Annotated in this window: 35 protein-coding genes and 8 pseudogenes (1 of these 43 running past the window's edge); 22 read left to right on the top strand and 21 right to left on the bottom strand. The window is 68.2% G+C overall.

The window, feature by feature from the left end:
• Positions 1-561: 561 nt before the first annotated feature.
• Positions 562-1,296 carry a transposase gene (locus JK363_RS16860; protein WP_201875739.1) on the bottom strand — a complete coding sequence of 245 codons (735 nt, stop codon included), beginning with the start codon at positions 1,294-1,296 and terminating at the stop codon, positions 562-564.
• A gap of 192 nt (positions 1,297-1,488) precedes the next feature.
• Positions 1,489-1,617, bottom strand: coding sequence for a hypothetical protein (locus JK363_RS43815; protein WP_268981050.1), 129 nt, complete (start codon positions 1,615-1,617; stop codon positions 1,489-1,491).
• Between the two features lie 5 nt (positions 1,618-1,622).
• On the opposite strand from JK363_RS43815, the gene JK363_RS16865 reads away from it, so the two are divergent.
• From JK363_RS16865 to JK363_RS16875, 3 genes and pseudogenes are all read left to right on the top strand, one after another.
• Complete coding sequence (locus tag JK363_RS16865; protein WP_201875740.1) at positions 1,623-2,207, top strand: DinB family protein; 585 nt, start codon at positions 1,623-1,625, stop codon at positions 2,205-2,207.
• Between the two features lie 45 nt (positions 2,208-2,252).
• Positions 2,253-3,069: pseudogene (locus JK363_RS16870) on the top strand (IS5 family transposase).
• Between the two features lie 57 nt (positions 3,070-3,126).
• Positions 3,127-3,744: an SUKH-4 family immunity protein gene (locus JK363_RS16875; RefSeq protein ID WP_201875741.1), complete on the top strand. Its 618-nt coding sequence runs from the start codon at positions 3,127-3,129 to the stop codon at positions 3,742-3,744.
• Positions 3,745-3,812: 68 nt separating this feature from the next.
• Here the strand turns inward: JK363_RS16875 and JK363_RS16880 are convergent.
• Positions 3,813-4,159 (bottom strand): annotated as a pseudogene (locus tag JK363_RS16880) (transposase); the annotation flags it as partial.
• Between the two features lie 30 nt (positions 4,160-4,189).
• On the opposite strand from JK363_RS16880, the gene JK363_RS16885 reads away from it, so the two are divergent.
• The 8 genes and pseudogenes from JK363_RS16885 to JK363_RS16920 all read left to right on the top strand — a co-directional run bounded on the left by JK363_RS16885 (position 4,190) and on the right by JK363_RS16920 (position 14,819).
• Positions 4,190-5,641, top strand: coding sequence for a membrane-associated oxidoreductase (locus JK363_RS16885; RefSeq protein WP_201875742.1), 1,452 nt, complete (start codon positions 4,190-4,192; stop codon positions 5,639-5,641).
• 305 nt (positions 5,642-5,946) lie between these two features.
• Positions 5,947-6,053: pseudogene (locus JK363_RS16890) on the top strand (2-phosphosulfolactate phosphatase); the annotation flags it as partial.
• Positions 6,054-6,493: 440 nt separating this feature from the next.
• Positions 6,494-6,970, top strand: coding sequence for a DNA-binding protein (locus JK363_RS16895; protein ID WP_201875743.1), 477 nt, complete (start codon positions 6,494-6,496; stop codon positions 6,968-6,970).
• Between the two features lie 1,869 nt (positions 6,971-8,839).
• Positions 8,840-9,034, top strand: a complete 195-nt coding sequence (locus tag JK363_RS44200) for a sigma factor-like helix-turn-helix DNA-binding protein (protein ID WP_201875744.1) — start codon at positions 8,840-8,842, stop codon at positions 9,032-9,034.
• An 841-nt stretch (positions 9,035-9,875) separates the two neighbouring features.
• The gene (locus JK363_RS44670; protein ID WP_201875745.1) at positions 9,876-10,214 is read left to right on the top strand and encodes a peptidoglycan-binding domain-containing protein; all 339 of its coding nucleotides are present in this window, start codon (positions 9,876-9,878) and stop codon (positions 10,212-10,214) included.
• 639 nt (positions 10,215-10,853) lie between these two features.
• Positions 10,854-11,009, top strand: a complete 156-nt coding sequence (locus tag JK363_RS16910; protein WP_201875746.1) for a hypothetical protein — start codon at positions 10,854-10,856, stop codon at positions 11,007-11,009.
• A gap of 98 nt (positions 11,010-11,107) precedes the next feature.
• On the top strand, positions 11,108-14,116 hold the full coding sequence (locus JK363_RS16915; RefSeq protein WP_201876026.1) for a helix-turn-helix transcriptional regulator: 3,009 nt from the start codon (positions 11,108-11,110) through the stop codon (positions 14,114-14,116).
• 253 nt (positions 14,117-14,369) lie between these two features.
• Entirely contained in the window at positions 14,370-14,819 is a 450-nt protein-coding gene (locus JK363_RS16920) for a hypothetical protein (protein WP_201875747.1), read from the top strand.
• Here the strand turns inward: JK363_RS16920 and JK363_RS16925 are convergent.
• The gene (locus JK363_RS16925) at positions 14,816-14,995 is read right to left on the bottom strand and encodes a hypothetical protein (protein WP_201875748.1); all 180 of its coding nucleotides are present in this window, start codon (positions 14,993-14,995) and stop codon (positions 14,816-14,818) included. The two genes, JK363_RS16920 and JK363_RS16925, sit on opposite strands and share 4 nt — an antisense overlap.
• Positions 14,996-15,649: 654 nt before the next feature.
• Between JK363_RS16925 and JK363_RS16930 the strand changes: the two genes are divergently transcribed.
• Together JK363_RS16930 and JK363_RS16935 are read left to right on the top strand one after the other, a co-directional pair.
• Positions 15,650-16,606 (top strand): helix-turn-helix transcriptional regulator, encoded by a 957-nt coding sequence (locus JK363_RS16930; protein WP_201875749.1) that lies wholly within the window; start codon positions 15,650-15,652, stop codon positions 16,604-16,606.
• Positions 16,607-17,183: 577 nt separating this feature from the next.
• Positions 17,184-18,899: a CocE/NonD family hydrolase gene (locus JK363_RS16935; protein ID WP_201875750.1), complete on the top strand. Its 1,716-nt coding sequence runs from the start codon at positions 17,184-17,186 to the stop codon at positions 18,897-18,899.
• Between the two features lie 88 nt (positions 18,900-18,987).
• On the opposite strand, the gene JK363_RS16940 is transcribed toward JK363_RS16935, so the two are convergent.
• Together JK363_RS16940 and JK363_RS16945 are read right to left on the bottom strand one after the other, a co-directional pair.
• Positions 18,988-20,475, bottom strand: coding sequence for a carboxylesterase/lipase family protein (locus JK363_RS16940; RefSeq protein ID WP_201875751.1), 1,488 nt, complete (start codon positions 20,473-20,475; stop codon positions 18,988-18,990).
• A 71-nt stretch (positions 20,476-20,546) separates the two neighbouring features.
• Complete coding sequence (locus tag JK363_RS16945) at positions 20,547-23,657, bottom strand: non-ribosomal peptide synthetase (protein ID WP_307821746.1); 3,111 nt, start codon at positions 23,655-23,657, stop codon at positions 20,547-20,549.
• 305 nt (positions 23,658-23,962) lie between these two features.
• Between JK363_RS16945 and JK363_RS16950 the strand changes: the two genes are divergently transcribed.
• A complete protein-coding gene (locus JK363_RS16950) occupies positions 23,963-24,601 on the top strand; it encodes a TetR/AcrR family transcriptional regulator (protein WP_201876027.1) in 639 nt (212 codons plus the stop codon).
• Between the two features lie 215 nt (positions 24,602-24,816).
• Here the strand turns inward: JK363_RS16950 and mtnC are convergent, their stop codons facing one another.
• The 5 genes and pseudogenes from mtnC to JK363_RS16975 form a co-directional block, all read right to left on the bottom strand.
• Positions 24,817-25,536, bottom strand: a complete 720-nt coding sequence (gene mtnC / locus JK363_RS16955) for an acireductone synthase (RefSeq protein ID WP_307821747.1) — start codon at positions 25,534-25,536, stop codon at positions 24,817-24,819.
• Positions 25,533-26,111: a 1,2-dihydroxy-3-keto-5-methylthiopentene dioxygenase gene (locus tag JK363_RS16960; protein WP_201875754.1), complete on the bottom strand. Its 579-nt coding sequence runs from the start codon at positions 26,109-26,111 to the stop codon at positions 25,533-25,535. The genes mtnC and JK363_RS16960 overlap by 4 nt, the downstream gene beginning before the upstream one ends.
• Positions 26,112-26,115: 4 nt before the next feature.
• Positions 26,116-26,790 carry a methylthioribulose 1-phosphate dehydratase gene (gene mtnB / locus JK363_RS16965; RefSeq protein ID WP_201875755.1) on the bottom strand — a complete coding sequence of 225 codons (675 nt, stop codon included), beginning with the start codon at positions 26,788-26,790 and terminating at the stop codon, positions 26,116-26,118.
• Positions 26,787-28,352, bottom strand: coding sequence for an S-methyl-5-thioribose-1-phosphate isomerase (gene mtnA / locus JK363_RS44205; protein WP_201875756.1), 1,566 nt, complete (start codon positions 28,350-28,352; stop codon positions 26,787-26,789). The genes mtnB and mtnA overlap by 4 nt, the downstream gene beginning before the upstream one ends.
• 204 nt (positions 28,353-28,556) lie before the next feature.
• Positions 28,557-28,667 (bottom strand): annotated as a pseudogene (locus JK363_RS16975) (transposase); the annotation flags it as partial.
• A 142-nt stretch (positions 28,668-28,809) separates the two neighbouring features.
• On the opposite strand from JK363_RS16975, the gene JK363_RS16980 reads away from it, so the two are divergent.
• Positions 28,810-29,256 (top strand): hypothetical protein, encoded by a 447-nt coding sequence (locus JK363_RS16980; protein ID WP_201875757.1) that lies wholly within the window; start codon positions 28,810-28,812, stop codon positions 29,254-29,256.
• 586 nt (positions 29,257-29,842) lie between these two features.
• Here the strand turns inward: JK363_RS16980 and JK363_RS16985 are convergent.
• Positions 29,843-30,535, bottom strand: a complete 693-nt coding sequence (locus JK363_RS16985) for a haloacid dehalogenase type II (RefSeq protein ID WP_201875758.1) — start codon at positions 30,533-30,535, stop codon at positions 29,843-29,845.
• A gap of 134 nt (positions 30,536-30,669) precedes the next feature.
• On the opposite strand from JK363_RS16985, the gene JK363_RS16990 reads away from it, so the two are divergent.
• A complete protein-coding gene (locus tag JK363_RS16990; RefSeq protein WP_307821775.1) occupies positions 30,670-31,221 on the top strand; it encodes a CGNR zinc finger domain-containing protein in 552 nt (183 codons plus the stop codon).
• Between the two features lie 147 nt (positions 31,222-31,368).
• Here JK363_RS16990 and JK363_RS17000 read toward each other — a convergent pair.
• Positions 31,369-31,476: pseudogene (locus JK363_RS17000) on the bottom strand (IS5/IS1182 family transposase); the annotation flags it as partial.
• Between the two features lie 90 nt (positions 31,477-31,566).
• Complete coding sequence (locus JK363_RS42465; protein ID WP_236075865.1) at positions 31,567-31,809, bottom strand: hypothetical protein; 243 nt, start codon at positions 31,807-31,809, stop codon at positions 31,567-31,569.
• A gap of 255 nt (positions 31,810-32,064) precedes the next feature.
• Between JK363_RS42465 and JK363_RS17010 the strand changes: the two genes are divergently transcribed.
• The gene (locus tag JK363_RS17010) at positions 32,065-32,298 is read left to right on the top strand and encodes a hypothetical protein (protein ID WP_201875759.1); all 234 of its coding nucleotides are present in this window, start codon (positions 32,065-32,067) and stop codon (positions 32,296-32,298) included.
• Between the two features lie 30 nt (positions 32,299-32,328).
• Here JK363_RS17010 and JK363_RS43820 read toward each other — a convergent pair whose 3' ends face one another.
• From JK363_RS43820 to JK363_RS43825, 3 genes and pseudogenes are all read right to left on the bottom strand, one after another.
• Complete coding sequence (locus JK363_RS43820; protein WP_268981051.1) at positions 32,329-32,463, bottom strand: hypothetical protein; 135 nt, start codon at positions 32,461-32,463, stop codon at positions 32,329-32,331.
• A 193-nt stretch (positions 32,464-32,656) separates the two neighbouring features.
• A pseudogene (locus tag JK363_RS17015) lies at positions 32,657-32,999 on the bottom strand (transposase); the annotation flags it as partial.
• An 18-nt stretch (positions 33,000-33,017) separates the two neighbouring features.
• Positions 33,018-33,152, bottom strand: a complete 135-nt coding sequence (locus tag JK363_RS43825; RefSeq protein ID WP_268981059.1) for a hypothetical protein — start codon at positions 33,150-33,152, stop codon at positions 33,018-33,020.
• A 620-nt stretch (positions 33,153-33,772) separates the two neighbouring features.
• On the opposite strand from JK363_RS43825, the gene JK363_RS17020 reads away from it, so the two are divergent.
• Positions 33,773-43,168 (top strand): Tc toxin subunit A-related protein, encoded by a 9,396-nt coding sequence (locus JK363_RS17020; RefSeq protein WP_201875760.1) that lies wholly within the window; start codon positions 33,773-33,775, stop codon positions 43,166-43,168.
• A gap of 47 nt (positions 43,169-43,215) precedes the next feature.
• On the opposite strand, the gene JK363_RS17025 is transcribed toward JK363_RS17020, so the two are convergent.
• Entirely contained in the window at positions 43,216-44,145 is a 930-nt protein-coding gene (locus JK363_RS17025) for a LysR family transcriptional regulator (RefSeq protein ID WP_201875761.1), read from the bottom strand.
• Between the two features lie 114 nt (positions 44,146-44,259).
• On the opposite strand from JK363_RS17025, the gene JK363_RS17030 reads away from it, so the two are divergent.
• Positions 44,260-44,787 carry a DapH/DapD/GlmU-related protein gene (locus JK363_RS17030; RefSeq protein ID WP_201875762.1) on the top strand — a complete coding sequence of 176 codons (528 nt, stop codon included), beginning with the start codon at positions 44,260-44,262 and terminating at the stop codon, positions 44,785-44,787.
• A gap of 52 nt (positions 44,788-44,839) precedes the next feature.
• Positions 44,840-45,629, top strand: a pseudogene (locus tag JK363_RS17035) (IS5 family transposase).
• Between the two features lie 10 nt (positions 45,630-45,639).
• On the opposite strand, the gene JK363_RS17040 reads toward JK363_RS17035, so the two are convergent.
• Positions 45,640-53,811: a SpvB/TcaC N-terminal domain-containing protein gene (locus tag JK363_RS17040; protein ID WP_201875763.1), complete on the bottom strand. Its 8,172-nt coding sequence runs from the start codon at positions 53,809-53,811 to the stop codon at positions 45,640-45,642.
• 410 nt (positions 53,812-54,221) lie between these two features.
• On the opposite strand from JK363_RS17040, the gene JK363_RS17045 reads away from it, so the two are divergent.
• Entirely contained in the window at positions 54,222-55,250 is a 1,029-nt protein-coding gene (locus JK363_RS17045) for a glycoside hydrolase family 5 protein (RefSeq protein WP_201875764.1), read from the top strand.
• Positions 55,251-55,332: 82 nt separating this feature from the next.
• Here the strand turns inward: JK363_RS17045 and JK363_RS17050 are convergent.
• A pseudogene (locus JK363_RS17050) lies at positions 55,333-55,995 on the bottom strand (transposase); the annotation flags it as partial.
• A gap of 177 nt (positions 55,996-56,172) precedes the next feature.
• Positions 56,173-56,382, bottom strand: coding sequence for a hypothetical protein (locus JK363_RS17055; protein WP_201875766.1), 210 nt, complete (start codon positions 56,380-56,382; stop codon positions 56,173-56,175).
• A 402-nt stretch (positions 56,383-56,784) separates the two neighbouring features.
• Here JK363_RS17055 and JK363_RS17060 point away from each other — a divergent pair, with 402 nt between their 5' ends.
• Positions 56,785-57,671, top strand: the 5' portion of a protein-coding gene (locus tag JK363_RS17060; RefSeq protein ID WP_201875767.1) for a helix-turn-helix domain-containing protein. It continues 106 nt past the right edge of the window; the window shows 887 of its 993 coding nt (coding positions 1-887); the start codon lies at positions 56,785-56,787; its stop codon lies off the right edge, out of view.

Below are 57,671 nucleotides of genomic sequence, written 5' to 3' on the forward strand. Positions count from 1 at the left end.
GCGCGATGCGGGGTTCCCCGACGCCTGAGGTCTGCCTCGGAGTTGACCGTGTCTACGCCTCGATCCACTGAGGTAGTTCGAGAGTGATCTTCTGATCGCTTTCTGCGTTCGCTTGGGGGTGGATGGGTGTGGGTAGGCGATATCTGCTGGTCTGCCCAGCTTTTCCACGGGTTCGGTTCCGGTTTGGCCCTGGTGGGCGGGTGGTCAGGGGCTGTTCGTGTCAGCCGGGTGGGCCGTGGACGGTGTCGAAGAGGCGTGTCCAGGTGTGCTGCCAGGGCCAGTTGTGGGGCAGGTGCAGGGTGATGCGTCGTGCGGGCGATGCGTGCTGGGACCTGGATCAGGTGGGTCCGGAGGGTGGCAGTGGTGGCCTTGGCGTGGAACGCGGAGGCCTGGGAACCAGCGGCCCTCAGCAGGTGGTAGGTCATCGCCCACAGGGTGAGCCAGGCCGCGTTGGCGTGGAAGTGTCCGGAGGGCAGATGGGCCAGTGCCCCGGCCTTGCTGTCCGCGATGACCTGCTCGACCACGGTGGCGGCCTGGCCAGGTTGCGGACCCGGCGCACGATCAGCCGGGCGGTGACCCGATCTGCTTTCCTCCGGCTGGCGAACGCGGTGTATTCGATATCTCGGCGACCTCCGTGTCGAAGATGAGTTCACCGGTGTCGGGGTCGGGGACCGCGGTCGCGTAACTGATCTGCAGCCAGGCGTCGTGGGGGATGTTGAGGACGGCCCGCTTGATGGAGGGGTTCATCCCGGTGGTGACCGAGAAGTGGGCGCCGGCCCGGCGGCAAGCGGCGATGACCCCGGCGTTGTAGAACTGCGAGTCGGCCCGCAGGATGCGGGTCCCGGTGCAGTTGGCCTCTCGGGCGGTGGCCAGGGCCTCGCTCACGAACTTCGGGGCGCCCCGGGAGGCTGCCGCCTTGCCGCGTCGCAGCCTCGCTCCCGCGATCACCGGCCTTGACTGGGGGGTGCAGACCGTGGCGAGGAGCGGGTGCAGGGTGCGCACGCCCTTGAACCGGCCGTACTCGCCGCCCTGTTTCGCCCGGTCATAGACCCGCTTGTGAGTGGAGTCGACGTCGACGAACGCCACCTCACCCGCGCCGGGCAGCAACGGGGTGTGCGTGGCCAGTTCCGCGAGGAACCTGCGGTGTACTGCGTCGAGTTGAAGAGCATGTTCGTGAGTGAAGGCACGCAAGAAGGTGCCCAGCGTGGACGGGGCGCGAATACCGCCGAACACCGCCGGCATCGCCCCGTGGCGCAACATCGCCAGGTCGTCGATGCTGTCCGCGCCCGAAGCCATGCCCGCAACGATGCGGTGACCTTGGCGTCCGCCGCCGCACCCGCCCCGTTCTTCGCCCCGGTCAGTTTCACCTTCTGCGTCACCAGCGGAGACCGCCGCCGGCGTATGGGGAACTTGCATCTCGGAAGTGCCTTGCAGATTGTGCGTGTTGGAAGCCTCAAGAAATCGGTGGATCAAGGCTAAGAGGTTGGCTCACGTGGCAAGTTTCGCGAGCTTCTTGTAGCAGGTCAGGGCGGCGGCCATGGCCAGGCCTCGGCTCTGCCAGTCGATGCGGACCACGTACGGGATCTTGAGACCACGAGCAGCCCATGGCAGGCTCATGCCGCATGATCGATGAATTCGCGAAAGACAACCTGCACGGGAGACTGCGGCGGGACCGCAAGGCGCTGCTCTGGAAACTCGACGGCTTGTCCGAATACGACGCCCGCCGACCTTTGACAGCGACCGGGACCAACCTCCTCGGCCTGGTCAAACACGTGGCCACCGTCGAGGCCAGGTATTTCGGCGAGGTCTTCGACCGCCCTTCCCCGGAACCGCTGCCCCGGTGGCAGGACTCCAACGGCAGCGACCTGTGGGCGACCGAGGACGAGACCCGCGATCAGATCATCGGGTTCTACCGGCGCACGTGGGAACACTCGGACGCGACGATCAACGAGCTTCTCCTCGACGCCCCCGGCCACGTGCCGTGGTGGCCGGAGCCTTATGCCGACACGAACCTGTTCGCCATCATGGTCCATGTCCTCGGCGAGTCCATCCGGCATGCCGGGCACGCCGATATCCTGCGCGAGGGCCTCGACGGCCGGACCGGGCTGCGCGCCGAACACGAGAAGCAGATCGACGAGGAAGCCCGTGCAGCCTACTGCGCGAAGATCGAGCAGGCTGCCAGGTCGGCCGCACCAATCAAGGCTTAAAGGTTGTCTCACGTGACTTGATGTTCGTGCGGCATGATGCCGGTCGTGGGTGCTGATCTATCGAAGCGTCTGGTTCCTGATGAACTCTGGGAGCTGGCCGCCCCGTTGCTGCCGTCGTTCGCTGCTCGTCCGCAAGGTGGTGGGACCGCTCCGTGCGACGAGCGGGGCGTGTTCACGGCAGTGGTGTACGCGCTGACCAGCGACTGTGCCTGACGGCATCTGCCGCCGACGTTCGGCACGTCGCCCGCCACCGCGCATCGCCGCTTCACGGTATGGACCGAGGCCGGCCTGTGGCGTCGGCAGCACCGGGCGGTGCTGGACGAACTCGGGGCCCGGGGCGAGGTGGACTGGACCTCGGCGATCGTCGACGCGGCCTCCGTTCGCGCCAAAAGGGGGGATCGCTGACCGGGCCGAACCCGGTCAGCGCGGCAAGAAGGGCAGCAAGCTGCACGTGCTGTCCGATGCCCAGGGCATCCCGCTCGCCGTCGCCGTGTCCGGCGCGAACATGCACGACAGCCTCGCCCTCAAGCCGTTCATCCGCGGCATACCCGCCGTCCGGTCCCGCCGGGGACCACGGCGGCGCCGACCCGTCAAACTCCGCGCGGACAAGGCGAACTTCTCCGCCGAACACCTGGCCTGGCTGCGCGAGCGCGGGCTCGTCGCGCGCATCGCGCGGCCCGGCATCGAGTCCGGCGAACGCCTCGGTCGGCACCGCTGGAAGATCGAACGGTCGATCGCCTGGCTCTTCGGCTACCGCCGCCTCACCGTCCGATACGAACGAAAGGGCTCGCACTTCCTCGCCTTCCTCGGCCTGGCCGCCGCCCTGACCTGCTACAAGAAGCTCGCGAAACTTGCCACGTGAGACACCCTCTAAGAGTCTTACGGCGCCCGTGCCGCCGTCGAGTTCGGAGTTCCGGCAGTGCTTTTGGACGTCACCCGCAGCGAACTCGCCGACATCTTCGGCGAGGACCGGCTCGCGACCCTGCCCGCCACCGCCTTCCCGCCCTCCACCGCGGACACCGAGGGCGCCCGCCTCCTGCAGACCGTCGGCGTCCCCACCGGGACGCTCCTGCTGCGTCAGCCCGACGAGGACGACGGCCTGCTGCCTCTCGTCCAGGACGTCGTCTACATCGAGGACTTCGAGGACGCCGCGGAGGACGCGGGCGAATGGCCCGTCATCGGCTGGCTGCTCAACGCCCACCTCGCCCTCGACCCCGGTTCCGGCAAGGTGCACGCCTTCGACGCCGACGAGGAGACCGTGCAGGAACTCCACGCGGACGTCTCCTCCCTCGTCCAGGTCACCCTCCAGTTCCAGCGCCTGCTCGAGGAGTTCACCTTCAGCGGCGACGACGGCGACGAGGAAGCCGACTTCGAGCGCCTGGAGCGCGAGGTCGAGCGTATCCATCAGGAGACGAGCAGCATCGACCCGCTCCCCTTCCAGGACGACGAGACCGTCTGGTCGGTGGTCGGCGAGGAGATCGCCGCGGGCCAGCGCTTCAAGGGCATCAGCCCGGGAGCCCGCTCGCTCTACGGGTGATCGCCGGCCGATGTCGGCCACGAACCGCGCGGTCTGCTCGGTGCGCATGCCGCCTTCCTCCGGACCGGACCGTTCCCGTCGGCGATCAGATGGATCTTCGATCCCAACGTGCCCGCGGTCGGTCGGATTCGGTCCAACGGCCCCCTTTTTTTGTGGCCCGGAGGCTGACAGAGTCGATCGCGCACCGCGACCAGTCCAGGTCGCCGCACACCCCGAGCTCGTCGAGGACGACACGGTGGAGTCGGCCCCATACGCGAGCCCGGCTCCGCCGGGCGAAGCGTCGGTAGACCGTCTGCCAGCACAGCCCGAACGCCGGTAGGAGCTGCCGCCAGGTGCAGCCCGAGGTGGCCACGAAGATGATCGCGGCCAGGGCCTCGCGATCATCGGCCCTACGCCGACCGCCACCTTGCGGACGCTTCGTACCTCAATGGATAGGGTCCTGCGGATGGACATCACCGACCTGACGCCTCTGGAACGTCGCATCTGGCAGGCGTTCCCGCGTGGTCTAGCGATCGACGTTCGCCGAGACGGGCGTGAGGACCCCGCGACTATTCAGGACGCGGAACGGACTGTGCGGGCTGAGGTCATCCGGACCCTCATCCTCGGTGGTTCATCCGCTTCCGGCGAGGCGCCCGCTCTACGCGTCGCCGGGGCGGCGATCACCGGCGTCCTCGACCTCCAGCATGCAGAGATACGCCATCCGATCCGTTTGACCTCTTGCCACTTCCAGCACAGCTTGGAGCTCGACGGGACGCAGACCCGCCAGCTCGACTTCAGCGGGTCCCACCTTCCCGCTCTGGCGGCCACATCCCTTCGTGTCGACGGCGCACTCCGGCTCACAAACTGCCGGATAGCAGGAAGCGTCCGGCTGAGCAACGCCGAGATCTCCGGCGGGGTCTTCCTGGACGGCGCACATCTCGGGTCTGGTGACGGATGGGCGCTCCAACTCGATCATGCCTCTGTGGGCGCTGATGTATGGGCGCCCGGCCTCGTGGCGCAGGGTGGGATCCGCCTCGGTACGGCGCATGTCGAAGGGGCTGTCGATCTGGAAGATGGTCAGGTCAAAAACGCGAATGGTGATGCCCTCGATGCCGCGCGGCTCACCGTCGGGACCGTCCTCAACGCTGGTGGCCTCACGGCTGAGGGCCGGGTCAGGCTTACCGGCGCCAAGGTCGCAGGGTGGATCTCCTTCATCGAAGCGAGGCTCAGCAACCCGGGCGGCGTCGCACTGGGCATCAGCAGCTGCGAAGCCACACAGCTGACGCTGCGGGATGCTCGACCAGTCTCCGGCGACGTAAAAATGCACTACGCCAGCTTCAAGGTCATCGAGGCGGAGCCACAGGTCTGGCCGACCAAGGTACGCCTGGAGGGACTGACGTACGAGACGCTTACTCCGCGTCTTCCCTCCATAGACCGACTCGCATTGCTGCAACGCGATTCAGACGGTTTCGTCCCTCACAGCTACGAGCAGCTCGCGGCCTCCTACCGTCGCGTCGGTGATGACGCTGACGCCCGCACAGTCCTCCTCGCCAAGCAGCGTCGACGCCGCGCCACTCTGCCCTGGTACGCCAGGCTATGGGGCTATCTCCAGGATGCGACCGTGGGCTACGGCTTCCGCCCCACGCGTGCCGGCGGCTGGCTCCTGGCCCTGCTCCTTCTGGGCTCAGTCGCGTTTGGAATGCACCATCCACCCCCAGTCGAGCACGGCAAAGGCCCAGGGTTCAATGCGCCCATCTACACCCTGGACCTGCTGCTGCCGATCGTTGATTTCGGTCAGCAGAGTGCCTTCGCGCCCGCTGGCCTTTACCAGTGGTTGTCCTACCTACTGATAGCCGTCGGCTGGGTTCTCGCGACGACCGTCGCCGCCGGGATCACACGCACCCTCAGCCGCCAATAGCGGCCGCTTGCGTTCATGCCCTCTATCAGGAGGTACCCGGGGCCTGGCCTGGTGGCTGGCCGGTGAAGACCGGCATGCCAGCGATGTGAACGAGCCGGCCGCGCCGGTAACGGCCTCGGTCGCGAACATCCTTCTTGTGTCCGCAGAGGCCGTGTGCGGGTGACCTCGTGTGGCGATTGAGCAGGCGTGTCACTGCGGATCACTTTCGCGACACAGGCAGCCGGAGGTGTTGCATTCCGAGACCCTCGAGTGACGCGTATCGCTCTCCGGGTGCTTCGGGTCGGGCATGCACGATCATGATCGGTATGGACGCTCGTTTCCTTGGCATCGCTGAGCTGGTCGAAGCCCGTCCGTGGCGGTCGTGGTCGACGTCATGCGTGCTTTCACCGTGGCTGCCTGGGCCTTTGCCCAGTACGAGCCGATTATTGAGCCGGTGCAGGCACGGTTCCAGCGGTAAACTGACGCCCTATGCCGGGAACACGCCCATCCGCCCCGACGTCCTCTCTGCCGCCGGCGACCGCGCCTCACAGCGGGGCCTGGTTCCCGCATGGCTTCCAGCTTGATCCGCACTCCCACGCCGAGGGCCAGCTGGTGTACGCGGCCGCCGGGGCCCTGGCCACCACCGCCCTGCGGCTGGCTGGCTAAACAGCCGCCGCGCTCACGACCACGGCGCCCTCCCCACTGGGGACGGCACCACAGGTCACGTTCTGACCTTCAATCAAACTGATGTTCCATCACTCCGCCAACCGCGGGGCGCTGCTGGCTAATCCACCTCAACCGCCTCGAGCTAGCAAACACTATGTTCACAATGATTTGTTGACAACAAGTGGTGTGCTTGCGCATCCTGGGTGCATGACATCAACGCCCGATCAGCCCGCCGACCCCTTCACGCCCACGCATCCGGACCAGGCGCGGGCGCACCGGGTATACGCGTCCCTGCTCCGCATCTCCGAGCGACACGCGGCCACCGACGAGCAACGCCGACGGCAGGTTCACCCCTCTGCAATCGGGCCGCACGAAGCCATCAGGCTCGTATCGTTCCTGCTCAGCGGAGCCGCACAGCTCGATGACGGCGAGCCAGAGGTGGACCACACCGATATCACCGCTGCCTTGAGCCTCGTGCCGCTGGCTCGCGGTGAGATGGACGAATTGGAAGCCGGACTTCTCCAGATGGCACGGGGCCGCGGCATGACCTGGCCCGAGATCGCCTTCAGTCTCGGGCTCGGCACTCCTCAAGCCGCCAGACAGCGCTATGAACGACTGGTCGCCCGTACCGCCACCGACGCAGAGCAAGGCCCGGAGCAGAACACGGCCGCGTCGCCTCGATGAACGAGCCGAGAGTGAGCGCGTTGTCCGATCGGGCCCTGGTGGACCAGATCATCTGACACATCGAGCGAACCATGCCCGCTCAATTGAGACGGGGACCAGATCGCTGGAGACGGGACATCAGGCGAGGCATCGAACGGGCTGACCGCACGCTGTCCCGTCTCAACAGAGTTTGACCAGACGCACCGAAGTACGATCGCGGCGCGGCGCGCTGAGTTGGCCTCCCCACCTCGCGCGGCGGCCGCCGCCTCCAGCCGGGGCCAGCCGTCGACCTCCACCGCCCGCCGCTCCCCCGGCTGCCACCCGCAGGCCGACGCCGCGTCGAGCAAGGCCCGGACGGCGCCCGGTTCGTGCAGGTGCAGGGAGCCACCCCTGACGTACCCCGCATCCCCGGAGCCCATGGGGAGCCCGCCCCGGGACATACCGGCCCGGGCCCTCGGCGAAGACGACGCGCAGCGGCGGCCGCCGGTGCCGGCTGGCCGGCTGCGGGTACAGCGTGAGGGTCTCGCGGCAGTCCGCGGACGGGCCGCTGTCCAGCACACGGTGGCTGTGGCGGACGTGGGACGAGCCGCCCACCAGAAGAACTGGCGGAACTCCAGCTCGCCACCACGGCCTCCACGAATACTCCGAGACACCATCTACGCTGCCGCAAACCTGATGCACGGCTCAGCAGGTGTGAGCCTCCGTCGAGCACGAACGCCGCACCTCTCAGATCACGGCGCGGCGCTGCATCAGCAGTTGACGGTGCTGGAAGCCAACCGGGCGCTCCTGCTCCGCATGCGACGCGTCTTGGCGACCGAGCCACTGATGCCGGTCCGGCGAACGCTGGCGTCAGCTCTGAGAATTCAGGGCCATTGTGGACACCATGGCAGTTGGGCGAGCCGGCATCCGCGACATCATCGTCTCCAGCAGCCTCGATGGGACGGTGCGGGGTCTGGGATGCCGCAACGGGCGAGCCTATCGGCGACCCGCTGGCCGAATCTGAACTGGAACGAGCGGTGGCAACGCGTCGGGTTGGCGACCGCGACATCATCCACGTCCGTGACCGGACGTCCACTCGGTTCGCAGAACCGCCGCCCGGCACCACGTGCTGAGCCTGCGGCATTCGGACAGCCAGGACGTTGGGTCGGCCGCACGGCAAGGTGCTCACCCAGGTATAGGGGGTCAAGACTCCGCCTCCGGGATCACACCAGCCACGGCAGGACAACCTCACGATGACCGGCGGTTACCGGACAAGCCTCAACCTGAAAGATTCCTTAAGTAACCCATAAACCAGTCGCCCCACCAAGAGTTACCGAGAGTTACAGTGCATTGCATGGGTAGCATGCTGATGGCTGGATCTCATAGGGATCGCGCCGATACCACTGCACTTGCTCTCTCCTTTTCAGGGGCCGTAACCGTATGCGTGACAACGCCTTTGACTGTTCAGAACAGCGACCCCATCAACCACTGAATGGAATTCAACCCGAACAGGCCGGTCGACGGCTTCTCCCGTTTGCCAACCTGCCGCTGACCAAGTACGCCGAAGGCAGCACCAGAACGAACGGGCGGTGACGAGGTGTTCATACGAATTCAACTTGGCCAATCAGGACATCGACGAATGCATCCACGGGAATCTGGACCTGTGCGGAAGCTCCAGGGCGAGCATTCGACCCCGCGTCGGTGCCGTGTCGTACCCGGCGCGCAAGACATCAGGGCGAGTAACCGATCAACACGAGCAACAGCAACTGTCGCTGACGCGCCATCGTTGCGCGACGCATAATGATCCACGGATCTGACTACCGCAGGCGCGGCGTCCGACCGTCGGAAAGGCGCGACGAAACGCCGAGATTCTCTGCCAGGGCAGCAGAACCGGACCGCAAGCTGAACGCCGTGGTCGTCGCGGAGGCTCTGGCCGGCCTGCCCGCCACGCACCGCGAGGCCATCGTTGAGTCCTACGTGGCTGGACGCACCACCCGGCAGGCCGCGGCGGTACTCGGCCTCCCCCATGAAACGGTGAACTCGCGGGTGTACCACGGGCTGTGGGAACTCAAGCGAATACTGCAGGAGCAGGGATGGCCCCGGTGAGGCGCCAGGCCGGTGAGGGGCAAGAGCAGGCGGAGCTACCGCACACCTCGCCACGGCTGCCGAGCGGTCATCGACGCATGGCTGGGGTTCCGGCGCCTGGTCCCGCTTGCGCGACAGGTGTGGCAGCCGAATCGCTCGTCCTGTGCATCTGGAAGGACGACAACAGCAGTCGTGCATCGTGCGATCGAGTTGCTCGGCGCCTGTTCAAGCGCGCAGCCGACCGGGATCAGTCTCTGGTGCGGCCGAGTCAGCTGCCGCTTCGGAGCGCCGGTAAGGACCACGCCGAACGCCGCGCCACGGAACCACTCCTCAAGCTCCACACCCACGACGACGCCTTTCCGCCACAGAGCCATGCCGACCGGGCCGGTTACATGGTCACGGTATGGGAGATGGGCGGCTGTCCTGGACGGTACGGAAAGGCTTTGGCATGAATCAATCAAGGCCGGTGCATGGTGTCGCCCAAGCGCCGTATACACACTTCGTGCGGCCAGTGCTCCGGCACCAGGTGGAAGACGTGCCGCAGGCCCGGCTCTTCGACGAGCGGAAGGCCGCAGTCACGGCCGCGACCGTTTCGACGCTCCCGGAAAGCCCAGTGGGGCGTCCTGGGCCCAAGCACAAGCGCAGGCGGCACCGCCGTCCCCTCGCGACAGCGTGGAGCGGGCTGGCCCTGCCGTATCCGCACGCTGTAGGTGCCGGACTGCTGGCAGTAGCAGCGTTGACGGCGGCGCTGAGCAGTTGCCGTGCGGACTGCCCCCCGGGCACCCAGGGAAGGGCGCCGGTTGTGGACCATACCGAAACGAGGGTGCCGTCGGCCTCGCCACCTGCTTCGGACGGACCATCGATGCCGGCGACCGAGCCCGCGTCGGTTCCCCCCAAAACGAGCAGACAACGTGCCTCGGCGTCCACGCCCCCGTCGCGTGAGCCGCTTTCAGCCCACCGCCGTAAGTCCTCTTCCCACTTCATCCGCACGCTCAGCCGAGGCGACGTCGGCCCTGATGTCGAACGCCTCCAGCAGGTACTGTTCGGACAGGGTTTCACGTACGTCTCGGCTACCGGCGTTTTTGATGACGCAACCCTCCGCGGCGTTGTCCAATACCAGCGCAACCGCGGCATCACCGGGGATCCCCTGGGAGTGTTCGGTCCAGTGACCCGTGCATCCTCGGAGGCCGTAGGCCGCTGAATGTTCAACGGAACACACGGCGGGTTCACCGGGATCCCATCGCCTGGACGGGCATCGGCGTCACGGCGCGTGCGTTCCCACCGCGACGATCAGGATGTAACCCTGAGGCCCACAAGTTGACCAGGGACCGACGGATCACCATTCCGTAAAACGGACACGCACGGAACGACGACCTTCGGCAGCGCCCCCCTCGGTGCCGTCCGGTCCCTGCGCAACCGCGCCGCCGCGATCGCCACCCGCTACGGAATGCCCTCCTGAGAGTAGTCGCCTTCTGCGGGACGCCGCCGAAGCCGACAAGCACCGCCGGGCTCGCCGGAGTTCGGCCTCACCCCGCGGCACCTGTCACCGTTCGCGGAGGCCCCCCACCTCGGTCATCGGGTCGGCAATCGTGCCTTTCCTGACTCCATGCTCGGGGTCACCTTTCGGACACCGCGCTGACCTGCCGGTTTCCCAGCAAGATGAACGGTGGCGTGCACATGCACTCAGGAAGCTACCGGCCGCCCAGGAAGGAATGGCTTTCCGCTAAGGCACCCCCTATACGGCAGGATGAGGAAGTCTCCCGATGTGGCGCCCTCGCCTTAGAGACGACGTTGGAAGCACAACAAGAGACCCAGCTCCCAGCTCGTCCAAGGAGACCGCATGCTGCACCACGAGTTCATGGCCGCCCGCCACGCCGAATTCCTTTCCCGCGCCGCGCGGCACCGCCTGGTCCGCGAGGCCAAGCGGGCCAAGCAGGCCGCGAAGGCAGCCCGTACCGACGCCGACAGCCGCAAGCAGTACCGTCGCGCCGCGTGACGGAGCAAGGGTGGTGCCGCGTGGTCGAGCACCCGGCCGCAGCGGCCCGGCCCCCCGTCGACGTCGAAACCGCTGGCCCCGACCGCGTACGAGATGCGATGCTCAGCACCGTGCACAGTGGTCACATAAGCCCCGTCTTCGTAGGCCGCAGCGCCGAACTCACCGCTCTCGACGAGGCCCTGTCCCGGGCGGACGCCGGGGAGCCCCGCGCCCTCTTTGTGGGCGGCGAGGCCGGCGTCGGCAAGACCCGGTTGATGCAGGAGTTCCTCGGCCGGGCCGTCGCGGACGGGGCCGTCGTCGCCCTGGGCGGCTGCGTGGAAACCGGCGCCGACGCCCTGCCCTACCACCCCGTCTCGACCGCCCTGCGCTCCCTGCGCCGCCAGCTCGGCGCGGAGCTTGACGCCGCCATCGCCGGCCAGGAAGGCGAGCTCGCCCGGCTGCTGCCCGAGCTCGGCGAGATGGACCGGGGACGCCCCGAAACCGAGGGCCGTGCCCGGCTCTTCGAGCTCACCGTCCGCCTCCTCGAGCACCTCGCCGCGGACCGGACCCTCGTTCTGGCCCTGGAGGACCTGCACTGGGCCGACCGCTCCACCCGCGAACTGCTCAGCTATCTGCTGCGCGCCCTCACCCACAGCCGCCTGCTCATCGTCGCCACCTACCGCGCCGACGACCTGCACCGCCGCCACCCGCTGCGCCCCGCCCTCGCCGAGTACGAGCGGCTGCGCACCGTCACCCGCCTGGAACTGCCCCGCTTCGAACGCACCGAGGTCCGCCGCCAGCTCGCCGCCATCCGCGGCGAGGCCCCGCCTGAGCAGGTGCTGGACCGGGTCTTCGAACGCTCCGAGGGCAACGCCTTCTTCGTCGAGGAGCTGGCCTGCAGCATCCTCGAAGGCTCACCGGGCGGAATCAGCGACTCCCTTCGCGACCTCTTGCTGGTCCGCGTCGAGGCGCTGCCGGACGAGGTGCAGCGCGTGGTGCGGATCGCCGCCGAGGGCGGCTCCGAGGTGGAGTTCCGGCTGCTGGCCACCGTCACGCGCCTCGCCGAGGACGAGCTGATCGAGACCCTGCGTACCGCTGTGGGCGCCGCCGTCCTGCAACCCTCCGAGGAGGGCGAGTCGTTCCGCTTCCGGCACGCCCTGATGCGCGAGGCCGTGGCCGGCGACCTGCTGCCCAGCGAGCGCTCCCGGCTCAGCCGCCGCTACGCCGAGGCGCTGGAGGCCGACCCCACGCTCGTACGGCCCGAGGAGCGGGCCGGGCGGCTGGCCGGCTACTGGTTCGACGCCCGCGACCCCGCCAGGGCGCTGCCCGCCGTGATCGCCGCGGCGGCCGCCGCCCGCGGCCGGCACGCGTTCGCCGAGCAGCACCAGCTGCTGGAGCGGGCGCTGGAGCTGTGGGACGACGCTCCCGAGGAGCTGCGCCGCGAGACGATGCGGCAGGGCATCGAGAACGGGCTGTCCCCGGCCATCTACCCGGACATGCCAGGCGACTTCGTGGACCTGCTCGCCGCGATCAGCGTCGCCGCGCGCCTCGCAAGCGAGCGGGAGCGGGCGCTCGCCCTCGGCAAGCGGGCGCTGCGCGAGCTGGAGGGCGACCCCCTGCGGGCGGCCTGGTTCTGGATGGAGCGGTACCAGCTGGTGCGAGACCTGTCCCGCTCCGACGGCTGGGACGAGATCTCCCAGGCCCAGAAGCTGGTCAAAGGCCTGCCGCCGTCCGTCGTACACGCCGAGGTACTGACGTATGCGGCGCACTGGTACGCCGTGCACCAGCCGGCGCCGAGCGCCCTCGAGACCGCGGAACAGGCGGTGGAGCTCTGCCGGATAACGGGCGCCGACATCACTGGACTCGCCGCCCAGCACACCCTGGCCTGGCTCACCATCCACTCGGGCAACGTCGAGGCCGGGCTCGAGCGGGCCCGCGACGTGTGCGCCCGGGACCTGGAGCCGGGCAACGCCAACGTAGTGCTGCGTGGCTACGGCAACCTGGCCACGGCGCTGCACGGCCTCGGACGCTACGCAGAGGCCGTCGAGACCGCCGAGGAGGGCAGTGGCCTGGCCGAGCGGCACGGGCTGCCGAACACCGCCTCGTACATCGACGCCAACCTCGCCGAATCCCTCATCCACCTCGGTCGCTGGGCCGACGCCGACGAAGTCGTCGAGCGGGCCCTCGGCCGCCGTGGGGTGAGCGTCCGCATGCGGGCGCTGATCGCCGAGCGGAGGGCCGAACTGGCTCTGGCCCGGGGTGCGTACGACGAAGCCCGGCGCCGGATGAAGGAGGCCGACGGCAGCACCACCGGCCCTTACCCGGAGCCACAGCACACCCTGGCCGTGGGCCGCATGGCCATCGCGCTGGCGGCCGCCGACGGCCGGATTCTCGACGTCCGCTCCCTGCTGGAGACGGCGGTCGGCGAGGCCATCCCCTTCGGCCATCACCGCTACGGCTGGCCCCTGTTGTACGAGGCCGCGGCGGCGGAGGCGCGGGCACGTGGGCTCACGGTGGCCGAGCCGGGGCGCGCGGCGGCGGTGGAGCGGATCCGCCAGGCGATGAAGGGTCAGCCCCAGTTCGTACTGCTGTGGGCCGCGCAGGCCCTGATGATCGAGGCCGAACTGCTCACCGCCGAGGGCCGGGACGCCACCGCCCACTGGCGGGAGGCCGTCGCCGCCACCGAGCAGCTGGAGGCCCCGCTACTGCTGACCACCGCCCGGTTGCGACTCGCGGAGGCTCTGATCATCCGGGGCGGCAAGGGGTCCCGCACAGCGGCCGGTGAGCTGCTGCGGCAGGCCGAGGCGGCAGCGCGCGAGCTGGGCGCGGCGCCGCTCGAGACGGAGATCACCACACTCGCCGGCCGCGCCCGAATCCCGTTGCGGCAGACCGATGGGGAGGCGGCCCCGCCCCCGGCGCCGGCGGCGGCGCTGGGGCTGACCGTCCGGGAGCGGGACGTGCTGCGGCTGGTCGCCGCCGGGCGGAGCAACCGGCAGATCGCGGAGGAGCTGTTCATCTCGCCGAAGACGGCAAGCGTGCATGTCTCCAACATCCTGGCGAAGCTGGGCGCTTCAGGCCGGGGGGAGGCCGCGGCCATCGCGCACCGGCTGGGGGTTCTCGACGAGTGACGCTTCGCTGAGGTGCACAGCGCGATGGGGTTGCCCACCTCCTGGTGCGGATCCGGGCCCGTCCTCGTGGCATCCGCCTCGCTCCGGTCACGAAGTAGCCGGTCGAGCGCGCGCCTCTCAGCCTGCGGCTTCGGTGATCGCGTCGTTGATCAGCTGGCGCTCATAGCCGCCGGTGGGTCTGGGTGGGCGGGGCAGCGGTTCCCCCCTGGAATTGGGAGGCGCCGGGCCCGCCAGGGACCGGAGAATGGCGTGCATGGTCGTCTTCCGCTGCCGCCGCTGTCATGGCGATGTCACCGCACCCGTACGAGAGGTGCCGCTGCCCGATGCGGACAGCACCCTGGCGCCGTACGCGCTGCCGGAGGGCGTGGAGTGCCCGCCGCGGATGCGTCCGGGCACCTTCGCCTACGATCCGCCGGAGGCCGGGGAGCGAGTCTTCCGGCCACATGTCGCGGGGGCGGCCCTGGGCCTCCACCGCGCGGGGCTGGATGGCATCGTCCTGGCCCGGGCCGATGTGCACGGCACCGAGCTCACCTCGCTGCGCGGACGGCGGAACGGCTGCTGCGGCCTGGACGGCTGCGACGGCCCGAACCTCGTATGCCGCTGGTGCACGGCCGAAGTGGCCACCGAACGTTCGGACTGCTGGACCCCGCAGGAAGTCGTGCTCGTGCCCGCCGCGGTGGAGGCCGTCGACGCCGACTTCTAGTCGGCGAGTGCGGCGAAGAATTCGCGGATGTCGCCGATGAGGAGGTCGGGCGCCTCGAGGGCGGGGAAGTGGCCGCCCCGGTAGAACTCCGACCAATGTGTGATGTTGTGGGCCTTCTCGGCGAAGCGTCGGATGGCGAAGTCGGCGGCGGCGAAGACTGCGACACCTGTGGGCACCGTCGCGGGGGGGCTTGGGGGCCCACATGTTCGCGTCGTGGAAGCGCTCGTAGTAGGAGTTGGCCACGCTGCGGGCGGTCTGGGTGAACCAGTAGATGCTGATGGTGGTGAGCAGCCGGTCGCGGTCCACTGCGTCCTCGGGCAGTTCCTTGGCTGGGTCGGTCCACTCCTTGTACTTCTCGACGATCCAGGCAAGCTGGCCGGTGGGAGAGTCGGCGAGGGCATGCGCCAGGGTCTGCGGTCTGGTGCCCTGGAGCTTCATGTAGGCGGACATGTCGTCCTGGAAGTGTTTCATCGCCTTGAGGCGCTGCTGCTCGCTCTCGGTGAGCGCGGCCGTGTCAGCCGGGTCGCCGGTGGGGAAGGTGACCAGCGCGTTGGCGTGCACGCCGATGACGTGCTCGGTGTGGGCTCACCCGAGCGCCGGGCCGATGAACGCGCCGATGTCGCCGCCCTGCACGCCGTAGCGGTCGTACCCGAGGCGGGCCATGAGTTCGGCGAAGGCCGAGGCGATCCGGGTGTCGGTCCAGCCGGTCTCGGTGACCGGACCGGAGAAGCCGAACCCGGGGACGGAGGGGATGACCAGATTCCGTCGAGGGTGAACGCCACGGGCGGGCCGCGCTTGAGATCGCCGGGCAGCTGGACGACGCTGCTCTCATGGCGCGCGCCCACGCCTGCCTCGGCCTGGCCACCGCAGCCGACCCGAAGACCGCTCGCCACCACTTCGCCGCGGCCCGGGCCACCGCGGATCCGCAGACGATCATCGACGTCACGACATGGGAGTCGGCCTTCTGCGTGGCCATGGGTGCCTACGCTGAGGCGATCGAGGCTGTTCAGATGGGTCTCACAGCGGCGCACGAGTCGTTCCAGTACGCCAAGTGCGCGCCGATTCTGGTGGTCAAGTGGGTGCAGGCGCTGAAGGCATTGGGCCGCTGGGCCGAGGCGCTCGACCTCATCGACGAGTCCTTGGGCGAGGCCGAACTGCCCCAGCTCAGCCACGCGGCGCTGATCATCAGCCGCGGCGAGATCCACCTGGCGCAGGGCGACGCGGCCGCCGCCCGGGCCGCTGCCGACAGCGCGGCGCGGCTGCTCGGTGAGGAGCCCTGGGCCCGGCCCTACCAGATCAGGCTGCGAACCCTCCAGATCCGACTCGACCCTGGTACCGGCCACACCCTGGATCCCACCGAGCTCGCCGCGCACCCGCACGAGGCATGGGCCTTGCTCGCCGCGGTCCAACCAGCCCAACTGCCGGATCTTCCGGTCGTCGGTCTGGTGGACGAGGCCTACCGGGCCATGGCCCGCGGCGACCGGGACAGTGCCGCGCGAGGCTGGCGGGCGCTCGGCCAGGCGTACGAGCTGTCGTTGTGCACGCCGCATGCCGTACCGCCGGCGGCAAAGGCGCAGAAGCCCGTCCCCGGTCTGCCCGGGCTGACCGCCCGTGAGCTGGAGGTGCTGCACCTGGTCGCCGAGGGCAAGAGCAACCGCCAGATCGCCGCCGAGCTGTTCATCAGCGGCAACACCGTCGGCGTACATGTGTCGCGGATCCTCACCAAGCTCGGCGCGGCCACCCGTACCGAGGCGGCACGCAAGCTTCTTGACACCACCATGGGCTGACCGTGCGGGGGCGACCACGACGTGAGGGTTGCCCGCCGGCCATCCTGCTCGGCGGCCGGGGCACCGTTGCAGGACCCCGTTCAGTGCGCCCTCTCCCCCGCAGAGGAGTACCACCGTTGTGAGAACGAACGCCTGAACCGAGAACACACAGCACTCCAGGTCCATGCACCAAACACAGATCACGCGGCCCAAGGGGAGAAGTTCACACTCCACATGAGGCACCGACAAGGCAGCCGATGTGGGCATGGCATTCCGATTGAGGCCGGGAAGAGACGGCGCGCAAGGAAGGCAGTTCATGCCCCCGTCCTCCCACCCCTCCCGGCGCTGGGGCATGTTCAGCGCCCGAGCCGCTGCGGTGGCCGCGGGCGCGGTGTGCTGTGCGGGCGCACGGGCGCGCACGTATCTCAGGTAAACCGCCACCTATACGGCTTGATATCACCACAGTGCTCGGCATTCGCCCAGTAGTCGGCGTGGTAAGGTCCGTTCAGAATATAACGATCCGTCTCTTGGCCGGGCAAGTGCCCGATTCCGCGGCATGAGCACCACGTCGAGTTCGTGTATGGAAAGGCGGCGCCGCATGCTTGTCGAACGGAATGTTGAAGTGCCGATGCGGGACGGCACAGTTCTTCGGGCAGATGTCTTTCGGCCCGAATCGGCCGACGGCTGCCCCGTTATGCTCCTCCGCCTGCCCTACGACAAGTCCATCCTTACCGAGCCGGGATTCCCATCCGAAGTTAAATTCTTCGTTCCACGTGGGTACATCTGCGTCGTTCAGGACGTTCGGGGCATGTATGCCTCCGAAGGTGTATTTAGCCCTTTTCGCGACGAGGCGCCGGACACCGTCGACACCATCGAGTGGGCAGCCAAGATCGAAGGGGCCAACGGAAAAGTCGTGATGGCCGGTCAGTCCTACCTCGGCAGCGTCCAGGTGCAGGCCGCCGCCGAAAGGCCCTCGCCGCTGGTCGCCATCAGCCCGGTCTCGCCTTTGGTGGACTTCGCCGACAATGGGTACCGGCGCGGCGGAGCCGTCGAGTCCGCGTTCTTCTTCGCATGGGCGACCAGAATGGCGATCCAAACGGCCCATCGGTGCGGTCGCGACGAGGAGGCCGCGGCGCTCGCCGCGCTCATCGAGGACCAACCAGACCATCCGTTCCCGCCGCTGTCGCGGTCGAGCGCCATCCACGCGCCCTTCGACGAGATTCTCAAGCACTACGACGGGGTCGCGCCCTGGATACGGCAAGGGCTGGAAGAAGCCGGAAGGCCCGATGCGGGACAACACCTTTCGACGCAGCAACTCGTGCCGAAGATCGCCGTACCGTCGCTCTACGTGACGAGCTGGTACGACATGTTACTCGGCGGTGTGCTCAAGGCGTACTCGGTGGGCGTTTCCACCGGCGCCGCGCCAACACATCTTGTCATCGGCCCATGGGAGCATGCGCATTATGGCGCACCACAGTCCATCGCTGGAGAACTTGATTTCGGGCCGGCTGCCGAGTTTGAACTGTGGCCACTCCTGGAGCAGTTCTTCGCACCGCTCGCAGGCATAGGACATGGCGATCCGGTCCCCGGGGTGCAGTACTTCACCATGGGCATCAACGAGTGGCGATCGGCGGACGTGTGGCCGCCCGAATCGACTGCCGTCCGATTTTTCCTCCATTCCGCGGGCGGCACCGTCACCGGCGGGCCGACCGGTACTCTCGACACGGTCGCGCCGACGGACGAAGCGGCGGACGAGTGGACACACGACCCCAAAAATCCCGTGCCGTCGACCGGCGGTCAAACCTGGTCGATCCCGAACGGTCCCCGGGATCAGTCGGCATTGCTCGAGCGGGTCGACGTCCTTGCCTTTGACAGCGAAGTACTGCCATCCGCTGTAGAGGTCACCGGCGCAGTGCACGCAGAAGTCTGGTTGGAAACGGACGCCGCCAGTGCGGATATCGTGGCCGCTCTGGTCGATGTTCATCCGGACGGTCGGCGCTATCCGGTCACGCAAGGAATTCTGCGGCTCGGCACCGAGTTGGAGCCTCTTCATGAAAAAGGGTCGATCAGTTTCAGCGTCGACCTGTGGGCAACCAGTCACGTTTTTCTGGAGGGCCACCGGATTTCCGTCCAACTCGCGGCTTCCGACTTCCCACATTGGGACGTCAACCCGTCGGACGGAAAGGCGTGGGCGACGAGTTCCGAGCCGAAAGCCGGCCGCCACCGCCTTGCGCATGACGCCGCACGACCGTCGATGATCGCCTTGCCGATCGTCGGTGAACTTCCGGCGATCTTTGACCGAAGCGAGCGCTGACGCTCTTGTCGGCAGTCGACGTCAGTGAGGTCGACTGCCGACAAGGTGATCGCGCGTTGGCGAACGTACCCCGCGACCATCGCACGGCTCATTCCGAGGCGGGGACGCGGATTCCTTCCCAGACCAGCCGGCGTTCCCGCTGCGGGTCCACCTCGATCCGCGACGGATGGTCGATGATGCGAGTGTTCCGTTGCGCCGCCGTGTATTCCGGCCAGGAGGCGAGCGGCCGGCCGGTACGAGCGAAGGCCAACCAGTTGTCCTGGACCTCGTCCTGCACGGCGCGAAATCCCTGCCGCCCGCCGGCCAGCGTCAACAGCCGCACCGGCACGCTGTCGACGCCACCGAACACCGGCAGCAGTTCGATCCCGTGCAGGGCCCCCAACCCGGCAAGACGCAACGCGCGTGGTGCGAAGTCGAAGCGGTAGCAGAACGTGGGGGCCCGGCCGCTGTGCCCCTCGAGCACCGCCTGCATCGGTCGCCATAGCACGAAGTCCGTGCTGACCTGGATCGCGGCCGCCCGCTTCGGATAACCGGGGTAGGCGGCGACCACCCGCTCGTAGTCGGCGCCGCAGCGCTCCAGCGCGGCGCGCTGCAAGGGCGCGGTGGTCGGCACAGTCGCGTCGAACTGGGACAGGGTGCATTCATCGCGATTGGTGCCGATGATCAGCGGTACCGCCTGCGCGCTGCCCGCGGTGATGGCGTCCAACGGGTCCAGCGGCAGAAAGCCGCCGTCGACCACCGGTGCGATCGGGTAGCTGCCGGGAAAGGCTCGCAGCACATCCCGCAGCGCCCGCTCGGCAGCCTGGCCGAGATCCTTCGCGGCCGCCGTGGTCAACGCCTGCGCCGCGGAGTCCGGGGCGACGCCGAGCCGGCCGAGGAGCCGGCGGGCGAACCGCCGGGCCTCCTCGGCATCCACGGCCGCCCAGTCCGCGGCCGAGCTCTGCGCGATCGCGCGGTGGAACAGCCCGGCCGCGGTCGGCATCGCCATCAGCGTCAGCACCGCGTCCGCGCCCGACGACTCGCCGAAGACGGTGACATTGTCCGGATCACCACCGAAAGCAGCGATATTGCGACGCACCCACCGCAACGCCGCCACCTGGTCCCGCAAACCGAGATTCGACTCGAAAGGCCGATCAGCAGTGGAGAACTCGGTGAAGTCGACATAGCCGAGTGCGCCCAGCCGGTAGTTGAGCGTCACCACCACCACATCGCCACGCGCCGCCAGCGAGTCACCCGGATACCGAGCCGCGGTGTCGTAGACGTAACTACCACCGTGGATGAAGACGAGCACGGGCCGCGGCCGCGCCGAGGGATCCGGGGGCGCGGTCACGTTCAGGGTCAGGCAGTCCTCGCCGGTCCGGCGTAAGCCCACCATCGGGTTGCGGCGCTGTACGGCCGCGTACCCGAACCGCGTGGCGTCGCGTACCCCCACCCACGGCTGCACCGGTTGCGGTGCCCGCAACCGCAACTCTCCGACTGGTGCAGCCGCGTAGGGAATCGACCGCCACTGCAACGCGCGCGGAGCCCGGCGACCGCGGACGACGCCGTCCGCGGTCTCGACCTCGGTCGCGAGCATCGTGCCTCCCTTAGTCCGGGATACCGAGGGGACCCCGCGCTTGTTGATGACGCGTTGACACGTTCGGCCAATCAGGCCGGCCCCGCGCGCAGGACACGCTGGAACTCATCGGCGAAGTCGGCCGCGAACTCCGCGGGGAACCGGTCCGTCCACACGAACACGTTCAACCGCACTCCGCCATCGGCGGCGTACCACACCTCGGTCTCCAACTCGCTCATCGTCGTCGGAGCGTCCAGGCGGACGAACTCGGTGCGACAGGACGGTAGCATCAAAGCCGGATCGCTCAGGTTCTGCGCCAGGAGCACCGGCAGCCGCCCCAGGGCGTCTGCGCCCATCCCGGAGAGCACTGGCATGGCCGCCTCGGCAAAGGACACGTCCTGGGCGGCGAGCGCGGCACCGACCGCCTTGCCGGCGTTGTCCCACAGGTCGCTTCCGGCGGACGGTGGGCGCAGGCGCAGGCACCACATGTCCATGCGGGTGGAGATGGACCGGCCTGGGTCGCCGACCCAGCTGGAGAACGGCACCAGGATGCCGAACTCGTCCTGACCGGACAGCTTTTGCAGGACCGTGCCGTAAGCCACGGCCAACGCAGCCAGTCTGGTCGACCCCAGTTCGCGAGCAGCGGCGTCCCAAGGCTCCATCTCCCGGCCGGAGACCTGCCGGGAAACCGACATCCTGGGGCCGTCGGTGGCCTGCGAGGACTGCCGCTGCGGCAGGGTGATCTGTGGGAGACCGTCGAGTTCCTGTTTCCAGTAGCCGAGTTGGGCGTCCAGGTCGGCGGCTGCGCGCCGCCGGCGGTAGATGTCGGCGATTTCGGCCAGAGTCTGTGCCTGCTCCGCGAACACCGGAGCCCGACCGAGCAGTCGTGCTTGGTAGGCGGTGGCCAGATCAGCGGCCATCGGCTCCTGGGACGCGCCATCGAACGCCACGTGGTGCACAACGAGACCGAACAGCAGACGTCCGCTGTCGGCACTCCGGACCAACGCGCAGCGCCAGATCTTGCCCTGTGCGAGCGACAGGGGTCGGTACAGCACGGCGTGCAGCGCGGCCACCGCGTCGTCCTCCGTCGGCTCATCCGGCAGCAGCTGGAGGTCCGGTCCAGCCAGGTCGCCGGACGGCACCGCGGTCGGGCCAGGGTCCATCAGATACCGCGAGTGCAGAGCCTGGTGCCGGCCGTGGACGTCGAGGATCGCCTGAGACAGCGCCTCGACATCTGGTGTGCCGTCGATCCACCAGGCCATCGTGCAGAGATACGCGAGATCCGAAGCCTCGGAAACGCCCTCCCACAGGGCCAACGCATAGTGCACGGGCAACGCGATCGGACGGACACCCTGTTCTGCCGCGGCGTCGGGCACCGCGGTTGGCCCGGCACTGCCGGCGTCCAGCAGCGGTTTCAGCACAGCCGCGAGGTCATGCACGGTTGAGGTCGTGAACACCTGAGAGGCTGGTATCGCCACCCCGAACTCCGCATCCACCTTCGCGCAGAGCCGGGCCGCGTCGAGTGAGTTGGCACCCAGCTCGAAGAACGAGCGGTTCGGTGGGATGGTGCCGCGCTCAAGGATCTCACCGAACACGGCCGCCAGGCGCGTCTCGACGGGGTCCAGCGAGTGTTGCGCCTCCGGCGCGGAGTCGTCCGGGTGATCCTCCTCGGTGGCGAGTTGCTCGAGCGCCCGCTGATCGACCTTGCCGCTGGCCAACAACGGCATCGTCGCCAACCGGAGGATTCGGTCGGGTACGAGGTAGTCGGGCAGGCGGGCAGCCAGCTCGGCGCGCACGCTCCGCTCGTCGGGCACGCTCTCACCGCGGCCGGCGTAGCACAGGCACAGGCTGCGATGTTGTCCCTGCGGACCCGCGACCGGTACCGCCACGGCCGCCGTGACCCCGGCGATGCGTGCGGCAGCCCGCTCGATCTCGGCCGGCTCGATCCGGTGGCCCCGGATCTTGACCTGCCGGTCGAGGCGGCCGTCGAAGTACAGCACGTGCTCGGCCGAGAAGTGCCCGAGGTCGCCGGTCCGATACACCCGATGGGTCTGCCCGTCCACGGTGACCTCAGGGAACTTCTTCGCCGTGAGTTCCGCGTCGCCGAGATAGCCCGACGAGAGCCCGGTCCCGCCGATGCACAGTTCACCCGTCTCGCCCGGGCCGCAGGGCCGGTCCCCGTCCAGCACGAAGATCTTCGTCCCGTTGAGCACTCGGCCCAGCGGAACCCCTCCGGGGTCGGCACAGTCCTCGACCGTGACCCGGCGTGCGGTCACCACCGCGGTGGTCTCCACCGGCCCGTACATGTTGTTCAGTTCGATGTCCGGGAAGCGTTGCACGAATCGCTTCATATGGGCGGCTGACGCACGCTCACCGCCGGTGATCAGCCAGCGCAGCCCCTCGAACGCGTCGAGGTCCTCGTCGACGATCATGTTGAACAGCGTGGCCGTCAGGGACGCGCCGTTGACCCCGTGGTCGGCCACCATCCGGCGGAGCGTGCCCGGCACCAGCACCGGATCATCGAGAAGTACCGACGTGCCGCCGTTGAGCAGTACGCCCCAGCAGTCGAGGCAGAACCCGTCCCAGGTCGCCGGCGCGAGCTGCGGCACCACGTTGCCAGGGCCATAAGCGGCGAAGTCACAGTCCGCGAAGACGCGGATCATGCCACTGTGTGGAGCGACGGCCGCCTTCGGCGCGCCTGTCGATCCCGAGGTGAAGAACACGGCGCACGGCTCGTCGCCACGCACCTCGATCCGGTGCGGTTCGCGTCCTGTGGTGACGGCGTTCTCGATGCTGGGTGGCGCCACGACCGGTACCGGCCACACGCCCGCCGCGGACGTCACGAGCAGCTTTGCGTCCAACGCTGCGATCAGCGAGGTGAGCCGCTCGTGTGGCCACTGAACATCGAGGGCGGCATAGGCGGCGCCACACTCGAGCACTGCCAGTAGCGTCGCGACGAACTCCGGAGTACGGTCCATGAGCACCGGTACCAGATCGCCCCGCCCAACGCCATGACTCGCCAGCTCGACGGCGTAATCGTCGGCGAGCGTCTGCAGTTCGCGATAGGTCACCCGTCGGTCGCCGGACACAATCGCCACACCGGACGGCCATGTTTCCGCGCACCACCGGAACAGCCCGTGCACCGTCTCGATGCCGTGACGCTCCCCAGTAGGTTCTTGTACGAGACTGTCATGATCGGCCACAACAACGTACCCCCGTGATGATGGAACTTCTGTCTTCTCTGGAATAACCCCCGCACGGCTGTCTCGGTTCCCGCAGACGAGAGATCTCCCCCTGCCGCCTCATGCGGCGTTCACGTGAGTTGAGGAGGGCGGGCGCGCCCCCCACCCGCGCCCGTCCTCCTGACGTCCTGTCATGTACGAACAGGTCGTCATCATCGACTCACGACAACGAACCCGAGACTTACGCCGTAAGCCGTGCGGAGGGAAGGACGCTACACTTACGGCGTAAGTGCCGTCAACGCGGAGGAACTGGTTCCTTGAAACGCATGCGGTTGACCCGGGACCGGGTGCTGACGGCCGCGATTCGACTTGCCGACCAATCAGGACTCGCCGCCTTGTCGATGCGCAAGCTCGCCGCCGAGCTCGACGTGGAGGCGATGTCGCTGTACAACCACGTCAAGAACAAGGAAGACCTGCTCGACGGCGTCGCCGATCTGGTGATGGGCGAGATGGACAGGCCCGTCGCGGGTGGCCAGTGGCGTGCCGAGATGCACCGCCGGGCCGCCTCCGTGTACGAGGTACTGCGGCGGCACTGGTGGGCGGTCGACTTGATCGCCTCCCGGCAGACACCGGGGCCGGCGCACCTGGCGCACTACGACGCCACCATCGGTTGCCTGCACGCCGCCGGATTTCCCTACCTGCTGGCCGGTCATGCCTGTTCCGCGATGGACAGCCACGTGTTCGGGTTCACCATCCGAAGGCGGGACCTACCGTTCGATCCGGACAAGCTGGCCGAGTGGGCGGAGCACAATCTGCCGCAGATCTCCGTCGAGCGATATCCGCATGTCCATGACATCGCCGAAAAGATCGTCTCAGACGAATACCGCGACGCCGGCTTCGAGTTCGGTCTTGAACTGATTCTCGACGGGTTGGAGAAGGTACTCGCAACCGTTACCCGTGAGTGAGCAGACGCACGAGGACACGTCACCGCCGCCCGCCTTCATCGCCACAAGGACGGGTATCCGTCTGCCCCTGCTTGGACCTGTGCCCTCGTCCGCGGTCGGTGGGGTGGTCGGCCGGTGAGCGAGACGGCGTCGGGGCGACCGGAGCCGGGCGACGGGACTCATTGGTGTGCCGAGCTGCCACCGACGACACCGCTCCGCGCGCCGGCTTCCCTCGGTCACCCTCGTTCTGGTCCCTTCATCAGCTGTTCCAGGTCCTGTTCGTCCAGCGACCGGATCGTCAGGTGTCCGGCCACGGGGAAGGCGCGCGGATCTTCCGGCCGTCGCACGCCGACCGTGCGCCATCCGGCTTCCGCCGCGGCATCGAGTTCCTCCGGGGAATCGCTGAGGAACAACGTCGCCTCCGGCCGCGTACCGATCACTCCCGAAATCCGCCGGTAGGAGTCGGCAGACTTCTTGCTGCCGGCTGTGACCAAATCGAAGTAGCCGCGCAGGAGCGGGGTGAGATCGCCATACGGGGTATGCCCGAACCAATGCACCTGGGCTGCGGCGGGGCCCGATGAGTAGATGTGGAGCGCTGCGCCCGAGTCGTTCCAGCAGCACAGCACATCGGGCACCTCGGGGTAGACGTGCCCCGTCAGCGAACCGTCGGCGTAGCCCGCCGTCCAGATCCAGCCCTGGATCGTCTTCAGGGGCGGCGCTTTGACGTCCTGGTCCGTCCATGCGGTGAGCGCCTCGACGGCATCCGCCTCGTCGAGGGAGTCGACCCCGAGGTAGTCCCGTATCTCCTTGAGCAGCACGGTGGCGCGCACCGTGCCACGGTATTCGGCGAACCATCGGGGCAGCCGCTCGCGCGCATACGGAAAGAGAACGTCGTGGACGTGCGCGGCGGAGCCGACCGTTCCCTCGATGTCGAGGACGACCGCCGTGCCTTTCACCGGTCCTCCGACAGAAGCACGTCGAGGCGAGGGAAGCTCTGAGCGATGGCGTCTCCGGTGAAGTCGCCGACCCATCCGTCCTCTTCCTTGAAGAAGCGGATGGCGGCGAACTCCGGGGTCGGTCCCATATCGAACCAGTGACGGGTGCCCGCGGGTACGGACAGCAAGTCGCCGGCCTCGCACACGACCGCGTACACCTCGTCCTCGATATGGAGGTAGAAGCAGCCGGTGCCATGGGCGAAGAACCGCACCTCGTCCTCGGCGTGGCGATGCTCCTCCAGAAAGGCGGCCCGGGCCTTGGCGGCGCGTTCTTCCCACTCCGGCCCGACCGCCGGATGGAGTTGCGCCACATCGACCAGGACGAGGCCGTCGCGCTCGCACAACTCCTCGACCCGGGTGCGGTAGGCGGCCAGGATCTCTTCCTGAGTGGTGTCCGCGGTCACCGTGGCCCGCAGCTCCCACTGGCCGTATTCGATCCCGTGCTCCTTCAGTACGGCGGCGATCCGGGCTGTGTCCCGGGTGCGCAGCACCAGGGTGTCGGGGGCGTCCTGAGGCATGATCTGCAGGAGTGTCATGGGGTCACGTTTCCTTCGTGTCGGTGCGGTGGTCCCTGGCGCCGAGGGTGAGCAATTGGCAGATGGCCTCGAGGCACTCCAGCCGGTTGCGTGCCTGGGCGAGGTCCTTGCCCCAGGTGGTGATGCCGTGGTGGTCGATCAGCAGGGCTGGGGGCGCGTCGCCGCGGGCGGCCAGATGGTCCGCCACCTCGTCGGCGATCATGCGTACGTCGGGCCAGTTACGGAAGACGGGCAGCTCCGTGCGAGCGGGGTCGTCGAGGCCGAGTCCTTTGAGCAGTTCGAACCGCTCGAGCGGCAGTGTGACCGTGCCGTCGCGTTCGCCGATGCGACACGCCATCACGGTGGCGTAGGGCGCATGGACGTGGATGACCGCACGGGCGTCGGTGGCGCCGTACACCGCTGTGTGGATCGAGGTCTCCGCCGACGCCTTCAACCGACCCGGAGTCAGCACCTCACCGGTGGTGGCGTGCACGGCGACCATGTCGTCGGCAGTGAGACTGCCCTTGTCCATGCCACTGGCCGTGATCACGGCCGCATACCCGTCATCGGCAGGCAGGCGAACGGACAGATTGCCCGACGTGCCGGGCATCCAGCCCCGGGCGTACAGATCGCGGGAGAACGCGGCGATGGATGAGCCGGCGGCGGTGACCTCGCGGTGGTGTTCCTGGATGCTCGTCATGCCGCCACCTCGCACAGAGAGAGGAGGTCGTAGGCTTTCAGTCGCTCGGCCCCGGGCAATCCGGAGAGCTCCACCAGGACGACCGATCCGGCAACCTCGGCCGCTGAGGCCTCGACCAGTTCGGCCGCCGCGAGGAGGGTGCCGCCGGTGGCGAGGACGTCGTCCACGCACAGCACCCGTTCCCCGGGCGCTATCGCGCCCTGCCGGACCTCCAGGCGATCCTCGCCGTACTCCAGTGCGTAGCCGACAGAGTGGACGGCGCCGGGGAGCTTGCCGGGCTTGCGTACGAGGGTGAGCGGCACTTCGCAACGCGCGGCCAGGACGGCTCCCATGACGAAACCACGGGACTCGACGGCGACGATCCGGTCGAACCGACCGGAGAAGTGGTCACGCACATGGTCGGCGGCGTCATCCAGCACGCCGGGCTCGGCGTAGATCCGGGAGAGGTCCTGGTAGACCACACCGGGCCTGGGGTAATCGGGAAACGCTTCCAGAAGGCCGACGATACGGCTCCGGATGAGTTCGGCGCGCTGCTCGCGGTGAGCGTCGCGCGGTCGGACGACGCGGTCCTCGGTGACGATCGCGGTGATCAGCTCTCCAGGCGTGACATCGAACGCGGGATTGAACACACCGGCCCCCGCCGGTGCCACCGCGGCGTCCGCATCTCCCGTGACCTCCGCCGCTTCACGTTCCTCGATGGGGATTCCGCTGCCGTCGGGCAGATCAGGGTCCCAGGTGGACTCCGGCGCGACAACGACGAACGGAATGCCGTGCCGAGCGGCTGCGACAGCGAGCCCGTACGTACCGATCTTGTTCGCCGCGTCGCCGTTCGCGGCGATCCGGTCCGCACCGACCAGGACGCAGTCGACCATCCCTCGCGACATCGCGGCGGCGGCCGCCGAATCCACGCAGATCCGATAGGGAACCTCGGCCTCGCCGAGCTCCCAGGCGGTGAGACGGGACCCCTGGAGGAGCGGCCGGGTCTCGTCGACCAGAACTTCTGCCACCCGTCCGCGGCGGCGGAGTTCGATGATGCCTCCCAGGGCGGTCCCCACGGCGGCCGTGGCCAGGCGTCCCGTGTTGCAGTGCGTCAGCAGCCGCAGGGGGCGGTGAGGGTGTAACGACTCGACCAGATCCGCGGCACGCGCAGCGGCGGCGGAGTTGACCGCCGCGTCCTCGGCCACCATCTTCATGGCCTCGTCCACTACCGCCTGGGGCCCGTTCGGCAACTGCGCGACGGCGCGCCGGACGCCCCAGGCAAGGTTGACGGCCGTGGGCCGGGCGTCGGCAATGCGTGCGGCGTCGGCCCGCACCGAATCCTCGTCCACGGCACCCGCGGTCCGGTGTGTCCGTACCGAGAGGGCAACGCCGAAAGCTCCGGCGAGGCCGATGGCCGGTGCGCCTCGGACGGCCAGGACTCGTACCGCGTCGATCAGCGCGTCGACGCTCTCCAGACGCAGGAGTTCAAACCGTTGCGGCAGCGCACGTTGATCAACGGCCATGACGGCGTTGTCCTCCCAGTAGAGGGAGAAGCCGTGGTGTTCATGCCTCAATGCGCCCATGTGCATCCTCACCTTCTTCCGGTGTCCACAGGTTCCACGGGGCAGGGCAGCGCGGTCAACGGGGCAGTGGGGTGGTGGAGTTGACGGCCATCCGACCGTCTGTCCCGCGCGCTCCTAGAAACACTCGCGGAGCCGGCGTCGCAGGATCTTTCCGCCGGGATTGCGGGGCAACACCGCACAAACGACCGATTCAGCCCCCCGGGGCAGCCGGAGGAGGACTTCCTTGGCCGCAACGGCGTCGTGGGTGCTGGCCGGCGTCACCATGACGAACAGCAGCAGCCCTTCCGTGTCGACGACGATGTGTCTCTTGCGGCCCCTATCTTGAGCCAGCTCGGTGATGAGTCGCCTGATCTGCGGCGATGTGTCGTGAACAGTGGCCTCGACGGGGTGGTCGGAGCCACCGGGTTCGCCGTGGGATTGCGCCCCTCGGCGTGTCGCCGGATGCGAGGATCACGGCATGGTGACGTGCGACTACTTCTCAGCCTCCGATGACGACGTGGCCGTCCGCGTGCTTGACCAGCCCGGTGGCCCGAATCCTTCCGTGTTCGATGTGGTGCCGCTGAAGGGCATTGATCCGGTCGTTGTGATGGCCCAGCTCGAAGCGATCTTGACCGGCTGCACCTATGACGAGGCATCCGAACGTCCACGTGCGGGACAGGTGCTCTCGTCTCCGGAAGCCGAGAGCGCCTTCATCGTCAGCGTGTCCGACACCCTGCAGGAGGCACTGGCCTCAGCAACACACTCCTCCCTCGTGGAAGCGGCCGGGCCGTGGTCTGAGACCGACGAGCTGCGGCAGTATGGAATCACCTCCGACACTGCGCTCGAGGTACTCGTCCTGCTCTGCGGGTTGGCCAGCCGCGCACGTTCGGCGGGGCTGCGCTTGTTCTGCTGGTGGGCTCTTTAAGCGTCGCACTGCCGAAGCGATCGGCTCTCAGCACGGGCCGATCACCCTTGAGGACGCTGGCATCGCAGCGTCACGACTGCCCCGGATGTCGTCAGTGCGTCGTTCGCCAAGGGCCAAGGCCAGAGCCTCTCTGAGCTGCGGTTCTCGGCCTCCAGCTGCCGGTTGCGCTCGGTGGCGGCCTCCAGCCGTCGCCATGGCAACCCACGGCCAACACTGTTGCGTACAAGCATGTTCAAAGACGGGTTCTGAGGCGTGGATCGGTGTGTCCCTGGCCGAGTTGTGTAGGCACGGCTGGTGATCAGCCGACGCCCTCTCGACCAACAACTTGAGTCCCTGCGTGCGGGGCTGTCCCGCAACGACGTGTCGACGGAGGTGCTGACGCGGACTGCGAGTCAGATCTGCCTCGGGTGGTACGTGACGGCAGGATGCGTGGCTGCGTAGATCCCTCACGGGTGGCGGAGCTAGGACCCGCAGGGGCCCGGATGCCGAGAATCCCAGCGTTGCGCCGGGACCGCCGTCATCCGTCGGCGTGAGCCGGGTTCGATCCGAGACGCGTTGTCGGCGCGGCGGAGTGCGGATGGCCTGGCTACCTGTCCATCAGCGTGGTGACGAGTTCGTCCAGTCCGTTGAACCGTGCGTCGAAGACATCGGAGCTCGTCGGCGGGTCCCCGACCGGTCGCTGGACGTAGGCGGTGCGCATGCCTCTCGACTGAGCTCCGCGGAGGTCCCAGGCGTGAGCGGCCACCATGAGCACACGTTCTGGGAGACATCCGGCAATTTCGATGGCGAGCTGGTAGACCTCCGGCGCCGGCTTGTAGGCCCGGACGGCTTCGGCGGACACGGCTTGGTGCCAGCGCAGCCCGGCCTGGGCGTTGAGCCGCGGCAGAGCAGTGCGGCTGGCGTTGGAGAGCCCAAGCACGGGGAACTGCTGGGCGAGCCGCGCGAGACCGGCGACGGAGTCGCCCCAGGGGGGCAGGCGCTGCCCCGCTGTGGCCAGCCGGGCGATGGTTGCCGGATCGCCGAGTCCGGCGTGGTCGGCCACCCGCCCCGCAGCCTCTCCGTCGATGATCTCGGTGTTGACGTACGCGCGGTGCCCTTGCCCGATGCGTTGCTGCTCGAGCTCGACATGCTGCTGCCACACGGTGAGCAGCTCGTCGACAGACGCATCGTCGGCCGCGGGCACCGCGTCGCGAATTGCCGCTCGAAGCCCGCGGGGTTCGTCGACCAGTGTTCCAAGGACGTCGAAGACGACGACCTCGATGTCGCAGATCCCGGCCATGAGTTCTCCTGTTCGTGCTCCGCGTCACCGGCTCAACAGGTGACGATCTTGCCTCCAGCCTCGTCACCGGTCAAGATGGTGACGTGGATTTCGCGTTCGTGAGTGGCAACCCAGCCCTCGATCTGGCCGGCACCGTGGGGTCTCGTCGAGACGAGCCCGTCGACCTCCTGGCCGCGCCCGCAGACCTCGAGCGGTGGGTGGCCGCATGCGACGACCTCCCCGACCGTGTTACCGCCGACTTCGCAACCTTCGAGTCCGCGCTGTCCCTGCGAGAAGCCATCTACCAACTTGCTCTCGATCGCGTACTCGCCCGCCCCTTCGATGCGGGCAGCCTCAGAACCGTCAACGACACCGCCGCCGGGCCAGTGCCCACGATCAAGCTCAGCGACGCAGGGCTGCGTATATCGGGAGACCTGCGTGCGGTCCTCTCTCACATAGCCAGAAGCGGTATCACCGTGCTCGCCGATCCCCGCGCCCATCTCAGGGAGTGCGGCCGCACCGGCTGCACTCGCATCTATCTCGACCGCTCGCGCGGCGCCCGGCGCACCTGGTGCGGGATGGATGAGTGCGGCAACCGTGTCAAGGCCGCGGCTTACCGAGCTCGCAGGCGAGCTTCGACCACAGCCGAGGGCCGCGGGTCCGAGGGAACCACCTGGCGCGGTGGCAGGAGCAATGGCCCAAGCTGACCGTGCTGGACTGGTCCTTTCTCGGCTGGCTCTGATGCGTGGCATCCCGCCGATTCGCTGCCGCCTCGGCCCTTGGCGTGGTCGACCGGCCAAGCTGCACGGTGACAAGGGCAGCGGCTGCGCCTGGCGTGCGTTGCCACCGTGCTTCGGAGCGTCGAAGTCGACCGTGCGCCGCCGTTCGTCCGCGCCCTCGCGGCGCAGTGCGCTCACCAACTTTCCGAAGCAGCGCGGGCTCAGCCCGGTGAAAGGGGCTATCCAAGACGGCTCCGACGCGTGAGCACACCAGCCACATCAAGATCATGACACCAGTGGCTGGCAGCTACAGGACAGCCAACGGGCGCGGGCCTACCGCGCCGTTGCGGTTCGAACGCCCAGGGCGACCAGTACGGCTCCCGCCATCCGGCTCATCCCGCGACGGAATCGAGGCGTGCCGCTCACCGTGCGCGCGGCGGCAACCACAGACGTCCAGAACAGCAACCACACAAGGACGACGGCCACGAACTGCTCGCCGCCGACGATGTATTTGTCAGACACGCTGCCGCCGACGACGCCAAGCATCAAGAAGAACGCAACACGGCGCTGCGCCACCCCCTGCTGCTGGGGCGCTGGGAGAACGCCCTGAGAGAGCTTGGGTACATGACCGCGGAACGGGCACGCGCAGAATCACCTCACGGGTTGGGAACGCTCCCGCCCGGCTTCTACGCCCTTCCCCCCCGAGCAGGCGATCGCGGTGCTCAACGCCCGGCGCTTCCTCGCAGCCATCCAGCAGAGGGCCTGGAGTACAAGCGGTACCTCCGCCAACTCACCCAGGCGCTGCGCGAACGGGAGCGCGAAAGCCCCCACGTGAGAGCCACCGCCGAAGCCAAAGCCAAGGCCAGCCAGCTTCTCATCGAAAGACACCCGTCCGAGTACGCCTTCATCCGTGCTGAGCTGCGCCCTCACGAGGAGAACGACGGCTTTCTGCCAAGTTCGTTTGCCAACGGCCCTCAGCGCGCCGAGGTCAAGCGTCGCGTCCTGGGCGCCCTGGCAGACGGCACGTGGACGCGGTCGGCGCCGCCGAAAGCATGGCCGCGCTGACGAGCCCTGCCGGGCATAACCACGCGGGGTTCACGCCTGAGTGGGGTCGGTGATCAAACGCTCGGGGTACGCGGTCTGGAGATACTTGATGGCGGTGGTCGCGGACAGGTTGAACACACGTATCAGGTGGAGGGGGTCCTCGGCCACGCGGGCTTCGACCTCCACCGACACCAGCGCGGCAGAGCAAGCTGGCGGTGTAGATGCGATCCACTCGGTGGGCGGGGCCGTGCATCTCGCTCGCGTCCACGGTCGGCGCCACGGGCGCCGTGTCCTGCTGGGCGAGCGCGACGTCCCGGGCGACGTCCTCCAACCCCGCGATCAACAAGGCCCCTCCGCCCCCCGCTACAGCTTGAGGAAGCCCATAGAGGCACTTTTTCAGGGCCCGTGTGTTCACCGAGTCGATCGCGCACCGGGACCAGTCCAGCTCCCCGCGAGAGCCGAGTTCGTCGAGAACCAGGCGGTAGAGCTTGGCCCCCACTCTGGCCTTCCTCCACTCAGAGAAACGCCGGTGGGCCGTCGCCCCTGATGGTCCGAACGACGCAGACGGCAGTTGCTGCCAGGTGCATCCCGATCAAGATCGCGGCGAGTACTTCCCGGTCACCATGGCGGCGTCGGCCACCGCCCTGAGGTCGCGAGGGTGCCTCGGGTACGACCCGCTGGAACAGTTCCCACAGCTCGTCCGGCACCAGCCGTTCAACGATTCCCCCAGGCTGTAGCGCCTACGGCTCGCTTGAGCAGTCGGTCTCGGTCCAGGTCGCCTGGAGGTCACGGCAGACGATGGTGAGTGTGCCGTCCCAGCAGGCGATCTCGTGGCTGCAGCCGTCTCTGTGCGGCAGGATCTCGTCGAGAATCACGGTCCCGAGGTCTGTCCCTGGGACGTCGGCGGGATCTCGCTTCTCGTTGCCGTCTGGTTCCTCGTCGCGGCCGGGCTGAGGTGCTGGGCATCGGTTTGATGCTGCGGTCGGGGTGAGGGTCGGCGCGTCCGGTGCCTCCGAGGCCGGCAAGGCCCTCACCGCCTGACGCCGTGGCACCGTCCGTGCCACGGCATGGCCGTGTTCGCCCTGCCGACGCCTTCACCCCGCGGGGGCAGCTCCGATTGCGGGGTTCCCCGGCACCGACCGACAATCGATCAAGGGGGTACGAGGCCCCGGGCCGGGGCGCGGAGCACGCAGAGGACGGTATGGCCGGGCAGTGCGATGACGCGAGGTGCCCCCTGACGACTCGGACGTCGGGGGACGGCGCTGTGCCCGCCCCCGTTCCTCCCGTGCCGCACGGCCATGCCCAGGGTGGGATACCGCGTCGTCAGCCGGGCCCGGAGGCGGCCCGGTCCGCGCGGCTTCCTCCCGGTCCCTGACGTCGGTACCTCCGGGGCGCGGCGATCGGTGCCGCCACCGGGGAAACGGGTCGGACCTTGGCACGTCCCTTCCCCCCACCGTGTTCCGCACAGGCGGTATCTACCCCCAGGAGCGGCGTCATGCCAGCAGCGCGGTCGTATCTGATCACCGGCACGATCACCGACAACACCGGCAGTCCGCTCCCCGATGCGCTGGTCCGCGCCTCCGGACCGGGGCAGGCTCACCAGGCCAGGCCACTCGGGGAGGCCCACACCGACACCACCGGCCGCTATCGGATCCCGGTGGAGGAGGATGCCCAGGACCCGCACACCCACGTCGCCAGACTGATCATCAAGGTGCTGGTCGAGGGGGTGGAGGTGGGCCAGAGCAAGCCACACCCCAAGCAGGTGCCACAGACGCTGGTCGACCTGAAGACGACCCACCAGCCGCCGCAGCAGAACGCCCGAAAGGTGAGCGGCGTCGTACGGGATCAGTTCGGCGGGCCGTTGAGCGGCGTCGTGGTCCAGGCCTTCGACCGGGACCTCCGCCAAGAGCAGTCACTGGGCCAAAAGGCGGTCGACGGCAACGGAGTCTATGAGATCACCTACAGCACTGCCCAGTTCGCCCGGGCCGAGAAGGACTCGGCGGACCTGGTGCTCACCGTGGTGAAGGCGGGCGTGGTGTTGCTCCGATCTCCGGTGCACTACAACGCGCCACCCGATTACACGGTCGACCTGGCGCTCGAAGGCGCGGTCTACGCCGGGCCCTCCGAGTGGGAGGTGCAGACGGGCGTCCTCAACCCGCTGCTGGACGGGTTGAACCCGATCGATCTGACGGAGAGCGGCCAGCACCAGGACCTCTCGTTCCTGGTGGGCGAGACCGGCTACACCGCACTGGAGATCAGCATCTGGATGATGTCCTGGCGGCTGGCCGACCGGACCCGCCAGTACGGGACGTCGCTGCCGCCGGAGGCGCTGTTCGCCTTCCTCCGTCAGGGCGAACCGTCGATCGTCCCCGAGTCCCTGCTCGCCGCTCTTCCGCACCCCGACCGGTTCCTGCTGCTGGCGGACGGACTGCTGCGGACGCTGTCCACGATGCCGCCCCATCGCCAGCGGGCGCTGCTGGTCAAGGCCGTTGACGACCACCTGGTCCCGGCCGGTCTGAGGGCGGACATCGATAAGCTGCTGGCCGTGCTCGCACAGATCAAGCTGCGGTTCACCGGCGCCATCAACGTGGGAGGCGGGAAGGGCACGGTCGGCGAGCTGCTCAATGTGCTCCGGGTGCCGGACGGTGAGAAGCAGAAGATTCTGGCCGTGATGTCGGACCACACCGGCTTGCTGGCCGACCTGTGGAAGCGGCTGGCCGCTGATACGTCGATCCAGGCGGCGACCGTCAAGAAGGTGCAGACCGCGGTCGAGCTGGCGTCGCTGACCCGCAACCACGTGCCGCTGGTCGCGGTGTTGACGGACAAAATCGTCAGTGGCCCCCTGACGCAGCGTGCTCTGGCGCAGTTCTCCAGGCAGCAGTGGTTCGGCGTGTTCGAGATGCAGGGGCCGGGCGGCTCGCTGGTCGGCGTACCGGATGACATCGACGGTGCCACCCCGGAGGAGCGGAAGAAGGCCTACGCCGCCATCCTTGACCAGAAGTTCGAGCAGGCATTTCCGACCGCCTCCCTGGCGGCGAAGATCCTCTCTCCGGACTCGCCGCGACCGGCACCGCAGCTGAGCAGGAACGTCGCCGAGTTCCTCGACGCTCACCCGGACTTCCAGCTCGACAGCTTCCGGATCGACCACTACCTGGCCGAGCGGCAGCGACGGGGCTACGAAGACGGGGATTCCGCGGGGAACCCCCCGACGGTCCTGGTCGACGCGGAGCTCCGCGCGGAACTCGAGTCCGTACAGCGCGTGTTCAAGCTGCAGCCGACGTTCACCGCCGCGAACGCCCTGCTGACCCGGGGGATCGACTCCGCCCAGCAGATCTACTTCATGGGCGAGGGGCAGTTCCTCAGTCTGCTCGGCGGGTCACCGATCAGTCCCGACGAGGCACAGCGGATCTACCGCAAGGCGGAGAACGCCTACGCCCTCGCACTGACCATCTTCGCCGACTACAACCGCGCGCTGAACGGGGCGGTGCCGGCGGCCCTGCCGGACCCGGACGCCGAACCGCTGCCGAGCCTGCGGGCCGCCAGGGAGCTGCCGAGCCTGCAGACCCTGTTCGGATCGCTCGACCACTGCCACTGCGCCGACTGCCGCTCGGTCTACAGCCCGGCCGCGCATTTCGTGGACGTCCTGCGCTTCCTGGGTGACCGCGGTACCCAGGGCACCACCGTCCACCGGGGAAAGAGCGTCCGGCAGGTGCTGCTCGAACGGCGGCCCGACCTCGGTGACACCGAGCTGAGCTGTGAGAACACCAACACCGCTGTCCCGTACATCGATCTGGTCAACGAGGTTCTGGAAGACATCGTCGCGCCTTCCGCGGTGGTGCTCCTCGACGTCGGCATCGAGCCGATGCTGCTCGAAGGACCGATCGCCCCGGAGGTACTCGCCGAACTCAGGGCGAAGGGTGTCCCGATGGCGGACGACGCCCAGGTGTACGCCCCGGACGTCAATGGCCGGTGGGTGATCCGCGACAGCGCCCACTCCTACGCCGTGTTCCACCACGAGTCCGCTCTCGGGCTGCGGGCGACCCGTCAGACAACCGGCTCCGCCGCCGAGGTGCGCGCCAACCCGGAGCACCTCAACCACGCCGCCTACACCAAGCTCGCCGGTGAGGTCTTTCCCTTCAGTCTGCCGTTCGACCTCGCCGGCGAGCAGAGCCGCGGGTACCTCGACCAGCTCGGGGTGCCGCAACAGCGGCTGTTCGCGCTGTTCCAGCAGTCCTCATCCGACGGCTCCACCAGGACGCCGAGCGACGCGCAGGTCGACTGTGCCCTGCTGGACATCGGTGACACCGAGCGGCAGGTCCTGACCGACACCCTCACCGGTCGGCAGCCCTGGGAGTTCTGGGGTCTCGCCGAGACGGGCAACTCCCTTCCGCACCCGGACATGCCGACGGACCCGGAGCAGCAGGTGACCGGCACCTGGATCGAGGTGCTCGGCAAGGTCCCCGTGATGATGCACCGCACGAAGCTGTCGTACCGGGAGCTGGTGCAATTGCTGGAGATGCGCTGGGTCGATCCGGACGCCGTCATCAGCATTCGCGGCCAGGACAACGGGCATGCCGCCGAGTGCGACACTTCGGCCTACACCATCAGTGGCCTGACCGCTGCGGCTCTCGGCCGGATCCACCGCTTCGTGCGACTCTGGCGACGGCTCGGGATCCCGATGTGGGAGCTCGACCTCTTTCTCACCGGACGGCAGCTCGACGACGGCGCACTGCGCCGGATCGCCTCGCTGCGCCGGCTGGGGGAGCGCACCGGGCTGGACTGGCCGACGCTGGTCACGGTGTACGCCGGTTTCGACGACCATGGTTATGTCGACCGCGCGGTGGGCGAAGGCCTTCCGGTCCAGACCGTCTACCAGCGACTGTTCCGCAACCGGCTGGTGGACTCCACCGGCGCCTTCCCGGCGCAGTCAACGGAGCTCGGCGGCACGATCGGCCAGCGGGTTCCCGGTCTGCTCGCCGGGTTGCGCGTCGGTGAGACCGACCTCGATCTGATCCTCGCCGACCGGTCTCTGGACCGGAACTCCCCGCTGAACGCGACGGTACTGGCCACCCTGCACCGGATCACCGCGCTCGCCCGCGGGCTGGACCTCACCGTCCGCGAGTTCATCCGGCTGGTGGCGATCTGGGGTTCCGATCCCTTCGCGTCGCCCGGCCGCACCGAGGAGTTCGCCGAGCTGGTCGACCAGGTGCTGTCGTCGGCGTTCTCCGTCGCCGAGCTCGACTACCTGCTCACCCACCGCTTCACGGTGAACTCCGGCGTCGCGTTGGAGGACCGTACCGTCCTGGCGTTCCTGCGGCAGCTCCGGGGCGGCCTCGCCGAGATCGCCGACCGGCTGAGCCGGCAGAACGACGAGACCGACGCCGACTACGTCACCGCCAAGCTGGGGCTGGTGCCCACGCTCGCGGCGGACGCCGATCTGATCACAGCGCTCGCCCTGGTCGACGGCAGCTGGACCGGCACCGCCACCGAGCGCAACGCCCTCATCGACCGCTACTTCAAGGAGGTGTTCAGCGATCTGTCCGCGGCGCACGCGGCACTCGCGGAGCTGCCGGCCGGTGAGACGCCGGCTCAGCGGCAGGCGCGGATCGACGCGCGTTTCGCCTTCGTCATGCCGCGCCTGCAGGCGTTCCTGATCCGCACCCAGAAGGATCTCCACGTCGACCAACAGGTGGCAGCGCTGTTCGGGATCGACGAGCCGTCCGCGGCGACCGCACTGTCCGCACTCCATCCGGCGGGCTCCACCGCGGATCTGCGCCGTATGATCAACGACCCGAAGCTGCTCGAAACGATGCCGGACGGCAGCTACCGGTTCCCGCTGGACGAAGCCAATTTCCCGCTCGTGTACGCGGCGCTGCGACTCCTGCACAAGGTCGCGACCCTCATCGGCAAGCTGAGCATGCGTCCGGCGGAGGTGAGCTGGTGGCTGGCCGGCGGCAACGCCAACGGCCTCGGCTGGATCCGGGCCGGCGCGCTCGGCGTCGGCCCGGGCACCGCCGTCGAGATCGGCCGCTGGTCGGCGATGCAGTGGTTCTTCGACTGGAAGTCTCAGCTGCCCGCCTCGGATCTGTCCGCGCTGGACTTCGCCGACGAGGTGCTCGATCCCACGCGGCCCTCGTCCGCCACCATCACCGCGCTGGCCAAGCTCACCGCATGGCGGGCCGCGGACATCACCGCGCTGGTTACCGCGTTCGGATGGCTGGCGACGGGCGTGGACCGGGTCAAGGGCCGGCTGGCGAAGGCGGAGAACCTGCGCCGGGTCGCGTCCTGCATGGCGTCACTGCCGCGACTCGGTGTCGAGGCGGCGCGGGCCGTCGGCTGGGCGACCCCGAGACCCGGTACCACCGTCGCCGATGAGATCAAGCAGGCACTCAAAGCACGGTACGACCTGCCCCAGTGGCTGGAGGCCAACCAGCCGGTGCAGGACGCGTTGCGCGAACGGCGTCGCGATGTGCTGGTGGACTGGCTGGTGGCGCATCCGGATGCGAGCGCGGGCCACGGCTGGACCGATGTGAACGGACTGTACGGCCATTTCCTGATCGACGTCGAGATGAGCGCCTGTGCGCTGACGTCCCGCCTGAAGCAGGCCACCTGCACCGCCCAGCTGTTCGTGCAGCGGGTGCTGCTCGACCTCGAGCACGACATCGTGGCGGGCACGGTCGCGGACCCGCAGTGGAAGCAATGGCAGTGGATGCGCCGCTACCGGGTATGGGAAGCCAACCGCAAGGTCTTCCTCTACCCGGAGAACTGGATCGAGCCCGAGCTGCGCGACGAGAAGTCGCCCTTCTTCCTCGACCTCGAGCGTGAACTGCAGCAGAACGACGTGACCGCGGAGACCGTGGAGCAGGCGTACCGCGGCTACCTCGAGAAGCTCGACAAGGTAGCCAACCTGGAGATCCGCGCGATGTTCGACGAGCGGGTCGGCGAGGAGTCGGTGCTGCATGTGGTGGGGCGCACCCGCAGCAGCAAGGGTGCCGAGTACTTCTACCGGACCCGGATCAACCGGGCGCGCTGGACCCCGTGGCACCCGGTCGGGCTGGAGATCCAGGCCGACCACCTGATGCTGGGCATGCACAATCGCCGTCTCCACATGTTCTGGCCGCAGGTGCTGGGCAAGGCCCAGGAGCCGACCCAGGTGTGGACTCCGAAGCCGAACTCCAACTTCCTGACGGAGTCACCGCGGCGGTACTGGGATGTCCAGTTGTACTGGAGTGAGCTCAAGCAGGGGAAGTGGACACCGAGGGTGCTGTCGGACACTCCGCATCGGGTGTCGGCTTTCCGGACTCCTGAAGAGCTGGCGGCAAGCATCAATTTCCGGACCAGGATGACTCCGCAGATCCGCACTCATCTCTTCACGGAATCAGAGCCCCACAAGTTCGCGCCGGAAGTCAGGGGCAGTTTCGAGAAGTTGGGTCAGCAGATCACGCCGGGGCAGCTCGGGCACTTCGAGTACCTCATCTCGCCGCCGGAGAGTCAGTTGCACAGCAATCTGATCCGGCATCTCACCTCGTCCCAGTACTTCTACTATTCTTCCCTCATCGAGGTCAGCCAGCCTTCCTTCTTCGCCGCCGCAGTCTCCTTTGGCGCGCATTCGAACGCGGAATCCATCCGGCTGCGGCGCAACATCGTTCCACATCAGACCTGGACGGTGATCGACTCGCAGGCCGCCGGATTCGCGAATACCGGATCGTTCTTCACCTGGGACCCCTCGCGGACCTATTTCGTGGACTACGACCACCACGTCCAGTGGGCGGACTTCTTCCTGAACTGGTACTGGTCCATCTCAACGTTCCGGTTCTACCCGCACTACCACCCGTTCGTGGAGCTGTTCATCAAGGAGCTGAACACCTGGGGCTTGCGGGGGCTGCTGAACCGGCGCATCCAGGTCGACCCGGCAAGCACCCCCGGCCGCCCGCAACCGTTCGACTTCGCCACCTACGAGCCGGACTCCACGGTGGCGGAACCCCGGCCGACGGAGGTCGTGGACTTTGACTACGAGGGGGCATACGCACCGTACAACTGGGAGCTGTTCTTCCACGTGCCGATGTTCATCGCGGGGAAGCTCAGCGCGAACCAACGGTTCGAGGAAGCGCTGGAGTGGTACCACTACATCTTCGACCCGACCGGCATCGCGAGCCCGCACCCGGATCCGCGGACGCCACAGCAGAAGTACTGGGTCACCAAGCCGTTCTACGAGACGACCACGGACGGCTACCGCGAACAGAAGATCGAATACATCACGCGGGTCATTGCCGAGGGATCCGCCAAGCACGAGGCCCAGGTCGCCGAGTGGCGCAATCACCCGTTCAACCCACACCTGATCGCCAGGAAGCGCTGGGTCGCCTACCAGAAGAACGTGCTGATCAAATACATCCAGACACTGATTGCCTGGGGCGACCAATTGTTCGGTCAGGACACCATCGAATCCAACAACGAGGCCACGCAGCTGTATGTGATGGCCGCGACACTGCTCGGCCCGCGACCCAGGAGCGTGCCGCGCCGGCTGCCGAACCCGGCCCGGACGTTCTACCAGCTACAGGCCGCCGGAATCGACGACTTCGGCAATGTGCTGCGTCAGGTGGAGAACCTGCTGCCCACCGTGTCGGGCCCGTCCTTTCAGATGCCGGACACCCTCGACCTGCCGCGGCTGGAGGTGCTGTACTTCGGCATCCCGACCAACGACAAGCTGCTGGCGCTCTGGGACACAGTCGAGGACCGGCTGTTCAAGATCAGAAATTGCATGAACCTCGCGGGCATCGTGCGTCAGTTGCCGCTGTTCGAACCGCCGATCGACCCCTCCCTGCTGGTCAAAGCCGCGGCAGCCGGTCTGGACATCGGTGCGGTGCTCAGCGACATCAGTACGCCCATGCCGCCGTACCGGTTCTCGGTGATGCTCCAGCGCGCACAGGAGGTCTGCACCGCGGTGACCACTCTCGGCGCGGCCATGCTCGCCGCCCTGGAGAAGCGTGACACCGAAGCCCTCGCCGCGCTGCGGACCAGCCACGAGATCGCTCTGCTCGACCTGGCGCGGGACGTCCGCGGCAGCCAGGTCGACGAGGCACGGGCGACATGGGAAGCCAACCGCCGCAGCCGCGACGTCGTAGAGCTCCGGCGGGCCTATCACCAGCGACTGCTGGACGAGGGACTGAACACCGGTGAGAACACCGCGCTGGCCCTGTCCGGCGTCTCCCTCGGCCTGGAGTCGGCGGTCGCTATCGGCTACATCCTGTCCGGTGGCCTGAAGCTGATTCCGACCTTCCTGGCTGGCGCCGCCGGCTTCGGCGGCTCCCCCACCGTGTCGGCGGCGATCGGCGGCCAGCACATCGGAAACGCGGCGGAGATGGCGGTCTCGGTGCTGCGGTCGCTCGCCACCGCGGCCGACAAGGGCGCCGGGGTGGCGAGCGTGCTGGCGTCCCACGCCCGGCGCGCCGAGGAGTGGCAGCACCAGGCGGTGATGGCCGCGACGGAACTCCCGCAGATCGACAAGCAGATCCTGGCCGCGGAGATCCGGCACCGGATCGCCGAACAGGAACTGCGCCACCACGACAGGCAGCGGGCCCACGCGGCGACCGAGGAAGAGTTCCAGCGCTCCAAGTTCACCAACACCGAGCTGTACGACTGGATGGTCGGCCAGCTGTCCGCCGTGTACTTCCAGAGCTACCAGCTCGCCTTCGACCTGGCGAAGCGGGCGGAGCGGAGCTTCCGCTACGAACTGGGGCTGTCCGACTCGAACTATGTGCGCCACGGCTACTGGGACAGCCTACGGAAGGGTCTGCTGGCCGGTGAACGGCTCGGCCACGATCTGCGGCGACTCGACGCCGCCTACCTGGAGCTGAACAAGCGCGAGTACGAGCTCACCAAGCACGTTTCGCTGGCCCAGCTGGATCCGGTCGCGCTGCTCCAGCTCAAGACCAACGGCGAGTGCTTCGTGGACATCCCCGAGGCCATCTTCGACCTCGACCACCCCGGCCACTACTTCCGCCGGCTCAGGGCGGTGTCACTGTCCATCCCCTGCGTGGTCGGACCGTACGGAACGGTGGCCTGCACCCTCACCCTGACCGCCAACAGCCTGCGCAAGGACGCCACCCTGCTCGGCGGTAAGTACCCCAGGAACCCCGCGGGGGACATCCGGTTCCGCGACGGGGTGACGACGGTCCAGTCCATCGCGACCAGTTCCGCCGTGAACGACAGCGGGACGTTCGAGCTGAGCTTCGGCGATCAGCGGTATCTGCCCTTCGAGGGGGCGGGCGCGATCAGTTCCTGGCACCTCAGGCTGAACTCCGAGGTCCCTCAGTTCGACCCCGACACCGTCTCGGACGTGGTGATCCACCTCCAGTACACCGCGCGGGAGGGCGGCGGCCTGCTCCGCACCGAAGCGCTCAAGGACATCGACAAGACCCTGTCCTCGATGGCCCTGGCCGGCAGACGCACAGGCCTGTACCGAGTGCTGGATCTCAAGCGGGAGTTCCCGGATGCCTTCTACCGGTTTCTGCACCCCGCCGACCCGGATGATGGCGCGCCGCCGGACCAGGCACTGGCACTGGGTGATCTCACGGACCGGCTACCGTCGTTCACGCGTGTCTTCGCCACCAAGAAGGTGCGGGCGGTCGAGGTCGCCGCGCGGATGAAGGACAACTCGACGTACGAGGTGCTGCTGACACCGCTCGGCTCCGGATCCGCGGATCTCCTCACACTGGCCCCGGACCCGACGTACCGGGGCATGCACCGCGCCGCGAAGAACCTCACGGGCAACGAGGTGGCGATGACCGGCTGGACGGTGAAGATCCGCAAGGCCGGCACCCCGGACTTCCATTCGCTGCCTGCGGACGCCGTGGACGAACTCTTCCTCATCCTGAACTACACGGTGGACTGATCATGATTCCGGGTTACCTAGGTGTGTCTGCTAATTCGGGCGTCTGGTCAGCGGTCTACCCAGTCCGGCGCCCACACGTCGTGCGGGGTTCGCGGGCCTGCGGTGCGCAGATGGTCGCGTAGCGCGGTCAGCACGGGGTGCTGGTCTCCGCTGCGGAACAGCAGCACGTGCGGGTAGACCGGGGTCGGGTCGTGCAACGGGATGCGCCGTAGGTCGTGGGTCTGGGGCCACAGGTACCGGTCCCCGCTGCCGACGAGGGTGGCCAGCGAGGCCGAGTCGGCCAGCGCGTCCATCAGGGCCTCGTCACCGAAGTTGGGGCCGAGTGCGTCGATGCTCAGGCCGAAGGCCTCGGACAGCGCCTGGTAGAACGCCGCCCACTCCGTGCCCGGCCTGATCCCGGGGATCCAGATGCGGTGGCCGGCCAGGTCCGCAGGACTGACCCAGGGCGCGTCAGCCAGCGGGTGGCCGGGTCCGACCAGGAGCTCCAGGGGTGCGTCAAGGAGTCGTTCGGCGCTGATCCCGGCCGGGACCTGGTCTGCCGGCAGGGCACGGAAGGACGCGTCGACGGTCCCTTCGAGCACCGCCTGGGCGGCCTGGGCGGCGTTCTCCTTGCTCAGCGTGACCGCGTCCAGGTCCGTCTCGGGGTGGGAGCGGTAGAACCGGTAGACGGCCTGGGCCGGGGAGATGCGCCGATTGAGGACATCGACGCGCAAGGGACGGTTGCCGGGGCGCACGGCCTGCTCGGCCTGCTCGATGGCCGCCAGGACCTTCTTGACGTGCGGCAGGAAGACCTGCCCGTCCAGGCTCAGCCGGGAGCCTCGGGAGGTCCGCACCAGGAGCGTGACCTCGATGTGCCTCTCCAGGGCCGCGATCCGCTTGGAGACCGCCTGCTGGCTGATCCCCAGTTCGTCGGCCGCGGCCTGGAACTGGCCGGTCTCGGCGACGGCCACGAACGTCCGCAGCGCTTCAACATCCACGCTTCCACTCTACTTCCACAACCATAGGTTGTGTCTGGTGTGGTGCAGGGTTGTTTGATCGGGTGTTCTGCGCGGTGGTGGGATCAGCCCATGTCTACCCGCACAGAGCAGGTCATGTATGTGCAGACGCCTGAGTTCGCGCTTCATGCGGAGCGGATCGTGGAGGTGACCGATGCGACGTCTCGACTGAACGTGCTTCCGTTCAGCGACAGCGAAGGTCGCGCGGAACTACTTTCTGTTGTGTTCGGTGGCCCGCTGCCGGAGTCGGTGATGATCTACCCGCCGTTCTTTACCGAGTACGGGCTGAACACGACGTTCGGGGAGAACGTCTTCGTCAACCAGGGATGCACCTTCATGGACAAGGGAGGCATCCGTATCGGCAACGGCGTCATGATCGCCCCGAAGGTCAGCCTCATCACCGGAGGCCATCCACTGCCCCTGGCCGAGCGCCGCGAGTACCTCTCCTTCGCGCCGATCGTCATCGAGGACGACGTCTGGATCGGGACGGCTGCCGTGATCACGCAGGGGGTGACCATCGGTGCCGGTGCGGTGGTCGCCGCCGGTGCGGTGGTCACTCGTGATGTTCCTGCCGGCACCGTGGTCGCGGGAGTGCCCGCCCAGGTGATCAAGGCGATCGACTGAGCCCGGCCGGGCTGCCGGCCCGGGTGCGCAGCACCTCTGCGGCCTGATCCTGATGCCTCGTCACGCCCGGCTGACCGACCGGCAGTGGGACCGCATCCGACCTCTGCTGCCCTCCCTCCAGTACCGGTCGTCGTGGCAGGCCGTGGGCCGATCACCGCCGCATTGTGGAGGCGTCGTCTACCGGTACCGCACCGGTATTCCTTGGCGAGACCTCCCAGCCAGGTTCGGATCCTGGAAGACCGTATGGGCCCGCCACCGCCGCTGGGCCGCCGACGGGACCTGGGACCGCGTGCTCGGCGTCCTGCTCGCCCGCGCGGACGACGATGGGCTGATCGACTGGCGGGTGGCGGTGGACTCCACCATCACCCGGGCCCACCAGCACGCCACCAACACCCGCCGCGCCGAGAAGTGCCGGGCCGCAGCCCGAGGGCAGGGCCTCGACACCCAACGAGAGCCCGCCGGGCACACGATCGGCCGTTCCCGCGGCGGGCTGACCACGAAGATCCACCACGCCGTGGACGGTCAGGGCCGACCGCTGGCGGTCGTCGTGACGCCCGGGCAGGCGCACGACGGCCAGTCCCTGCCGTTGCTGCTGGGCGACCTGCGAGTCCCCAGGACCGGAGCAGGCCGCCCGCGCACGACCCCGACCATGCTGCTCGGGGACAAGAGGCGGGCGTCCGTCGAAGTTCGATCTGATGGCCTACAAGAACCGCAACGTGGTCGAGCGGTCCTTCGCCCTGCTCAAGCAGTGGCGGGGCCTGGCCACGAGGTTCGACAAGCTCGCGATCGTCTACCGCTCGGCCGCGGTCCTCGCCGCAGTGTTGGTCTGGGCTCGCATTTAACGGACACGCCTTAGCGCATCTGCTGCCGCAGCGGGTCCTCCGGCATCGTCCGCAGCAGCTCGATCGTCTGCGGGTTCAGCTTCGCCGCGATCGGGCGCACTGGCTCCGGAACGAGATGCAGCATGGACGGATCTCCCATCAGGCGCCCGAGCCGCACTGCCTCAGCGTGCCGGACCTCGATCGGCACATGCGCCAGATTCATTTCCAAATACTCATGCACCAGAATCGCTTCGGCCCTGACATCGAAAGACTTCACACGATTGAATTCCGTCCAGTTCTCCACGTTCTCGTATATGGCCGCATCAAGATTCATTCCTTGGCCCACCACGTTCGTCCCCAATGTCTTGCCTTGAGGATCGAACCCCCGGCCCCTGAGGTCGGGGGCACCACCCAAGTTTCCGGAAGAGCCCTGACCGGGCCTCCCGATGTGCCCCTCTTCTCCTCCGGGAATGCCGATGCGTCGGGCCACCAACTCGCTCCGGTTAGCTGCGTGGACCTGCTCCATCGGTGTCATGGGCTGTGTGCGGAACTGTGTCCCGCCGCTCATCGCCCCCGGGGTCGTGGACGGCTTGACCGGCCCTTTCGTCGCCCCTGCGAACGCGGTGACGATATTGGCCCACTCTTTGACGAAGTGTCTCGCACCGGCCGCCCCGTGTCGCACCGCACCGGCGGTGTCGCCGGCCTCGACGGCCATGATTGTCTTGTCCAGATCCTCGGCCGGCTTGGCGAAAGGCAGCGTCTTGACCGCTGCCTCCGCGGCACCGAGACCACCGCGCCCCTCAGCGAGAGCGACAGCCGCCGCCCCCTGAGGAGTCGAAGCGACCTGGGACTTGAGCTTGCTCTCCGCCGCTTCTCGCGCCGTAGCGACAGGGTCTTGGGAGGTCATAACAGATATTCCGGTCTGCACTCCCTGGACAAACTGCCCGATGGGCGTAGCAGCGACGAGGTCGCGGGCTGTCTCCTTCACATTGTCCACAACGGCTTGGACATACCCTCGGCCAAGGCCCCCCAGCGTCTTCCGGTCGGCCCATTCCGGCCACGCGCCGGTGGGATCAAAAATATCGATCGGATCACTTCTCGCGTATTCGTAGAGGTTTGGGCCCGTGGCCGTGCCGGCCGGATCACACCTGATCCAGCGCCCCAGCCAGGGCGCGTAGTGCCGCACCCCGTGATAGTAGAGCCCGCTTTCCTCGTCCCGTTCCTTCCCGATGTACCGGTAGCGTTTCGCCGCCTCCGTCGTGCCACGTGTCGCCTGGTACGTGGTGCTGCCGTAGGGCGCGTACTCCTCGTAGGAGATGATCTGGGCCTGGTCGTCGAGCTCCAGCGTCGTGGAGCCGAGGTGGTCGCCGAACTGGTAGCGGATCCGCTGCCGGGGTACCCCGGGCTCATTGCCCTGGGTGCGTGTTTCCACCATGGCGACGCGTTGTCGGCTGTCCATGAGGTGCAAGGTCTCGCGTACCAGCGCGTGTACACCATGGGCGCGATAGATCTCGACGGCTTCCAGGTATATCCGTTCGTCTTTGACCTCGCCGTTGGATCGCTCGGTCACCTTGCGCACGCGTTGCCCGCCGGAGTCGTAGACGTACCACGTGCGTTCGCCGTGGCGTCGTACGCCTTCGGTGTCATCGGGGTTCACGGCCTGCCGCTGGGTCATCCGCAACCGGTCGTCCTCGTCCCACCGCATGGTGTGCAACTGCGGCATGCGCAGCATGTTGCCGTGCGGGTCGTAGCCGTCCCCGGCGGTGCTGTACGTCTCGGTCACCCCGGCGATCGTCGTGCTGGTCAGCCGGTTGCTCACCCGCCCGGGCTCGAGTCGGCTGATCTCGGCGTAGATGTAGCCGCGGGTCCATCCGGGGTGTGCCGGGTCCAGGCCCCGGTGACGCATCTCCAGCAGATTGCCCACGGCGTCGTAGGCGTACCGCTCCGTGTACCGGCCCAGGGCGTTGCCGTCGCCGGGATGCGGTACGGGGATGCGGGCGGCGTCGTTGTACGAGTGCGAGGCCGGGGCGTTGGGCACCCCACCGGTCAGGCCCAGGTGTTCCCGCCCGGTCGCCTCGATGAGCCGGGAGGCGGCGTCGTAGGTGTACTCCGCGCTGGGTTCCACACGCCGGTTTCTGAAGTAGACGGTCTGTTGCGCGGTGTCGCGGATGTGGGTGACGTTTCCGGCCGGGTCGAAGGTGTAGTGCAGGTTCTGTACCTGGCAGCCGGGCCACTGCGACGGGGCCACATCAGGGCAGTCGCCCGGGAAGGCGGCCGGGTCGCGGCGGGTGACCAGATGGGTCAGCCGGAAGGTGAACGGGTCGTAGCGGTAGCGCGTGGCGGCGCCGTTGCCGTAGTCGATGGCGGTGCGCCGGCCGTTGGCGTCGTAGTCGATGTCCGTCACCGCGGGCAGGGTCGCGGTCGCCGGATCGAGCAGGCCGGCCGGTTCGGCGTTGCGGTCCAGCCACGCGTGCAGCCGCTCGAGCAGGTTCGCCTCGTTGTAGACCGGCTGGATGACGTTGATCGCGGTTCCGGTCCGGTCACTGTGCGGGGCCACCAGCTGGACCGGGCGGTTGAGGGCGTCGTAGCCGGTCCGGCTGGTGTAGGCCTCGGACTCCAGCGGCGGGGTGGCGGACCAGTCCAGGGTGGACTTGTAGTCCCGGGCGAGTCTACGCCGGCCGCGCAGCAGGTTTCCCTTGAAGTCGTAGTCCTCGGTGGTCACGACGCCGGCCTGGTCGTGACGCTCGACCAGGCGCCCGCGCAGGTTGCGCGGCTCCGGGTCCGTGCGGCTCTCGCCGTAGGTGCTGCGTTCGACGAGCAGCTCGGCCCCCTGACCTTCCCGAAGATAGGTGTGGGTCGGCCGCTGGAGTGCGTCGTAGCCGGTGCGGAACCGGTGGCCACGGCTGTCCCAGGCGTAGCGTGGCTTGCCCGCCACGTCGTGCAGCGTCCAGCGTTCACCGGCCTCCATGCTCGTGTGGTGGACGGGGTTGCCCAGCATGTCGTGGTCGTACCGGATGATGACGCGGCCCAGCGCGTCGGACACCTCGCGCTGGTTGTCCTCGATGTCGAGCACGACACTGGTGCGTTGGACCTCCTCGACCGGGGGGTCGGTGGCGGGTGTGTCGCTGTAGCGCGTCCGGTTGTGCACCACCGTGGCGATGGTGCGGCCGAGTGAGTCGGTGTGCGCGAGCGTCGGCGTCGCGGCGTGCACCTTGGTCTGCCGCGCGGCCAGGGTCTCGTGGGCGCGGTCCACGGAGTCGGGGTAGCGCGCCGCGAATGCCGCCGCGTGGGCCGGGTCGGTGCGCAGCGCGTGCCAGCCGGGCAGGTACTCGGCGTCGGGGAGGCGGCGGAAGTGGTCGCCCACGTCGGTGTCGTCCGCGGGGTCGGCCACCAGCAGGGTGTCGGTGACGTTCCAGGTCTCCTGCCGCCAGGCGTCGAAGACGACCTTCTCCCAGCTGTGGTCGGGGCGGAGGGTCGCCACGACGCGGCCGACGGGATCGTGGAAGAGCACCGCGCTGACCCCGATGCGCACATCGGGCTCGAAGCGGTGGGTGTCGGTGAAGAACGGCTCGTACCGGCGGAAGGGCTTGCCTTTGTTGTTGTAGACCGTCCAGCCGCTGCCTACCCAGCGCGGGTAGATGTCGTGCGCGGTTGGCAGCGGCAGGCCATCGGGACCGGTGATGATCGAGCCGTCGGGGGCGCGTTGCGGTCCCGGGCCGGGCTCGGCCGGGATCTTCTGCTGGATCTCCCGGCCGAAGCCGTCGATATAGGAGACACTGACCTGGATCCGGGTGCCGCCGGGCGCGGCCGGTCCGCGGGTGTGGTTCTCCCGGGCGAGCGTGGCGATGGGGGTCGGCGGCTTGCGCGCCTGATCGGGCTCGCGCCAGTGGGCCGTCAGGTCCTGGACCACACGGCTGGTGGCGGCGTCGAGCAGGGTGGCCGCCAGCGGTCCGCGGGGGTTGGTGAGGAACGCGTCGGTCTCCGCTTGGGTCAGGTCGGCGCGGAACGCGGCGGTCAGCTCGTCACCCTGAGCCGGGGAGTCTTCCGGCTTGCCCATCAGCGCGGTGCCGGCGACCGTGCCGAGGGCGTCGAAGGCGACGGCGGACCGGTTGCGGTTGGCGTCCATCACCAGCGCCGGCTGCAGCACCCGGTAGTCCTGCGTCAGCCGTACCGGTGGCCGCGTCGGGTCGCGGTGGCGCTCCCCCACGGTGACCCGGTTGCCCAGGGCGTCGCGGGTCTCCTGCAACAACAGGTCGTAGGTGTCGTAGGTGAGTATTCCCTCGGTGCTCGTGTCCTCGGTGTGGAACGGGTCGCGGTGGCGGTGTGGCAGGAAGAAATGCCGGCGGGCATGCGTCAGCTCCTGGGCCGGCGAGTGCTCCGGGTCCGGTGAGTAGAACACCCGGCCCAGCGGGGCCCACCAGTGGGCGTCGCGCTCGGTGTGCACATAGCGGCCGTCGGTTTCCAGCATGGTGTCGGTGACCCGCTCGCCATACACCTGGCCGACGAGGCCGGGGGTGAACGCGAGCTTGTGGCTCTGGAAGGGCAGCGCCAGCGGCTGCAGTTCCCCGAGCCGCGCCGGACCGGTGAGGTCGTCGCGGCGATAGTACGTCCGCAGGTGCTCGATGAGGCGTTTCTGCAGGATCCCGGTGGTGGGAGGAACCTCGTAGTCGAGCGGATTCGCGGACCGCACCGCGGTACGGATCTCCTCGAAGGTGAAGCGGCCGCGTCCGGTGGGCAGGCTCATCCCGGTCAGCTCGTAGGTACGTGCCTCGCAGGGCAGCGGCGCCCGGTGGTCGGTGGCCGAGTCGACGGCGTTGGTGACGTCGTTCTCCGTGTACCTGATCAGGATCCGCGCCTGGCGTGCCTGGTCGGCCGGCGGGAGTGACGTGTCCGGCCGGCGCCGCCCGTAACCGATGCCGGCGGAGCGGCGCACGTTACCGAAGTCGTCCACGGCCAGGGTGATCTCATGCGCGGTGCGCGGGTCTCCGGGGTTCCGCTCGTACTGGTAGGTGATCGCCTCGCGGGCGTGGACGAGGAAAACGCCGTGGCGCTGACCGGCGCGCGGCTGCAGCCGGCGGACGGTGAAGTTCTGCTCGGAGACGGTGTAGGGGTGGCCGCGCGGGTAGTCCTCGTCACCTGGCCCGTCGAGTGCGTAGACCTCCTGGCGCAGGACCGAGCCGCGCAGCGCACGGCACGCCTCGCGCTCCTCCTCGGCGGTGAGGCCGTCCGGCAGCACGGTGTCGGGCAGCAGAAGGGCCCGCGCCTGCTCATCAGTCAGGCCGGGCTCGCGGTAGTACTCACCGGTGCCGGCGGTGTCGCGCAGTCCCGCGAAGAAGTCGGAGATGTGCGCGCGGCCCAGGTGCACGCCGGTGTGGAACCAGGTCCTGGTCAGCGTCGGGGGCACGTGCGAGGTGGCGTCGGTGTTGTCGCCGACCGGGAGCGGGTCGGTGGGGGACGGCGCGGCGAGGTGCTCGGTGTCCCGCTGTTCCACCATCCCGAAGCCGCCGAACTCGCGTTCCTCACCGTCGTAATGGCCGTGGTGGTAGGCGTACCGGGTCACGAACCGCTGGTGACTGACGTGGTCGTAGGTGTCGACCCGCTCCACGACGTGCACCGGGAACGGCAGGCGGCTCACCCAGGGTCGGCCGGCCTCCCGGTCCGCCAGGTAGAACGTCGTCGAGGGCGTGTAATGGACCCTGGTCTCCGCACCGAGGTTGTTGACCGCTCTGGTCAGCAGGTGTGGTTTGGTGCCGCCCATCAGGTCGACGTAGCGCATCGGCCGGGGAGCGTCGGCCGGCAGCGGGGACGACCAGACCAGACAGGCGGTGCCGTTGCCCAGCAGGTCGGCCGTTGTGACCGACAGACCTTGCGCGGCGGCCGGGAACCCGGGCAGCCGGCGCGGGTCGCTGATCCGGTTGCCCGCCTGGTTGAAGTACAGGCGGGCCCCGTCGTGGTGCAGGTAGACGATGTCGGTGGTGCCGGATCCGTCGATGTCGGTCAGGAGGACGCGGCGCTGGTCGAAGGCGTCGGGCGTGTCGAACCAGGGCGCGTTGTCCATGGTGACCTTGGCGCCGAACCGGCCGTAGCCCAGACTCGGCCAGTAGCAGACGTCGCCGTTGCGGACGCGGACCAGGTCGGCCAGGCCGTCGCCGCACATGTCGGCCAGGTGGACGGACTGGGTACCGTCGGCGAAGACCAGACGCGGGCCCCGCTCCTCGTCGGACGGCTGCGTCACCCGCGCGGCCGGGCCGAAGCCCTCCTCGGCCAGTGCGGGGTGCCAGAGGACGGCTTCGCCCTCGGTGATGACCACGTCGGCGTGACCGTCTCCGCTGAGGTCCGCCCACCGCAGGTTCGGGTCGTCGAGGTCGCGGTTGAGACACGAGGTGAACGGGCGGAACGGCAGCCAGCCCTCCTCGTTGTCGTGCTCGAACAGGCCGGACAGGGAACCGTCCGAGATCACCAGGTCCGGGTGGCCGTCACCGGCGAGGTCGACCCACCGGGCCCGGCCGTCCGCGAGGTGCAGGTTCGGCTGGGCCGTGACCTGTTCGGCCGGGCCGAACCGGGCGACGACGTGGCCGGTGGCCGTCTCGGCACCGTGTCCGGTGGCGTGACCGGCATCGGTGACGGTGCCGCGGCCGGTGCCGTCTCCGCCGCGGTGCTCGGCGCCCTCTCCACCGCGGTGCCCGGAGCCGCTGACAGGGAGCGGGCTGCTGCTGCGGTGATAGCGCCATCCTCCCCCGTGTTCGGTGAGTATCCCGGGAAGGCCCTCGCCGTGCAGGTCGACCCACTGGTACACACGGTCGGAGCCGACCGGCAGGGTCTCCGGGCGCTCGGCCCGGACGTCGCGCACCTCGTCATGAACGACCGCCCTGCTGTATTCGAGCTCCAGTGGCGGCAGCGACCGCTCGAGGTAGGTGGCGTGCACGGCGCCACCGCGCTCCACGACGGCCCGGGTGTCGTCCCGCACGTAGCCCGACTGCGTGACGCGGCGGAGGAACGACGCGATCCGGGTGCTCCCCTGGTGGGCCAGCTCCTCATCCACCGTGACCGGGCCGCCGTAGTCGAGATCCGCGTAGTCGAACTCGGTCGCCCGCACCAGCCCCTCATAGCCTGACCCCTCGGCTGCCACGTCGGGTATGTGGTGGAACATCAGCACCCGGTGGCACCGCCGGTGGCTGCGGACCTCGAAGCCGGCCCGGTGCGAGGAGAACGGATCGGGACGACAGGCCCACGGCCGTGCCGGCGACACCGAGACCCGGGCGAACCGGTGCTGCTCGGCAGGCGGCCGGGAAGGGTCGGGATCGAGCTTCTCGTAGTGGCCCTCGTCGTAGTCGAAGACCACCTCGAACAGCCAGGACGCCTGACTAAGGTCCGGCTGGACGAGCCGGGAAACGCGGTTGCCGTACCTGATGCGCTTGGGGTAGCGATTCGCGGTGTGCAGCCGGTTGTGTTCGCCAGCCAGTGTGCCGTCGACGTTGGCGGCGTTCTCTCCCGCGTACTCATAGACGATCGCGTTGCCCTTGTCGTCGAAGCTCTCGCAGACGAGCCAGCCGAAGACCCGGGGAGAACCGCTCGATGTGTGCTGCCCCGGATCGGCGATGCGGGAGCGGCTGTCCCTGCCGTACAGCGTTGTCACGTTGTCGGCCGAAACGGAACGCCAGTGAATGTCCCCGGTGTCGCTCCTGGTCCAGCGTTCGATCCTCGCGAACAGCCCCTCGGTCCGCGGCCGGTACCGGTGGATGACGTATCCGGGTGCGGTGGTGTCGTCGGAGAATCGGGTGCCGTCCGGCCCCAGCACCGGCACCAGATCCTCGGCCCCGGACAGCACGTAGACGTCCGACTCCTCAGCGTCGCGGTACCGTGGCACACCTTTGTCGGTCTTCCGCATGATCGAAGGCAGCGCCAGGTGCCAGCCGAAGCCGAACGGCCCGTTCCCCGTCTCTGAGTCGTAGGAGAGCACCAGTTGCGGGCCGAAACCCGAGCGACCGGGGCTGGTGGCGATGGGTATGGTCATCGACCCGGTACCGCTGACCGGGTTCGCGGTGAACTTCTCGCTCAGACCGCGGACCGCACCGCCTCCCTTGGGCAGGGAGATGGCGGCCGGTTGCCCTGCTTCCCGGTTCTCATCCGCGCGCCTCGCTGCGGGTTCAGCCACCACGGCCGCCCGCCGCGCTGCCAGGCCCGTCTGAGAGCACTCGCTCACACCGCAAAGGACTCCTCCGAGTCTGTGTGAGGATACAAACCATGTCCGTGGGGGCTTTCCGGAAAGTTCCGGAACGCCTCCACCTCGTCCCGCCGTGCTCCGGGTGGGTGCCCTTCCACCCTACGCGCCATACCCACCACCGGCCTCCGCAGGAACGTGCCGCTGCGTGGTACCCACCGACCATGTCCTGCACTGGTCACCACTGGGCGCCGCCGCAGACAGCACCAGGCCCGCACCTGTGGTGCCGCTCCGCGTGGACACCGGACCACCATCCACCGGCCGCGGACTCCCGGAACCGCTCACCCCCTGGTCCGCAGCCCGCCGAGAGACTTCCCGGGGGCCTCCCGGCGGGCATCGCTCAGGAGAGGCACTCTTGAGGAGAGAGCATGCAGAACTCTTGAGGAGGGAACATGCACAAACGATCAAGACGTCTACTGCTCACGGAAACGGCCGCGGCGCTGGCAGCCGCGTCCGGGCCGGCCGATCAGGCCGAGGCCGCCACCGGCATCCACGTCAGCAACGGACGTGTCGTAGAGGCCAACGGCAACGACTTCGTGATGCGCGGCGTCAATCATCCCCACGCTTGGTACACCGACCGGACTGGCTCCCTCGCCCACATCAAGGGGAAGGAGGCCAACACCGTCCGCGTGGTGCTCGCCAGCGGCCAGCAGTGGACGATGACCAGCGCCGCCGAGGTCTCTACGATCGTCAGCCTGTGCAAGCGGAACCGACTGATCTGCGTGCTGGAGGTGCACGACACCACCGGATACGGCGAGGTGAGCGGCGCCGCCACACTCTCCCAGGCCGCCGATTACTGGATCAAGGTCAAAAGCGCACTGCAGGGCCAGAAAGACTACGTCGTCATCAACCTCGGCAACGAGCCGCATGGCAACACCGGTTACGAGCGCTGGGCCTCCGACACCAGCGCCGCCGTCCGGAAGCTGCGAGGCGCCGGCTTCGACCACGCCATCATCGTCGATGCCCCCAACTGGGGCCAGGACTGGTCGGGCACCATGCGCAACGACGCCCGCACGGTCTTCGACGCCGACCCCGACCGGAACACGATCTTCTCGATCCACATGTACGGGGTCTACGACACCGCCGCCAAGGTGCGCGACTACCTCAACTTCTTCGTCAGCGCCGGATTGCCGATCGCGATAGGTGAGTTCGGCCACTACCACACCGACGGCAACCCCGACGAGGACGCGATCATGGCTACCGCCGAGCGACTCGGCCTGGGTTACCTGGGCTGGTCATGGAGCGGCAACAGCGGCGTCGGCTATTTGGACATGGTCAACAACTTCAACACCAACTCCCTGACCAGTTGGGGCCGACGCATTTTCAACGGCTCCGACGGCATCGTCGCGACCGCGAAGGAGGCCACGATCTACACCAGCGGAGGTGTCACCGGCGGGAGTGGCCCCAAAGGCTACTTCTAGGCGCTTTCGTTTGGATCATCGGGCGGACCAGAGGATTCCCAATGGAGTTGTCAAGCCTTCTTGGTGACTCGCTGTGAGCGTGTTAGCCCAGTGCGAGGGGGTTCGGCGGTGGGGTGACTTCAAAGGTGCGCCCGTCGCGTACGAGGGCCCACAGAACGTTCAGTCGGCGTCGCGCGAGAGCGATGACGGCCTGCTTGTGGTTCTTGCCCTCAGCCCTCTTGCGTTCGTAGAACGCCTTCGGCATGGGGCACGATCGAGCGGCCACCATCGATGACATGTAGAAGACTCGCAGCAGGCGTCGGCAGTAGCGACGAGGTCTGCGCATGTTGCCGCTGATCCTCCCGGAGTCTCTTGGGACTGGCGCCAGGCCGGCGACACCGGCGAGGCGGTCCGGGCTGCCGAAGACGCTCATGTCGCCGCCGGTGTGGGCGATGAACTCGGCGCCCAGAACGGGGCCGAGACCGGGCATGCTCAGGATGACTTCGGCGTGCGGGTGGTCGCGAAACCGGTCTTCGATCAGGGTGTCAGTCTCTTCGATCTCCTCGTCGAGGGCGATCACCTCCCTCGCCAGCCTGGCCACCACGGCGGCAGCCAGCTTCTCGCCGGCGACCGCGGTGTGCTGTGCCTCCGCGGCCGCGATGGCGGTGACCGCGACGAGCTGGGCACTGCGGACCTTGCGGTTCCGCAACCACGTTGCGAGCCGGTTCTTGCCGACGCGACGAAGTGCGGCTGCTGCAGGGAAGCCGCCGTCCCCGTGGTCACCAGAGGCCGCCTGCTTCGCAGACACGGCGGGGCGACCTCGCAGGGCCTGGACATCGATCGCCCACGCGATCGGCAGCGGCAGCTCGTCGAACTCGCGGTCGGTGAACACGGCGGCGTGGAAGATCTGCTGGGTGGCGGCGAGGTAGTTCCCTGGGTGAGTTCAGTGTGGCTGATCAACGTGTCCGGGTTCTTGAGCGGGTGGCTGGACATGTAGCGGTGGACTGTTCCCGTAGGACACGGTGGCGTCGTGGTCATCCAGCAGCTTCTCCGAGACCTCTCTCACGGTGGGGAGTTGGTCGGCGTGGGTAGCGGCGTACTCGTCGAGGATGACGTCGATGGTCGGGCCGACACGTTCCTTGGCAGGGCCCACGATGGGGGGCCGCTTCTTGCGGGGCAGGCGGCGTTGGCGACTTCAGAGCCTGCCGGACCGTTGCGTGGCCGACGTGGTGACGCTTCGCCAGATGAGAGACCGGCGATTCGGACCTCACTTACGACCAGGCGCTGCGCGAACTCGCCCTGCCGGGCAGCGAGGTCCTGCACCGCGTGCGAGGCCCAGCACCTCGTCCTCCGCTGACCCGGAGTGTGGGTTGGCCAGCCCGGCTAGCGGTGCTCGCGCTCCCTGTTCGTACCTTGCTGGTGGCGGCACACGGACCGCCATGGCGCCATGACGAGGGCAGTTCGAGCCGTTTCCGGGTGACCGGACATGACCGGTGGTCCGCTTCCTCCGCACACCGGGCGGAGACACCATGCAGGGGTGACTCATGTGTCGGACATGCCCGCAGGAGCACTGATATCCGTTTCGAGCAGCGAGCTGCCGGTCGGTGACCGCTTCGAGTGGTACACCCACTTGGTGCGGGAGAACATCGCACCCTTCTCGCTCTCGAGCGCGCTCGCCCATGACTTCCATGGGCGAGTGCTCGCCATCGATCTGAGCGGGGTGCAGATCGCGAACTTCTCGTTCTCGTCGGTGCAGGCCGTGCGCACCTCCAGGCATATACGGCGCGAAGACCCCGAGACGTATCAACTGGCACTGGTCCGCGGCAGCCCGATGTGGGTGAACCAGCGCCGTAACCAGGCCACGGTCGGCGGTGGTGATCTGGTCTTCTTCGACTCCTCCCATCCGCTGGAGGCGTCTGTTCCCCATGAGTACGGGCTCGGCCTGGTGACCATGCTGCGGATGCCGAAGAGCGCGTTCCCGTTGGCGCCCGGGAAGGCCGACCGCCTCCTGTCTCAGCGGTTGTCGCCGCACGGAGTGACCGGCGCGCTCCTGTGCCAGTACCTGACCACGGTGTGCGACCGGGCCGCTGACCTGAGCGCTGTCGAGCGATACCGTCTCGGGACGATCGCTGTCGACCTGGCCGCCGCGTTCCTCTCCGACCACCTGGACGCCCAGTACCTGCTTCCGGTCGACACACGTCAGCAGACTCTGCTCGCCAGGATCAACGCCTTCATCGACCGCCACCTGGGCAACCCCGACCTGACTCCGGCGTACATCGCCGCCCGCCATCACATCTCACTCCGCTCCTTGCATCTGCTGTTCGGTCAGCAACCGCAGACCGTCTCGGTCACGATCCGTCGGCGGCGTCTGGAGCGCTGCCGCACCGACCTCGCGGACCCGCGACTACGCGGACAGCCGATCAGCACGGTCGCGGCTCGATG

This window comes from Streptomyces coffeae, assembly GCF_016741875.1.
GTDB lineage: Bacteria > Actinomycetota > Actinomycetes > Streptomycetales > Streptomycetaceae > Streptomyces > Streptomyces coffeae.

Excerpts from the sequence above, each read along its gene's own strand:
- JK363_RS16860 (WP_201875739.1), bottom strand. The coding sequence starts at position 1,296 with ATGGCTTCGGGCGCGGACAGCATCGACGACCTGGCGATGTTGCGCCAC.
- JK363_RS43815 (WP_268981050.1), bottom strand. The coding sequence starts at position 1,617 with ATGAGCCTGCCATGGGCTGCTCGTGGTCTCAAGATCCCGTACGTGGTC.
- JK363_RS16865 (WP_201875740.1), top strand. The coding sequence starts at position 1,623 with ATGATCGATGAATTCGCGAAAGACAACCTGCACGGGAGACTGCGGCGG.
- JK363_RS16885 (WP_201875742.1), top strand. The coding sequence starts at position 4,190 with ATGGACATCACCGACCTGACGCCTCTGGAACGTCGCATCTGGCAGGCG.
- JK363_RS16895 (WP_201875743.1), top strand. The coding sequence starts at position 6,494 with ATGACATCAACGCCCGATCAGCCCGCCGACCCCTTCACGCCCACGCAT.
- JK363_RS44670 (WP_201875745.1), top strand. The coding sequence starts at position 9,876 with ATGCCGGCGACCGAGCCCGCGTCGGTTCCCCCCAAAACGAGCAGACAA.
- JK363_RS16910 (WP_201875746.1), top strand. The coding sequence starts at position 10,854 with ATGCTGCACCACGAGTTCATGGCCGCCCGCCACGCCGAATTCCTTTCC.
- JK363_RS16915 (WP_201876026.1), top strand. The coding sequence starts at position 11,108 with ATGCTCAGCACCGTGCACAGTGGTCACATAAGCCCCGTCTTCGTAGGC.
- JK363_RS16920 (WP_201875747.1), top strand. The coding sequence starts at position 14,370 with ATGGTCGTCTTCCGCTGCCGCCGCTGTCATGGCGATGTCACCGCACCC.
- JK363_RS16930 (WP_201875749.1), top strand. The coding sequence starts at position 15,650 with ATGGCGCGCGCCCACGCCTGCCTCGGCCTGGCCACCGCAGCCGACCCG.
- JK363_RS16935 (WP_201875750.1), top strand. The coding sequence starts at position 17,184 with ATGCTTGTCGAACGGAATGTTGAAGTGCCGATGCGGGACGGCACAGTT.
- JK363_RS16940 (WP_201875751.1), bottom strand. The coding sequence starts at position 20,475 with ATGCTCGCGACCGAGGTCGAGACCGCGGACGGCGTCGTCCGCGGTCGC.
- JK363_RS16950 (WP_201876027.1), top strand. The coding sequence starts at position 23,963 with ATGCGGTTGACCCGGGACCGGGTGCTGACGGCCGCGATTCGACTTGCC.
- JK363_RS16960 (WP_201875754.1), bottom strand. The coding sequence starts at position 26,111 with ATGACACTCCTGCAGATCATGCCTCAGGACGCCCCCGACACCCTGGTG.
- mtnB (WP_201875755.1), bottom strand. The coding sequence starts at position 26,790 with ATGACGAGCATCCAGGAACACCACCGCGAGGTCACCGCCGCCGGCTCA.
- mtnA (WP_201875756.1), bottom strand. The coding sequence starts at position 28,352 with ATGGGCGCATTGAGGCATGAACACCACGGCTTCTCCCTCTACTGGGAG.
- JK363_RS16980 (WP_201875757.1), top strand. The coding sequence starts at position 28,810 with ATGGTGACGTGCGACTACTTCTCAGCCTCCGATGACGACGTGGCCGTC.
- JK363_RS16985 (WP_201875758.1), bottom strand. The coding sequence starts at position 30,535 with ATGGCCGGGATCTGCGACATCGAGGTCGTCGTCTTCGACGTCCTTGGA.
- JK363_RS17020 (WP_201875760.1), top strand. The coding sequence starts at position 33,773 with ATGCCAGCAGCGCGGTCGTATCTGATCACCGGCACGATCACCGACAAC.
- JK363_RS17030 (WP_201875762.1), top strand. The coding sequence starts at position 44,260 with ATGTATGTGCAGACGCCTGAGTTCGCGCTTCATGCGGAGCGGATCGTG.
- JK363_RS17045 (WP_201875764.1), top strand. The coding sequence starts at position 54,222 with ATGCACAAACGATCAAGACGTCTACTGCTCACGGAAACGGCCGCGGCG.